Source organism: Oceanobacillus kimchii X50 (assembly GCF_000340475.1).
GTDB classification, from domain to species: domain Bacteria; phylum Bacillota; class Bacilli; order Bacillales; family Amphibacillaceae; genus Oceanobacillus; species Oceanobacillus kimchii.
Window position 1 is genome coordinate 56,665 of record NZ_CM001792.1, and the last position, 56,451, is coordinate 113,115.

Below are 56,451 nucleotides of genomic sequence, written 5' to 3' on the forward strand. Positions count from 1 at the left end.
GTTTTTCTTATTAATCAACCATTTATAGGAGGTCATTTAAGTGGAACTAAAGCAAGAACAAGAAACACTTAACGTTAAAGTATCTGATGCAGCTAAGGTTCTTGGGAAATCAGAGCAATTTGTAAGGGTTGGGTTACAAAGAAATATTTTACCTATTGGTACTGCTATTAAATTATCCAGTAGATGGACGTATCATATTTCACCAAAAAAATTAAGAGATTATGTAGGAGGATGACAAATGACAATAGCAGAGTTACTAAAACAATTAGAAGACGAAAAATACTGTTACAAGTATTGCAGGGAGCAAGAAGGAAAGGCATTAAAAGCAGGAGACCTACAAAGAGCAGTACTTTATTCAGAGAATGCAAATAGATCATTGAGAGAGATTAAGAGAATCGATTTTTCTATTAAATCTACGAAAGAAGCAGATAGTTTGTTAAGAGCAATATTTGCAGAAGAAAAACGCAGAGAAGAGATAGGAAAACGTTGGGTATGAGAAAGTGGATGATTAGTTTCTTCATAGGTGAACCGGATGAAACAACCGTACAGGATGAGAGAGCATTCTACGTCATTATGGCAATGCCACTTGTTATAGCAATAATCACAATCATTTTAATTTAGGAGGTATATCATGGATCATCCAATGATTGAGGAAATGGAACAAGCGGGTTATTTAAAGACGAGTCATCGCAGAGAAGAATATGGGGTGGATGGACTAGGAAATGAAGTTCTAACTGGTGAAGAGATTTTGATTTTTGCGGATGAGTTTTATTTAGTAGAGGTGTTAAGTGATGATGCAAAAGAAGTACTGGAACAACATGGAGCAGTATATAAAATTGCGCAATAAAAAAGCACCCATGGCAGTGGGTACTCTTTTAGGAACCATGAGCAAATTTCTAATTGGCTCCATTATAAAGGAATCGGGAGGTAGAAGCAATGGTTAAAAACACAATTGAAATGAGTAGGCAAGAATGGCTATTAGAACGTACCAAAGGAATAGGTGGGAGCGACGCTTCCATCATCCTTGGATTAAATAAATATAAAACGCCGTTTGAACTATGGATTGAAAAAACAGATGAATCACATTTAACGGATACTGCAGGTGAAGCTGCTTATTTTGGAGACCTTCTTGAAGACATGGTAGCGAAAGAATTTGAAATCCGTTCAGGAAAGAAAGTAAGAAGAAATAACTTCATGCTTCAGCATACAGATTATCCTTTCTTGATGGCTAATATTGATCGAAAAGTAGTTGGTGAAGATGCACTACTTGAATGTAAGACAGCAAGTACTTTTCTCACGAAAGAATGGGATAGCGAAGAAATACCGGAAGCTTATCTTGTACAAGTTCAGCATTATCTTGGTGTAACAGGTTATTCGAAAGCGTATATTGCTGTTCTTATAGGTGGGCAGAAATTTGTATGGAAAGAAATTGAACGTGATGAAGAACTAATTCAAATGATATTTGATGCAGAAATCCACTTCTGGAATTACCACGTTAAAGGAAATCGTCCTCCTGCTTTGGATGGTTCAAGTGCAGCTGAAAAATTTCTAAAAGAACGTTATGCAAACGTTGAACAAGGAAAATCTATCGACCTTGAGTCTAACTATAAAGAAAAAATTGATGATTTGCTTTCTATTAAAAATCAGATTAAAGAATTACAGAAAGTTGCTAAAGAAACGGAGAACAAAATTAAACATGAGTTGAAAGAAGCGGAAAGCGGATTTGTACAAAATTATCAAGTAGATTGGAAGCAATTTGAGCGTAAGAGTGTGGACTCCAAGCTTTTAAAGAGTAAATACCCTGACGTATATAATTCTGTACTAAAAACCTCTAATTATCGCAAATTTAATGTAAAGGAGCTTGGATAATATGGCAACGAATGACTCTCTTAAAAATCAACTCTCAAGTAAACAGGGTAATCAAAACACTCCATCAGGTTATACGATTAAACAATTGATGGGTGCAGATAGTGTAAAGAAGCGGTTTGAAGAAATGCTAGATTCAAAGGCATCACAGTTTATGGCAAGTGTCATTAATCTCGTAAATGGCGATACCAATTTACAAAAATGTGATCAAATGAGTGTTGTTTCAAGTGCAATGGTAGCTGCAACATTAGATTTACCAATTGATAGAAATTTAGGTTATGCATGGGTTATTCCTTATGGTAATCAAGCAACCTTTCAGCTTGGATATAAGGGTTATATACAGTTAGCGCTAAGAAGCGGACAATATCGAAATATTAATGTAATTGAGGTATATGAAGGGGAGCTCCAGTCTTTTAATCGATTAACGGAAGAGATTGAATTAGATTTTGAAAAAAGAACCTCGGATAAAGTGGTTGGTTATACTGGTTTTTTTGAATTAATTAATGGATTTCGAAAAACAGTCTACTGGAGTAAAGCAGAAATCGAAAGGCATAAAAATAAGTTTAGTAAATCTGATTTTGGTTGGAAAAATGATTGGGATGCAATGGCAAAGAAGACCGTTGTACGAAACATGTTAAACAAATGGGGCATCTTATCTATCGATATGCAAAAAGCATATGTAGAAGAAACAAAAGACCCTTCAGAGCCAAGTGGTGATGTTATTGATTTCAATTTGACCGAAGATGAATTAACTGCTGCTCAAGAACAATTTAGTGATGAGAAAGCTAATGAATAATCACACAAAAGTTTTGTTGCCTGCTTGGATATTCAAGCAGGCGCAAGATAAAAAAGACGCACAGAGGCTCATATTGGAATATATGAAACGATATCCAAATTACGTGGTGAAGAAGGTACAAGATAAAAAAGCTTACTGTGAAATACATCGATAAGGGGTGGTGGAAATGACAACTTGGTTTAAGGTTTATCGAGAAATCTTTGACTCTGATTTATGGCATGATGTAACGACGTTTCGTGTGTTCATTTATTTGATTGGTAAAGCCAGTTTTAAGGACGGATTTAAATATAAAGGAATTACGTTAGATAAAGGACAATACATTCGTTCTTATCGGAAACTAGCAGATGATCTTTCATATAAAGAAGGTCGTGGTTATAAAAAGTATTCACTTAATACCATTAAGCGTTGCGTCCAGAAGTTAGTTGACGCTGAAAGGCTAAACGTTAAAGAAACGGAATTAGGAACACTATTTACCATCCTTAACTATGCGAAATATCAAGACTTAGAGGATAGTAATGAATCTAAGGAGAACGCCGAAAGTGAAGAAGTAAGAACTAATAGTGAACGAAAGGAGAACGAAGATAGAACGAAGGGAGAACAATATCAAGAATTAAAGAACTTAAGAATTAAAGAATTATATACTACTACTCCTACTACAGATGCGATTCAATTTTATCAAAACAATTTTCCGGGAGAACCAAGTGCATTTGAAAGGGAATCTATGATGCAGTGGATAGAAGATTGTGGCGACGATCTAGTGATTGAAGCATTGAAGCGGTCGCTTGATAGAAATAAGCGAAATTGGGGTTATGCAAAAAGTATCTTGAATTCTTGGCACCATAAAAATATAAAAACAGTTGAACAAGCTAAAGCAGAAGAGGTTCAATTTCAAAATCAGAGGACCCATCAGCAAAGCAAGAAGCCATATCATCCGAGGCAACAATCTGCAGCAGTTGTTCCTGACTGGTTTAAGCAGAACAAGCATAAGCAAAAACAAGTAGGGCCAGAAGAAAAACAGGGAGAATCAGTGATAGATGTACAACAACGCTTGCAGGAATATTTGCAAGCTTCGGGAGGGAGTTCATGATCTTACTGCCACCAATTAAACGAATGAAGGTGAAAAAGCCGAAAGATGGACTTGTATATTGCCTAGAAGATATGAACCGAGTTTATTCAGAAAGCATCATCGAGGAAGTAACTCAACTTCATGACATGGGTTATTGCATCGAGGATATTGCAGGTCTATTTGATAGAGATGAGGATGAGATATTCATAGGATTATATGATCAAGCAAGAAAAGGTAATTTAAAGCGACCGATTTTTATACAGCCGAGGGAAAACATATGAAAAAAGAGGTCCTAAATGGTGCAATTTTAATCGTCGCTATGTTAATCACAACTTTAATGATTTTTGTATTAGCACCTAAAGAATCACCAGAAGAACCGGAGTTACGTGAATACGAATTAGATATGCCTACACAAAAGGAGATAGATCTCTATAAGAAGTTCTATAAAGATGCACCAAGTAAATTTAACGACTTATAGGAGGAATACAAGAGTATGATCTCACATGCAAATAGAGGAAAGTCTTTTGAACAAATCATCGAGTCATCAAATATGCAGTACCAGTTAAAGAAATGGGCAACAGTTCAAAAAGTACCTACACCTTGGAGGGTTATCCGTAGAGGAAAACAGATAGTAAGTGCACATCCGGAGAAAAAAAGCACAGTTGACTTTGTAGGGGTGGCAAACGGAAAGGCGATTGCGTTTGATGCTAAATCAACAAGAGAAACGACACGTTTTCCTCTTAGCAATATTGAAGAGCATCAAATGCGTTTTCTAAAGAACTATCAAAATCAAGGGGGTACATGCTTCGTATTAATCGAATTCGCAAAGTTAAACGAAACCTATTTTGTACCGTTTGATAGTGTATTAGATTACTGGAACAAAGCTATGACTGGCGGCCGCAAGAGTATTCCCTATAAAGATATGGGGGAGTTTCCGAGGGTCTTATCGGGTCGAGGAATTGCTTTAGATTATCTTGCAGCAGTCGGATTATAAGGGAGGGATAGTGTGAAAATGGTTGATGTACACGAGGATAGCATGAAAGCTTATGTGATAGGTCAGTTAAGACGATTTGGCTTCTTTGAAACAGAAGGAAAATCATTAAAAGAATTAAAAGTTAAATTAGCGATTTTAAGAGAAACCAGACTAGGAAATAAGGAGGAATAATGTGAGTGAATCAGAAAGTACGGTACTGCGTAAGAAAGAGCTAATTGAAAAACTAAAGAAGCTAGGAGTCCATTACACTAGTGATGGAAGAAAGCTAGAAGAAGTGTCACTATATACGCTAGAGTGGACGAATATACAAGCATTAAATCAAGCAGTAAAGTAACAAAAATCTATCAATGAGTAATTATCTTAGGAGGGCTAACATGAGATTAAAACAAATTCCATTTAAACAAGGGAAATTAAATGTCGATATAGAAAATAGGGATAAGCCATTTGTACTAGTTTATTCAAATGGTGAAGCGAAGTTATCCTATTTACCCGATCATGGAGAGACTAAGGTAATTACTCATCAAGGGAGGGTGAAAAGGATTAAATTTGATGAGGGGGAGGAGTTTTAAATTAGTATAGAAAGAATAATAGGTAAGGGGTATTTTCCAAAAGAAATCTCTCCAGAATTTACTAGTGAGTCTTTAAGTAGAAGTTTAGATGCTATAAACTATGGTGTTCTGACAAATGGTAAGAATGGTAATAAAAGGTGGACTAAAAGTGCAAATTTTTCAGTGCCTAAGATCACTCATTCTAGGAGGATTATGAATGTACCCACACCTTATCACCAAATTAAATTATCTGAGGCGATATTAGAACATCGAGATAAATTAGAAGAATTTTACAGTAATTCTATTATTAGTTTAACAAAGCCTATATTCAATGAAAACGCAGAGAGAGCAATCGAAAGAGAATTTCCTTTTAAAGAAAAAACCCTCAAAAGAATTGAAGGAATAGCGTGTAAAAAGTATATTCTTAAAACGGATATTTCTAGATATTATCCTACTATTTATACCCACAGTATACCTTGGGCTATGCACGGAAAAAGATTATCAAAAGATAGACAAACTGATTGCAGCTTATTGGGAAATAAACTAGATAAATTAATTAGAAATATGCAAGATGGTCAAACCTTGGGGATTCCAACAGGTCCTGATACTTCCTTAATCATTTCTGAAGTAATAGGCACTGCAATAGATAAAAGATTGCAGGAAATGGTTCCTAATATTAAAGGGTTTAGATATACAGACGATATTGAATTATATTTTGACACCCTCTCAGAAGCCGAAAATTGTCTTAACAAACTTCATAAGATAGTAAGGGAATTTGAATTAGAATTGAATCCTCATAAAACTGAGATAATTATGCTACCGGAAGCAATTGAACCAAGCTGGGTCCCTGAAATTAAACTTTATGACTTCAGAGATAGTGTAGAGGGTGAAAGAAATGATTTAATTAGTTTCTTCAGTAGAGCTTTTGAACTGGCAAAATTATATCCAAATGATGGAGTTTTGAAATATTCAGTACAAAGAATCCCCTCGTCTATAAAAGATGAAAATTGGTCGATTTTAGAATCATTATTACTCTCTTCGATAACAATTGATTCTACTACTCTTCCTATAGTAAGGTCAATATTATTTGAAAATGAACTTAGAGAATTACCATTAAACAAAGTTAGGATAGTAGATACTTTAGAAAAAATAATAAAGTTGAATATAGAATTAGGAAATGACTATGAGGTTTTATGGTCTTTATCTATTTGCAAACTATTAGATTTAAAAGTATCTGAAGGTATTTCTAAATTATTAAACGAATATGATAATCCTTTTATTTCTATTATGACTATGAACTTATATGAGAAAGGCTTTATTAACAATTTAGATTTATCTTTATATCAGTCACATCTAAATAAAAACAGTTTGTATGGCAGCAATTGGATTTTTTCGTATGAAGCTATAAGAAAAAATTGGTTTCATGTTAGTGAAAATTATGTTGAAGAGGATGAATTTTATTCGCAACTCTTAGAGGAAAACGTTACATTTTATGATGAACTTGAGTGGGGAAGTTTAGTCAATATTGATCCGTTTGATTATTGATAGTTTTACCAGCCAACTGGAGGACACTGATTGAAGTTAAATTGTCAGTTAGTGTCCTTTTCCAATAAATATGTTGAAATTATATATAAATCGCTAAAAAAATAGTTAATACATTAAAAAAGACTATTGATTGGGGTTTTTGGCTTACCTAGCGATTTTGATACGAAGGGCGGACTACGTGAACTTTTGAAGAGGAGGAGCAAGTTTGAAGTTATTGTTTGTTACTTTGTTTAATTTTTTTCTTTTAACTTTATCTACAGTTACTTTTCTAGAAAACACAGCGCCACTTAAAATTAAGATTACTAGTATTATAGTGGTAATAATATTAATAAATTTTCTATTGTTCATGGGGTATATCTTACTAAGCTATCTAGGAGATAAATTTATAAGGTTTGAAGAAAAGAGAAAATGGCGTAAATATACTTTATATAACTGGATGGGTGATGTTGGAAATGAAATTCATCTTTTTGATGATTTAAGTAAAATCAAGGATATAAATAATAAAACTATTCATGAGAATTTCTCTTTAATCAAAAAAAAGTTAAATGAGAAATATCCTGATAAAGAAAAATTAAATGAATTAAAAATATTATTAGAAGCAAGAAGTGAAAGTGATAAAATAAAAGTTATCAGAGGATTAGCCCAAACACTTGTTATTGCTGGATCAACACCTCTTATTGTAAATGTAATTACTGGTAATGTAACTGATACAGTAATTATGGTTCAGAACCTAATCTTCTTTATCCTATCTTGGTTTGGTATCTTATACCTTATAAAAGATTTAAATGGAGTTATTGATAGAAATAATTTACTTTTAAAAATTGTAAATAAGTTATTACTACAAGATGAAATACATCCTACTAGACAGCTAGAGGACACTGATTGACGTTAAATCGTCAGTTGGTGTCTTTTTTTATATTTTGAGAGGGGGCGGTAAATATGAATAGTCAAGCAATCGAAAATTGGGCAGATGAATTATTAGAGCAATACACTGAAGGGCGCAAGGATTTAGGTCGTATGAAAAAGGAATCTCCACAAGATGATGAACACAAGATCAACAGCATGATTGGTAGTATGACTTATTCTATGGACTGGATGGAGACAGGAAGGCAACCAGATTCATATAGGGGTGTAGATAAGCGTAATGCATACAGAATAAGCCAATATGAGGATATGGACATCATACCGGATATTAAAGAGGAATTAAGGAAAGAACGTGAACCATTGTATATGAGCCAAGAACAACGGACAACGCTATTAGAGTTATTTAGAAACTTTTCTGATAGAGAAAGACAATGTTATCTCATGTATCAAGCTGAAGGACTAAGTATGCAGAAAATAGCAGAAAGATTAGGGATAAGTAAGTGGACTGTTCGGACATACATTAATAGGGCTAAGGAAAAGGTGGAAGAAATTACAGCAGCGTGATATGTCGCACGTATGTCGCACAGAGTTTTTATAGATGAAAGGGTATAGAACACTAATCTAGTATAGAGCGTGTTCTTTGAAGACCTTACGGTCTTATAATATAAATATACTATATAAGGGAAAGTAACTCACACTTGAATCCCGGTTATAAAATAGTCTATAATTATCTAAAAATATCATTTGCGGTGGTTGAATGGACATATATACTTTAGTGGGGTTTTACGCGACAATAATTGGAACAGTAATAGGATTTTTTAGTTTAATTTATGCAATTTATATAAGTAAGACCGCGACAAAAATAAAAAATAATCTTATGTCGATGCATATACAAAATGAGTATAAAAAAAGTAAAAAATCTTTACTAACGTCGTTAAGTATAACTTATAAAATGGCTAAAGACGACAACATTATAGATCATTGGACAATTAACGAGGTTTTAATCGAGGTATACAATTATAGGAAAATCTTATCAAAAGATACTATTAAAACCATAAAAAAACTAGATAAAATAATAAATAATAACCTTTACAGTAAATTGTTTGAATTAAAAGGTGAGGGTCGTTATCAAAGACAAGTGGGAATATTGATTTATGAATTAATAAAGAAATTACAGACTGATTTTGATGAAAAAGAAAATTGGCTAGAGGTGATAACAAAGTGATGAATGAAATTGATGTGGAAAATTTTGTAAAAGAATTACAAGTGAAGACATCTAATAGTGAGATTCAATGGGAAGAAGCGTCTAATCATGAGAGGTATAAATATTTAGAGCGTACTCAAAACTTTAGTAAGATTAAAGAAATATATTTAAACAAGAATAAATCTAGGGATATCGTAGCAGTGGGTAAGTTTGAACGTCAAATTTATTACGAAGAAGAAAAATATTACTATGATGATATTTATTTCATATCTTTTACTAATGAAAAGATGGGGAGTCTAATTACATTTTCGGAGCAAAGTGATCTTGGAATGAGTTTTCAAGTGGAGCTGGGTAAATTGCATAGAATTGTCCAGATTCAAAGTAGCGGATTATCAAATAAATTAAAAAATTGGTTTGATGATTAAAATAATCTTAGCATCTCATATGAGGTGCTTTTTTCTATACCCAAAATCGGAGGTGGATGGTGAATGTAAATGAAATGGGATAATATTAAAAAAGAATGGGAAACCAGTAAGATTACTTTAAAAGATCTTGCTGCTAAATATGAGATAAAGCTAGGAACATTAAAGAGTAGAAAAAGTCGTGAAGGTTGGTCGAGGGAGGCAACTAAAAAGGATGCAACCAAAAGTAAAAAAGTTGCAACCAAAAAGAAGATCGGAGGACAACCGGGAAATAAAGGAAATCCTAATCCAACGCCTAAGTTTGCAAAACGCAACAGTTCAGCAGTCACGCATGGTCTATTTGCTAAATACCTACCTGATGAAACGATGGAAATAGTGAATGGAATGAACGATGTTTCTCCACTAGAAATATTATGGATGAACATACAAATGCAGTTTGCGTCGATTATGCGAGCTCAACAGATCATGTTTGTCCAAGATAAATATGAAATTACTAAAGAGGTAAAGAAAACCGAAACATCGGATGGAGAGAACTTCACAACTGAAAAGAATGAATGGGAGATACAATTCGCTTGGGATAAACAGGCGAATTTTTTAAATTCTCAAAGTCGAGCCATGGGTGAATTGAGAAGTATGCTTAAACAATTCTATGAGTTAGCTGAACATGACGATAAACGTCTGTTAGAAGTGGAACGCATGCAGACAGCTATTGATAAAACAAAGAAAGAGACGGAGTTTATCGAAGAACGTACGAAACTCCTCAAAGGACAGAAGAAAGATACTGGTTTGTTAGATGCATTAATTGAAGGGCGTAAGCGATATGAGCAAGCTAAAGATTGAGTTCTCGGATAAACAGCTAGAAACCATATATCGACCTTATGATTACACCATGGATGTGTTAGAAGGTACTCCAAGAAGCGGTAAAACGACTGCCGGTCATTTCCGTTATGCGGATTATCTAACAAATTCTAGAGATTCAAACCACTTAATTACTGCTTATAACCAAGAGCAGGCATTCCGTTTGTTTATTGATGGCGATGGAACTGGATTAATGCATATATTCGCTGATCTAGCAGAAATCAAACACGATGAACATGGGGATCATTTACAAGTTCATACTCCAAATGGAATTAAGCGTGTTTATTACAAAGGTGGAGCAAAGGCAAATAGCGTTGGTGCTATAACTGGTATGTCATTAGGTAGCGTTGTATTTTGTGAGATTAACCTACTTAATATGGGCATGATTCAAGAGTGTTTCAGACGTACTTTTGCAGCGCAGGACAGATATTTTTTAGCAGATTTAAACCCACCAGCGCCTAATCATCCTGTTATAAGTGAGGTATTCGATGTTCAAGACACTAGATTGACACACTGGACCATACAAGATAATCCGATAATTAGTGAAGAACGTAAACAAGAAATATTTGAAACACTAAGTAAGAACCCGTATTTACTTGATCGTGACTGGTATGGAAAAAGAGTGATGCCAGAAGGCGTTATTTACTCCATGTTTAACCCTGCCGAGCATGAAAAAGCTACATTACTTGGTAAACCCTATGAAATGTTTTTTGTTGCTGATGGTGGTCAATCGGATGCGACTTCCTACAGTTGTAATATAGTTACACTTTATGATGGGAAATTTCGCTTAAATAGGGTCGCAAATTACTATCATTCTGGTGCAGAGACGGGACAAGTTAAATCAATGAGCAAATATGCGAAAGAAATAAAGAAATTCGTCCAATGGTGTACCAATAAATATGAGATGCGCTTTTCTGACATGTTCGTTGACCCTGCTTGTAAATCGTTGCGAGAGGAACTACATGATATCCATATTGATACATCTAGGGCAGATAACAACGCATCGGACGCTAAGAAACAAGGAGGGGGAATTGAGGTAGGTATAGAGCGACTTCAAAACTCCATGACCAATGATCAATTTTTCTTGGTTGAAAATGACAAATATGATCATTACAACTTTATTAAAGAAATTGGAATGTACGTCCGAGACGACAATGGAAAGCCAATTGATGATTACAACCATGCTATGGACGAAGCACGATATGCGAACAATCACTTTTATCACAACTATGTATTGTAGGTGGTGAATTAATGTTAAAACGAATTATAGATGCAGTGAAAGGAGGCTTGTATCGAATGGGGTTAATTAAAGGCATAGATAAGATACAAAACCACAAACACATCAATATCAACCAGAATATGTATAACAAAATGTCGATATGGCAATCGTTGTACAAGGGATATTACCCAGATTGGCATGATATTTACGAGCATACGATATCTGGAAAAAAGCATCGTAAGAAAGACACGTTGATGATGGCAAAAACTGCTGCTGCAGAAATGGCTAGTCTTGTATTTAATGAAAAATGCAGTATTAGTATTGGAGATGGGGAGAACCGCACCTCAAAATTTGTGGAAGAAGTGTTCAAGCAAAATAAATTTAATAAAAAATTTCAAGATCACTTAGAGTATAACTTTGCCTTAGGCGGTATGGTCATTAAGCCATTCGTGAAAGAAGGTAAGATTATGCTCTCTTTTGTTACTGCAGATAGTTTTATCCCGATTGCTTGGCATAATGACACGATTACAGAAGGTGTTTTCATTGGAGAGTACCATAAGGGCGATAAGAAATACACGCACTTAGAATGGCATACATGGGATAAGAAGGCTAATCAATACGTTGTTGATCATGAATTATATGAATCAAACGGTACGGAGTTAGGTGTACGTGTTTCATTAGAGATCATCTTCCCAGATATGAAAGAGCAATATCGCTTTAACAACTTGAAAAAGCCTTTATTCACTTATTTCAAGCCGAATACTGCTAATAATATTGATTTACAGTCACCGATGGGAATCTCCATATTTGCGAATGCTTTAGATACATTAAAAGCGATCGATACTGCTTTTGATAGTTTTCATAGGGAGTTCAGGCTAGGGAAAAAACGGATTATTGTTCCTGCTCACATGGTTAAAACTGTTGTAGATCCGAAAACACAAGAGATCCATCGTTATTTTGATGATACAGACGAGACCTACGAAGCAATGAAGTTCAAAGATGATGAAGAAGGGATAAAAGATATTAATGTGACTCTTCGAGTTGATGAACATATCGCAGGTATTAATGCTTTATTAAATCTCTATGCTACTCAGACAGGTTTTTCTTTGGGCACTTTTTCCTTTGATGGTCAGAGTGTAAAGACCGCAACCGAGGTAATGAGCGAAAACAGTAAAACATTTAAATCCAAGAAATCACATGAAACCATTATTGAAGGTGGTTTACAGGATGTAATTGAATCTATTATTGCGATTGCCAAGGTCTATAACATCTTTAATGGTGAACGTGATATAGATATCACCATTACTTTTGATGATTCTGTCATCGAGGATAACGCTGCAGAACTAGCTCGAACAATTCAAGAGGTATCTAATAAGCTATTGCCTCGAAAACGAGCAATCATGCGTATATATGGTCTAAATGAAGAGGAAGCACAGGCATGGATGGAGGAAATCAATGAAGAAAATCAAAGCACAAATGCTAGTGATGTTGATTTCTTCGGTACAGGTTCGGATGATGACTAATGGATAAATGGGTATCGCAAAGCCTTACCAAGCCTGTAACCGATGTTTATTTGTCTATTGAAGATCAGATATTAAAGAATATTGCCAAGAAGATTGCGAGAGATAATAGCATTCTTATTGATATAGAAAAGAATAGAAATACGCAATTAGTAGAATCGTGGCAACTAAGTAGATTAAGTGAACTAGATGCTATCAACAAAGAGCATATAGAAATTATTTCTTCCCGTTCTGGTAAAATCATGCAAGAGGTAGAAAAGATGTTATCCAATGCAGGATATAGCGCAGTAGATGATATAGAGGGTGACATGCTCGAAGGTGCAAAAGATAGTGAATCCTTAAAAAATGTGTTGGTTGGATATCAGAGGCAAGCAAAAAACACGCTTAATCTTACGAATACAACCATATTAAACCTCTCAAGGCAAAAGTACCTCGATGTCATCAATGATACTACTGGGAAGGTGCTCGCAGGTGTTTCTACTCCGCAACAAGCATTAAGAGAATCTATTAAGGGGCTAGCAGATAAAGGTGTCCCTGCACTAGTAGATAAAAGTGGTAGGGAATGGTCTACGGCAGCATATGTAAGTATGGTAATGCGTTCAACAAGTAATAATGTTGCCAATGATATGCAAGATACTCGAATGGATGAGTACGATGTGGATCTTGTTGAAGTCAGTTCTCATGATGGTGCCAGACCTTTATGTGCTCCATATCAAGGACGAATATTTTCTCGTTCCGGAAATCATCCAAAATATCCGGCGTTAGGTGATACCAGTATGGGACATCCTGCTGGCTTATTTGGCGTGCATTGCGGTCATATGAAGTATCCATACTTTGAAGGTACAAAGAAAACATACAATCCTGTAAGTAGCGAGAAGAATGATCGTATGTATGAAGAAAGTCAGAAGCAACGTTATCTGGAAAGGGAAATCAGAAAAGCAAAGCGGGAAATGGCTATGATGATTGAACTTGATGATGATATAGGAATTGTTGAAGCTGACGACAGAATAAAGGAGCGCCAAGCGAACTTAAGAAGCTTTATTAAGAGCACTGGACGTACTCGAAATAACGAAAGGGAACAAATACGTTAAGGGGGTGAGGGCTTGCCAGTAAGTAAAAAAGAGCATGAGAAATTAAAGGAACAAGTGGATGGATTGGAAAAAGCATTCTTTCAATTGACGGAAGTTGTGAAGGATTTGAAGGAAAAAGAAAAGGGTCCAACTTATTTTAGTTAGTGCACTCAGCAGGCGAGCGCTGGGTGCTTTTATTATGCAATAACTCGTAGCTATGCGATAAATAGCAACCTTTACGTGGACTCGACCATGTTAAAAAATGTAAAAGGAGAATGGATATGGACAGAGATTTTTTAAAGAACCTAGGTTTAGAAAGTGAAAGTATCGATAAGATTATGGTTGAACATGGAAAATCAGTAAATGACTTGAAGGAAAAAGCAGAAAAGGCAGATACGCTTGAAAGCCAAGTCAACGATTATAAGCAACAGATTGCTGATCGTGACACACAACTGAAAGACCTCGGGGAAAAGGCGAAGGGTAATGAAGATTTAACTGCTGAAATCGATCGTTTGAAGGAAGAGAATGAAACAACTAAGTCAGAGCTGGAACAGAAATTGGAGCAACAAGCATTTGATCACAAGTTAGAAAACACATTGAAAGATGCCAATGTAAAGAATCCAACTGCAGTTAAAGCCTTACTTAATCTAGATGAAGTTAAATTAGACGGTGACAAGTTGCGTGGATTAGATACGCAACTGGAAGGATTAAAAGAATCTGATGATTACCTGTTTCAGTCCGAGCAAAACAATAATGACCCTAGCTTGGAATATACTCCGGGAAGTCATCAACAAGGCGGAGGCGGAGATGATGCCTTCGCACAAACATTATTAGGAAAATAGGAGATGATTAAACATGCCAAATGCAATTAACTATGCACAAAGATATCAGACTCAATTAGACCAAGTAATCAAACAAACGACACTTACAAATGACCTTGAAACACAAGGAGTAAACTGGATGGGGGCAAAAACGTTCCATGTACCTCATTTATCTGTTTCTGGTTATAAGCAACATACTCGAAACGGTGGCTATAATCGAGGCACAGTAGACGTTACACATGAGCCATATACACTTAGCTTTGATCGTGACGTTGAGTTCTTCGTTGATCAAATGGATGTAGATGAATCAAATCAAGCTGCAAGTGCTGCAAATGTAACTCGGATATTCTTGACGGAAAATGCGGGTCCAGAAATTGATGCATATCGTTTCTCTAAACTAGCGCAAAAAGCGCAAGAATTGGAACAAGCGAAAGATGAGAACGTAACGGATGGTACTCCGAAAGACGTATTTGACCGATTGAAATCCGACATTCGAAAAGTACGTAAGTTTGGTACTGCAAATCTAAAAGCCTATGTATCTACCGATGTGATGGATGCCATTGAGAAGTACAAGGAAGGCAAAGGGACTTTTTCTTTACAGAATCAGGATACGACAATTGAAACTCGGGTTACAACTATTGATGGGGTAATACTTATTGAAGTATTCGATGTTGACCGTTTCCATACTGCATATGATTTTACAGATGGTTATATACCGGCTAACGATGCACAAGAATTAAACTGGATTATTGTTTATAAAGGTGCGATTGTTGCAAAGGCGAAACTGAACTCAGTGTATTTGTTCCAACCAGGTCAACATACCGAGGGTGACGGATACCTGTATCAAAATCGTATGTACCATGACTTGTTTGTGCTTAAACACCAAGCAAAAGGTTTAGTTGTATCGAATAAAGCACCGTCATCTGGTGGCGGTGGAGAAGAACAATAAGGGAGGATGAACAAATATGCCATACTTTCGTAAAGACAATGTTGTATTAAAAGAAAACAATGAAGGGCGTATAAAAGAATTACTTGCAATGGGTTATCAGAAGGCAGATGAAAAAGGAAAGGTGCTCGGTAAGAAGAAAGAGGAAACCGTACCTAAATCAACCCATGAAAAAGTTGTAAAAGAAAATAAGGAACTCAAAGAAAGAGTAAAACAACTTGAGAAAGAGCAACAAGAAGAAAATCAAAAGGCATCCTCTAAATAGGGGGTGTCTTTTTGTATATTGATGCAGGTTACTATTTAGATGAATATGAAGGTACTCCTATGGAAGATGAAAAAGAACTTAATCGTTGTATTAAGCGTGCTTCAGATGTAATTGATGGAGAAACTAACTTTTCTATTGATGAGGATAAGCTAGTAGATGTACAAAAGAATCTATTAAAAAAAGCAACAGCCATCATGACAGAGCATTTTGTGATGAATGGGGGCTATATAGCTACTAAACAACAAGAAACGATGCAAAGTGTGAATGTTGGCTCATTTAGTTACTCCATGAATGCGGAAGCTTCTACTCAAATTCCTAATGGGGTTATGCAGAATCTAGCATATGCAGGCTTATTGTACAGGGGAATAGGTGCTTATCATGGTCATTAGTCCAATTCCAAAACATTTACTCCCTCACACAATCCAATATAAAGCATATGAGGGATCTAGTGGATGGGATGGTACTCACGCCCCTCCTCTTAAAATAGAACACGTGAGAGTTACACCTGTAAGCAAATTAAAGCGTACTTCCAATAGTGAAGGTGAAGAGGTCAATCATGTTGTTTTAGTAGATCGAGTCAATTCGTCAGCATTTCCCAATTTTAAAATAAGATCCGAAATTGAGTTTAATGGTGTTAATCGTGAAGTGGTTGATGTTAAACCTCATTATGCGTTTGGTAGTGAACCACACCATTACGAACTGGAACTAAGGTGATAGTGTGATTGATGTAAAAGTTGATTTCGATAAGAATAAAGTAAATAAAAAATTAGATAATGCATTAGGTTTTGGTCAATTTGTTTTGGATAATCAGGTTTTAAAAGATAGTAACTACTATATCCCCATGCGTTCTAAGAATACTAGAGTTAGTGGGATTACACATTCAAAAATTGGGAATGGAGAGATACGTTGGGTAACTCCATACGTAAGAGAAATATATTTTAATTCGAACTATAATTTCTCTAAAGACATAAATCCGAATGCTAGAGGGCTTTGGTTTGAAGCTGCCAAAGCAGAAAAACTTAAACAATGGTTAGATGAGGCACAAAAAGCAGCGAGATCAAAATATTAGGAGGTATGATATGGATTTCTTAGAACGATTAAAAGACTATACGGAAAACTTATCTTTTACACCCTCTATTATTGAAATAGGGACGTATCAAGAAAATGATAACAGTATAGCTATTAGACCTTCGCCTGCTAATATTAATGATCGCTATATGGAGAAAAGCAAGATATATCCGTTTCAATTTCAGCTTTTAGTCCACCACAAAAGTAATTTAGAAGCATATCGAATGATTCATCAATTAGAAAGTCAATATGAAAATTTACCAAGCAGAGCTATCACCTCGAGTGATGGCTCTTTTAAATTGGTTTCGTTTCAATGCATTACGACACCATCTTACGTGCAGAAAACAAGCTACGGTACGTTATGGACAGCATTGTTTCAAGCGGAACTATACACATAAAGGAGGATGAATATGCCAGAAGGATTTTTATTAAATTCACAGTACAGGATGGAAATTAATGTAACACCTAACGGAGAAACGGAAACATGGGAAAGATTAGGTAAAGGTATCAATAGTATGGAGCCAGATCCAAACGAAGAGACTGCCCAAGATAAATACTTTGATGGTGATGGATATGGGGAAACAGATGTAATCGGTGCGCAACTGATTGCTTCCTTTTCAGGACATCGATACTACGGAGATGAGGCACAGGATTTTATTTACTCGAAAGTGCTTGAGTTAGGACCGTCAAGACGGACTGATTTTCGTTTAACATTGCCAGACGGATCATCTTTTGAAGGTCCTTGTACAATTGCTGCAATTACAGGACCGGGTGGAGATGCAGGAGGAAAAGGTGATATATCCTTTGAAATACATTTTGCTGGTAAACCAAAATATACAAAGCCTACTCCCTAAGGCTCCCACTAGCCTTGTCGCTTCAAATGAGACGGAAACAAGCGTTGATCTTGATTGGAATGTGACTGAGGATGCTAGTGGGTACAACGTATATCAAGATGGTGAAAAAGTTGATACTGTAACTACGAATACGTATTCGGTATCAGGATTAATAACATCATCAACCTATGAATTTTACGTAACAGCAATAAACGATAAATACGGTACGGAGTCTGACCCGGCAGACGTTGTGAATGTAACTACATTATAAGAGTAGCCAAATGGCTGCTCTTTTTCTTTAGGAGGAATTTAAATGAAGGAAATTGGTATTCAAAGAGCGATAGAAGAAGTATCGATTGATGGAACAACGTACGAAATTGATTTATCAGATAAGAAAAAGAATCGGTATGCAGAGATAGCAATAGATTTACAAAGAGCATCTAAAGAATCTGAAAAAGTTAGAGATATTAACGATGTTGAGGTACTAGAAAAAGAGATGAATAGATTAAAAGAGAAAACAAGTCGTGCTACTGATGAGATATTGGGAGATGGCGCATTTGACACAATTTATAAAAAAACAAATGAGTCGTTAGAGTTGGTCTTAGATGTTCTCTTTGATGTGATTGATTATATTAATACAACATATAAAAAGAAATTTGAAGAAAAGAAAGCAAAATATCTGAAAAAGAAGAAATAGCCTATGTTTCTTACAGAATCATTAAAGGATACATGCATTTACAAAGGAATAGTACTTCAATTAAATGTAACCTTCGATAACATAATCCTATTTATTGAAATGACTAAAGATGAGGGTTTAGAGGATTATGAAAAGGTATTAATTGGTCTAGAAATGCTTATCACCAATTATGAAGAATTAGAGTATCTGCCATCGGATGAAAAATATCAAATTTTCATGATGATTTTAAAAGAGGAACTTTCTTTCAAAAGAGATAATGAATTCCAGACAGAACAAGCAACGGAAGAAAACCTAGAAAATGAGCCACCTTCTAAAAAAGAAGAATATGACTTTGATGTTGATGGGGAGCGTATATACGCTTCTTTTTTAATGGATTACGGTATTGATTTACTCGAACAACAGGGCAAAATGCATTGGAAAAAATTCATATCTTTGTTTAGTGGATTAAGTGAAAAAACACCATTCATGCAGGTAGTTCAAATACGAGCAATGGAAGTTCCTGCCCCTACTAAGAATAACCAGAAAGAGCGCAATAAAATCTTACGTCTTAAACGAAAATATGCTCTTGAAAACAGTGAGAAAACAGCAGATGAAGCATTTGAAGATATGATTACAGCCTTCGGTGGAAAGGCAGGTGATAAATAAATGGCAGACGGTTCAATTACGATAGATACGAAAATAGACCAAAAAGGCGCAGAAAAGGGAGTAAAAAACCTACAAACGAAGCTTAAAAATGTTGGAAGTAGTATGAAGAATGTTGGAAGTTCCATGACTAAATGGGTTACTGGTCCGATAGCTGGTGTGGGTGTGGCGTTAGGCGGTGCAATGGTTAAGTTTGGTAATTTCGCTGATGAATTATTAGATTTATCATCCATAACTGGAATGTCTACTGATGAATTGCAACGTTGGCGCCAGATTGCTACAGATGCAGGTGTCGATACGGATGCAGTTGCTAATTCATTGCAAACACTGAATAAGCAAATTGAGCGAGGTAATGAGATTTCTCCAAGACTAGCAAAAGGCTTTGAAGCTATGGGAGTCAGTGCTGAAGAATTTAAAAATATGGGTGCTGATCAGCAAATGCGTAACATTGTTGAAACGATGCTAGAGCTAGAAGGTGCTGACAGAAGAGCTTTTGCTAACCAAATGAACATGCCAGAGTTACTTCCAATAGTGAGCGAGTTAGAAAGTCGTGGGAAAGACTTAGACGAAATTATGAACGAAATAGATGTACCATTCAGTCAAGAAGAGTTGGATGAAATGAACGAATTTCGTAAGGAATGGGACAATCTGAAATATACTCTCTTCATGGTAATGGGCGAAGCACTCAAGCCTTTATTCAAGATGTTTAATGAGAATAAAGATGCAATAAAAGAAAAGATGATTCCTGCAATACAAGGCTTGGTCGAGGGTGCAATTAAATTAATTAAGTGGTTTGGTGACCTATCTCCCACCATGCAAAAAGTAGTCATGGTTGTTGGAGCAGTTGCAGCAGCTATCGGTCCAGTATTGGTGGTCATGGGTTCTCTTATCAGTGCAATTACTCCAGTTATAGGAATTATAACCAAATTAGGTGGGGTAATGGGGCTCATACTAAATCCAGTTACTATGATTATAGCAGGCGTTGGTGCACTAGCAACTATTATTGTTTACCACTGGGATGAAATTAAAGAAGTGACCATAACCGTTTGGGAAGCTATTAAAGATTTCTTTATAACTTGGTGGGAAGCAGTAAAAGAAGAATTTAATAAAATGATTGAGTTTTTCACCGTAACCATCCCCGAAACTTGGCAAGCAATTAAAGAAAAAACAGTAGAGATATGGCAAGCAATATCTGACTTTTTCGTTGAACTATGGGAAGACATTAAACAGTTTTTCACAGATATTGTTACTGCAATTGTGGACTTCTTTGTTGAACAATGGGAGGAGCAACGTAGACAAACAGAAGAAAACTTCCAAAAAATATCTGATTTCCTTAATAAAATATGGACAGGTATTAAAAATATGTTCGATAAGACAATCACAGCGATTTCTAATTTCATAAAGAAAACATGGGATGGGATACAAAAAGTTACATCAACAGTGTTTAACGCTATTAAAGATTTTATATCTAAGGTTGTTAATGGTTGGAAAAATATCATTACCAACGTTTTGGATGCAATAAAAAATACTGTCTCTAAAATATGGAATGGCGTTAAAGATGTTACTTCTAAAGTATTTAATGCTACCAAGGATGTTATATCGAACATCTGGAATAGTGTAAGAAATACAATATCGAACATCTGGAATGGTATACGTGACACCATATCAAATGTTGTAAATACAATACGTGACCGGATATCCTCAGCTTTTAACTCGATTTCTAACACAATATCAAGTGTATGGGACGGTGTATCTCGTACTACTAGTCGAATATGGGATGGGATAGTAAGAGCGATCAAAGGTGCTATTAACGGTGTCATAGGTGCAATAAACGGAATGATTAACGGGTTAAATCGGATAAAGATTAAACTTCCTAAAGTCCCAAATTGGGTTCCTGGTATGGGAGGACGGGGTGGAAATACATTAGGTTTTAGCATCCCCAATATCCCTAAGTTAAACATTGGTACTGATTTAGTTACACAAGATGGACTTGCAATGCTACACGCAGGAGAAGCAGTTGTACCTGCAGAACACAATGGGGCGTATACAGGCGAAGGTAACGGAGGAAGTAAGCAACCTGCACAAATTAATCTGGTAATTGGCGGAAAAACGTACTCTGCATTTGTAGAGGATATCTCGGATGAACAAGATCGCCAGAATTACAGACTGAAAAAGAAATAAAGGATGATAGTTTATGATATTCAACGGTGCTGATCTCTCACCATATTTTAAAATTAAATCTATTACAGGTAGAGGATTTACAAATAATCAACTACTCATAACTGAGATTACAAGCGCAGATGGAGCTTATGTACATGGCTCAAAACGACCGCCAAGAATTCTTGGTATAAATGGGAACATCATTGCACATGATAGAGAATCTTTAAGACTTACTGTTGATTATCTAAACGGAGTCCTTAATGTTGCAAAAGATGTCCCTATTATTTTTCCTGATGAGCCAGATATTACGTATTATGGTAGACCGTCAGAATCGGAAGAAGGTGACGAGTATTTCTTCAAAAAAGATGGTACATTGACTATCTTTTGTGCTGATCCTAATAAATATGGAAAAACTGATCAATTAGATTTTGATACTGGAGAAATAGAAGTAAAGTATATGGGTACTGAACAAGCACCTCCTGAAATGGAAATAGTACTAACAGAAGAAACAGATACATTATTTTTATTCAACGGAGAGAAAGAATTACGGATAATTTATGATTTATCCATTGGAGATAAAGTCGATGTTGATTTTAAAAAACGTAAAGTTTTTATAAATGATAAGTTACAAATGAATGCTATTAGTATGCTAGCTCCAAAGTTTTGGAAATTAAATCTGGGTATTAATAATATTCGAATTGAACCTACTGCGGTTGATGCAGTTTTGAAGTATAGGGAGGTATATAGATAATGGAAAGAGCAAATGTCTATATATTTGACGATGAAGATAAGTTATTACATGTATCTGATGAATACGTAGATGATGAATCGATATTAGAAGAGGATATCGACAACGACAGTAATAATCTTACTGTCGTATTTCCTTATACTGCAGATGCATGTGATTATATTGAAGGAGAAAACCAAATTGTAGTTAAAGATCTTCGAGGCGTATATCGTCTTTGGACTATAAAAGAGGTCGAGGATGTTAATGGTGATGAAGGAAAGCTGAAAATGGCAATATGTATGCCTTCTTATGTTGAGCTTAATGATGCTTGGGTTTATGAGAGACGACCACAGGATATGCCAATTAATGACGTGTTAGATGTTGTACTAGATGGGACTCGATTCGAAAGAGGGCGTACAGGAGATTATGGTACACGCTCAACTAGTTTATACTATCAAAGTGTTACGGAATCATTAAAACATATTCGATCCGTATGGGGAGGGGAATATATAGATCGAGTAGAATTTGACGACCATGGAATCACTGGTCGTTTTATTGATTGGGAAAGAAGAGGCTTAAACAATGGTAAACGCTTTGAAATAGATAAAGATATACAATCGATAAGACGTACTGTGCTACATTATCCTAAAACAGCACTTATCGGTCGTGGTGGTAGTGTTGAGGTAGGCGAAGGAAATAGTAGAAAGATAACTTTTGAAGATTTGGAATGGAATGTACTAAATGGAGATCCAGTAGATAAACCGAAAGGTCAAAAATATGTCGGGGATCCGGAAGCGCTTGAAAGTTATGGTATTAAAACAAAAGAAGGAAAGATACACCGCATTGGTATCTATGACAATGACGAGATCACAAACCCAGAAGAATTACTGCAGGTTACTTGGGAAAATGTTCAAAATAATAGTAAGCCACAGGTGAAATATGAGATGTCTGTCCGTACGTTCTATGGTATTGCAGATTATGAACATGAGCAAGTCTATCTAGGTGATACAGGATACATTATTGATGAAGAGATGCGCCCAGCTTTAACTGTTCAATCGAGAATTATAAAAGTTTCATATAGTATTGGAAATCCATCGGTTGGTGATATAACGGTAGGTAACTTTCTAAGAATAAAAGATGACGAGAGTAAGTTAGACTGGGTTATTAGTAAAGTAACCGAGAATAGCGGTTCATGGGATAGTGGGGGAATAATTGACGACGATAGTTTTCCAAATGTAAAGCCACCTGCACCAGATAATTTGCAGGCAACTGGGTTATTTTCTTCCATTATGTTGAAATGGGACTATGACCCTTCTGTATATATAGCGGAATATCGTGTATACGGTAGTACGAATGCAAACTTTGTACCATCCGATAGTGATAATTTTCTCTATGCTACTAAGTCCGGAGGATATGCACATGATGCAGAAGTAAACGAACAATGGTATTTCGTCGTATGTGCGGTCAATACCCATGGGAAGCGCTCTGATTTTTCGCAAATGGTAATGGCTCAAACCAAGCAAATTGATGGCAATACGGAAATATCAGAACAAACCATTACGAAAGAATTACTTGCACAGCAAGCTATGATTGATGAAGTACATCTAAATAACGCTATTATTACAGATGCCCACATTAATGGTAGATTAACAGCTAATGTATTGATGATTGGTGATGGAGCTTTATATGACGATGGATATGATCCATCTGAGAAGGCGGATATTACTTATGTTAATGACGCTATAGGGAGCATAAATATAGATGGTGCAGATAACTTATTGGATGACACCAAATTTGAGAATTTCGCAATTAATGGAAATGAGGATCAATGGAGATTCGCCTTATTTGGTACACCAGTAGACGTACAAGGATATCAACAGAGAGATGGAGCAATAGGAATTTATGTTGATATAGATGGGTCTGTGAGATTATACTCCCCTCCGTTTACACAGGAATTGGATCTTAATAAAGATATAGTAATATCTTATGAAGTATGGATAAAAGAAGATACAATCAGACCGTATGTAATGGGTGCATTGACAGATGATTTGAGTCCTGCCCAATATAGCTTGACTAATTTTCTTACCGATGAGTTGCCGATAGATGACGAATGGACTAGATATATCTACAAAATTCCTGCAGGCACTCTGCAAGGGTCTAGTGGTCATGGATACTTAGGGTTTTTCACTAGTTGGGAAACAGAGGGTCGAAGAGATATATGGATCAAAAAACCAATGGTGATACAATCTAGTAATGCACAAGGGTATAGACCTTCCCCAGAGGATCAAATAGAGGAATATACACAAAAGAAGTATAATTTATTGCAAAATGGTAGTTTCAATATTGGCAAACAAGGGTGGGATTTCAGCAATCAATATGCTAATGCAAGAACTACTATATTAGAACCGGAAACAGACAAACCAAATAGCCATATAATCCATATCAATCAACAAATCTATAATGGGTTATATTCTGTTCAAAACAATAGGTATGTTCTGTCGCAAGGTGGCAATTTCTTCACGTTGACCCTTGATGTTAAATTTGACGAAATAGTTGATCCTGCAACACAAGATTTTAGGATCGTGCGGATATTAACATCACCAAACACCGATGATAATCTAATGAAAGCCGATGGCATACGCTTTTCCAATCCCGCCCCTGGAACTTGGTCGAATGTGGTAATGTTTAGTGATGTGATGGATCAACATCCCAATCTGCAAGCAGGAGAATGGGCTACACTAGATTTCGAAATATTAATAACCCAAACCAATATAGAGGATTGGTGGGGAGTGCAGTTTTTAACAACTGGTTGGATAGATGACGATCAAACCATACGATCTACAGACTACTATATTCGTGAGGTAATGCTTGTAAATGGTGGTATACCAAAACAATTTGCTGAAGATCCCACGAGTTTGTGGGCTTATCGCAATTCGATTTATATGGATGGTGGTTCTCTTTATGCTAATTCAGTAACTGCGAATGAAATAGCAGCAGGAACAATAACTGCAAATAGTGGAATAATAGCAAATGCAGCCATTACCAATGCTATGATTCAAGAAGTCAGCGCAGATAAACTAATGGCAGGTACTGTTATTGCAGAAGATGTCACCATCAAAGGAAAACTGGAAGGTGTATCTGGTACATTTAGCGGGGCATTAAACTCGTATAGTAGAAGTTGGGACTCTAGTACTGGAGTATATTCTGTTGCGAAGGGTTCTAATTTCACTAGTGAGAGTATTGCTTCTGCCAATTTCTTGTCGCCTTATGAAATGGGGAGAGTCGAAGACCCAGATGACAATTTTGCTGTGATAATGGATGGGTACTCACTTACACCAGAAGCTCTAACACTGTTATCATATACTGCCGAGGATATGTATGATTACAATGATTATACTGATAATATAGAATATGCTATTGATCGTATGATTGTCAATAATAAATTTAGATCTAGTGTTGAATTGAATGGCGATGGACTAACATTTACACGTGGTGGATCTCATACATCTGGTGATGGTCGGAAAAGGGAAGCCTTCTCCATACTTCATACATTATATAGAGAATTACCTACTATAGAAATGAGATTCCAAGATGATCCTAATATTTTTATTAAAGTTGATAGCAATAGAGACATGGATATAGGAGCAAGGGAATTAACTTTCTGGACTGATGGTGGATCGATGATCATGAACACTGATAAAGTTCGGTCTACTGCACGTAATTATGAATTTGGTAGATTTGATATTGTGGAACAACTCAAAAGGGATGTTGAGCATCCTTGGTCATATGACTTAATGGGTATTGCTAATACTGCTACTGTGAATGAAGTAGGGAATAATAATGGTAGTATCTGGTTTGGAGGATACGACACACATGTTGCCTCTATGTGGGGAAGATCAGAATCAGCATTAATTGCAGGATATTCAGCAGATGAATATGGACTACTTAGAATATCAAAAGATGAGACGGTATGGCAATTAAATAGCTATAGAAAAATTGGAGTAGTTATGTACGATTTGGGTTATTTGACGATGGGTCTCGATGTTGATACGTATGATAGCACGTCGAATAATCATCTGAGATTCAATTTCATTGGTGATCATAACGACCATATATCAATATCCAGTAATACACCAGTCACGTTTACCCAACCATTGCTAAGCGGTACACAACTCGAAGCGCCTGTTGTATATGGTGAAGAGGGCTATTTCATAAATCTCGAAGTACCACAAATATTTAGGGCGACTAGGTGGGGCAATACGACAACTATAGAAGGGGACACCATAGATACTGATACTATAAATGCTACTAGTGAAGTAGATACCCACACTGTCCATTCCGGCAACATAGTACAAAACGCAGGAAATTATATTTATCTTGGTTCAAATAATGGAACGAGAGTAACAGATGCAGTGACTTATACAGCAGGTTCTATTGGATATAAACCTATTAGAGCATCATCTTTCCCTACTGGATCGTCTATATTATATAAACAAAATATTGAAGAATTACAAGATGATACAGCTTATATGGTATTAGACAGCATAAATCCTGTAACATACAACATAAATAGCGATGTAGAAATTGGCACATATAATAAAAAGAAAATAGGGGCTATTATGGAGATGTCTCCAGAAATAGTCAGAGATGAAGATGGATTGGATTACAATAGCATTAATATGTCTATGGTGAAGGTTATAAAATCTGAAAGAAATGCGAGAATTAAATTGGAAAAGGAAATTGAGAATTTATATATGATCATTGAACAAATGTTATAAAGTTAAAAACAATAAGGGAGAGGTTTAAATGGAAGGATTCCAACAAAAAATGCAAAATATGTCGAAAGAGGAGCTACAACAACAATTATTAAGATCCTTTGGAGTCATTGATAAGCTAAAAAAGCAATTAGGGCAGAAATCGGAGCATATCGCATTATTAGAGGTAGATGTAGAGAGTTTATCTTCACAGCTAAAAAAGTTACATGAAAATAACAATGATAATAAGACAAACGAGGAAAACGCTGAATAAGCGTTATTTTTATGCTCAATTTTAGGTAGTTAGGGGGTCGAGCATGCCAGAAACCAAGGAGATGGAAGAAATGAAGGAGTTTATGAACGTCCTTACAGATGTAAAAGTTTCCATGGCTGAGTTAAACGGAAAAATAGATCAATTAACAGATATGAAGGAAACCGTAGAAAAAACAAAAAAGACTGCTTCAGATGCAGATTACCGTTCGAAAAAGAATGAAAAAGATGTAGAAACCATTCAAAACAATAATAGAAGATTAATGATTGCCCTAATCACGATGATTGGGGCTTTTGTATTTCAAATTTTATATTTCTTATTAACATTTGGTATTGGAGCCTAATTGAAAGGGGGTGAAAAGCATGGATAAATCTACAATTATTCGTACTATTGCGCTTGCTATTGCATGGATCAATATGTTGCTTTCTAACTATGGGTTACAACCAATTCCAGTTGTGAGTGAAGAGATTATTGCTGAGATACTGGCAGGGGTAGCAACTGTATGGGCATGGTTCAAAAACAACTATATTACAGCACGAGGTAAAAGCCAAAAAGAAGTATTAAAACGTAATAGCTTGATCAAGTAAACACCGTTTAGGGTGTTTTTATTTTTCTTAAAATTAAAGGAGGAATTTTATAATGCCAAAGATAGCAATTGGAGCAGGACATGGATATAACACACCAGGTAAACGTACACCAGATGGTGAAAGAGAATGGTCTTTCAATGATAAAGTTGTAACTGCAGCTATTGATGAATTGAAAAATTATGAGAATGCGGAAGTATTACGTTTAGATGACCGAACAGGAAAAACGGATGTATCATTATCCACTAGAACAACTGGGGCTAATAACTTTGGTGCAGATATTTTAATTTCTTATCATCATAATGCGAATACAGGTAAGTGGGGTAGTTGGGGCGGTACCGAAACCTATTGTTACCATGGTAGTTCTGGAGGTTCTGCTTTAGCAAGGAAAATCCATCCTGTAATCGTAGATGCAATGCAATTACGTGACAGAGGAATCAAGACAGCAAATTTCCATATGTTAAGAGAATCTCGTATGCCAGCAATTTTAGTAGAAGGTGGCTTTATGGATTCCACAACAGATATTAAACGTATGCGTAGCAATAGTGTTCTTAAACAAACAGGAAAAGACTTAGCGAAGGCTATTGCCAATTATTTTAATCTTAAAAGAAAGTCCAACAGTGGAGGAAGTAATGAATATGTTGAAATCATTACTCATTCGCTATGGACTTATAACAGCGCAGATTGGGATGATAAAGCTGTTATTGTAAATAAGGGAGAAGTATTTACCGTTATTCGTGACAAGTTCAAGGTTGGCGGTGGTCATATGTACCAAATTAAGAGTGGTCTATATATTACTGCTAATTCGAAGTATGTAAGATTCTATAAAGGATAAATGAAAGGGGCCATATATATTTCATTGGCCCCTTTTATCTGTTTATTCATTTATGTTACCTACTTCGATAATAATTTCTTTATCACTTTCATTTAGTGATATTTCTTTTTCAAGTAAATGTTTATCTAAATAGTTCATTAATTGATCACCGTATTTATTATCAGTTTTTAAATATTGTGTTGTGCTATAAATTACAATACTATAGTTTATATTTTCTTCTAATTTTAGGTTTAAGGGTTTGTCTTCATATAGGAAAAATTCAGAACCAGAAGTAAAGTCCATATGCTTGGGCTTATCTAATGTAGAAATCTCCAATATATAATTTTCTTCTTCTCCATCAATTTCTATAAGCACATTCACTAAAAAGTCATCTTCAGAAGTATTACAGGAAAATAAAAGTACACTTAATAATACTATAATAATTACAACCATTCTCATTTTATCAATCCTCTCAATACTAAAAAGTGTAAAATTTGACAAAAAATTATGAATAAATTATATTATTAATAATTCTATTATACTATTAAAATATGAAAGGGGATATAATAGTATGAAACTCTATCAGAAAATATTTATCGCAATACTATTTTTATTAGCACTCCCATCAATTGTAAATGCTGAATCAGTGAATGATAATCGAATAGGTGAGTTGCCTATCGAAGATTCTTTTACTGAAAAAGAGATAGAACAATTAAAGAAGGAATTCAAAAAAAATAATGTGGAAAAGTTTTCACAAGCTAATTTATCTGAATTTTCAGATGAAGAAAATCCGACTTCTATAAGCATTAAAGGAGAAAGTGTACCTATTGAAGATAATCTTGAAATGGAATCGGCAATTAATAATGTATTATTAGAATTTGATGTGCTTTCTAAAGAACGCGTCAGAGTTACTAATACAACAGGAGCTACCCCGTACAATGCAACCACTAGAATTGCAATTTTAAGACACGATGACAAAGTTAGCTCTTGCTCTGGCTCCTATATTACTCCTACACATATATTAACAGCAGCTCATTGTGTCTATGATAAACACGCAGACTCTTTCCATAAATCCTTTGTATCTATTCCAAGTGAAAATGGATATGAAACTCCTTATGGAATGAGTAGTGCAACAAATGTTTGGATAGTAAATTCATATGTAAATGCTCCTACTCCTCCTACTCCTGGGAATATATACTATAGTGCAGTAGCATATGATTTCGCCGTTATAAAAGTAAATGGAAGTCATGGAAATCAGTTAACAACTAGTACGTGGAATACGGTTGGGACAGGGATGAATGCTATAGGGTATCCTGGGGATGAAACAGAAGTTGGCCAAAATAATAGAAGGTTATGGTATATGTATAGATCACCTGGAAACATACAGACTCTAGATAATGATTCGGGTGTTTTAGTACACGACGCTGATATTAGTGGAGGTCAAAGTGGTGGACCGATTAGAGTGGGGAGTAATACTATATCAGTTGTATCTACAACTTATTGGGGACCTTATTTTTCTAATTGGCATTTAAATATAATTGAAAGTTGGAAAGCTACTTAACAATTATTTTCATTAGTATAATAGAATTAAAAGCCCTCCTAGTGGGGGCTTTACATATTATCAGAATAGTAGTAAAATATACCTATGGTGTTATTTCTAAAAATTCTTTTTTCAGCCCACTATTTTTAGTGGGCCTTTTTTATGTCCATTTATCTGAAAAACCATATATTAAAGTGTGGTCATATTTTTCTACAATAATGCTTTTCGTGGCACATGGCTAAAGTAATTATAGAATATAAACAATATAAAATAAACAAAAAAATACAAAAAAATACAAAATTGGGTTGATTTACCAAAAAAAATTTAGTACTATATGCATGAGCCTTAATTACCAAGGAGGGGATTACATATGATAAAAGCTATTTCTTTTATCGCGGGATTTTGGTCTAGGTTTGGCTCTTAAGTAAGACATGAATTTAGAAAGGAGGAATAAGAATGTGGAGAGCTATTAAATCAGTAGCATGGTGGATTTTACCTTTGAAGAATGATTAATATTTAAATTTTGATAATTTTTATTATTAGAATCTTGGATTTATATTATTAATATGTTTTTTGGTGATAAACTATCAACAATACAGGAAAAAAGTCTAGTTTAACTTCTAGACTTTTTTCCTGTATAATGGTGGAGTAGTAAACCTAACCAACATAGGAGGAAGAGAATGAGTGACACAAAAGATTATAAGATATTTAAACTTGTCTTTCATATTATTATCTTAATTGTAGCAGTAGGGGTAATTACTGCTTATGCAATAGACGGGCAGTTGGGGTATATAATATTTGGTATATTAATAGCTGTTGGAAGTGCATTTTCTATTTTTAAAGAACTTAGAAAAAATTGACTAGTTAGCTTATTATTGATAAAGCAATAATTATTTTGTTGTATCCTTTTTTAGTCGATACTTTATACTTAGATGGCAATGTATTCTTCAATACAATTTTATATACTTGGGTGTTATAAGTCTTAGTTGCCTAAGACTTATTTAAACAACTTCCCCTATTCCTTTACCTGCTATACGTCCAGTAATTCGTCTTCCAATTCGCTTACCTATTTTCCCCTTACTTACAGCATCAACATCGTTTCAAATCCTCAACATTTTATATATCTTCGACTTTAAACTCATTTAATAACCTCCCTCTAAGTTTATTTACAAATATATCTATATAAAGAGAAGAAACCACCTATATATGAATTATTTGAACTCATTAGTTTTAAGAATTCAGAATAAAGGTAATCCTTTAAAAAATTAGTTCAGTATGTTAAGGTGAAGTCGTAAAAAAATTAGGAGGGTTTAATATCTGAGCTATATCTTCCAGAATTCTGATCAGTTTCGTCTCTCCAAGCTCATCTTTCATTAGATATTGCAAAGTTTAATATACAAAATTGGTATCTAAGATCTCAGATAGTAGGCTATCCAGACGGTTCTTACGACTATACGGATTATAATTAATATAACAAATAAACAGCATTGGAGTTGACTTTTGATGTTATGGTTAATCTTATTGTCTATATTCGTATTAGGGTGCTTTCTTATATTTAGAAGTAAAACACGTGGATACAAAATTCTCGGGTATGTTATAGTTGGATGCTCTTTAGCTTTCTCAATAGTCGTTGTATCTAGTATGGGTGTTAAAACTGATAATATAATAGAGGATGAACCTACAATTATTACTGATTAAAATAAACAAAGATTGTACAACTAATTGTACAATCTTTTCATTAATATAAAGTATTATTCAAATTATGATTACCACAATATAAAAGGTTACGTGGATAAGATAAATTATCAAGATAAGTATGTTTCTGTAGTCAAAAAAGTAAGCTCAATGACTATACAAGAATAAATTTTAATGTGATTTTAGAAGTTACTATACTATAGAAGGAAAATCTCTGTTTTTATAGAATTTAGGTATACATAACTATAATGAGGGGGATTTTATGGCGACTTTATTGGGTTCATATTGGTGTGGATGTTGTAAAAAAGAATTGAAATCAAAAGATGGTGTCATTGTTGGAAATTTAAGGACAATGGTACATATTAAATGTTTATCCAATGCAGAGGATGAAATAGACAGAGGATATGTGGAAGACATGATACTTAAATATATTTTGGCGAGCCACTCGAATAAGAGTGGCTTATTTATATACTTATTACATAGAGATATTTAACTATTTCAAAAGGCATTTAATTTGTATTATTCCGATATGTTACACTATTACATAAGCTAATATTGGAGGGTGCTTTATGAAAAAATTAATACTATTTCTAGTACTATCTAGTGTCATATTTGCTGGTTGTAATAATGGTGAAGACATAACCGGTGAAGAAAAAAAAGTTATAAAAACAGGAGATAGTGAGAATTGGCATGTAGATCTAATCGAAAAGAAAGGTGAAATAGGTGGAGAAATTGTTGTAACTCCAGCTAATAATTTAAATCAGATTGAAGATTTCTCTGTAAATATAGATCTTGGCGATTCTAGATTAGAATATTCGAAAAGTGAACTTGAAAAAGATTCTAAAATAAATATTTCAATCTCAGAAAACGAACTCCCATTATATAAAGATAATTCGTTTCAATTAGATATATTCTGGAACGATAATGAAAAGGAAGAATTAATTTTGGAATAATTTGACATAATTTAAATTTTATGACAATATGGTGACAAATATTACAAAAAGGAGGAATTTTTTTCAAAAAAGTAAGCACTTTGTTACTAAGTTTTGTCGTAATGTTAGTTTGGGTTTCCGGAGTAAGTGCCAACGAAAATCCTCAAGAAGTTAAATTAAGTGAAAAAGATGTTTTTGGTAAAGATGTTGAAGAAGTGATTAAGGAAGTAAAGGAAGGAAATTCGGATTTATCAACCTTTGATCGACAGTTAGAAGAAGAAGCAGAGCTGAAAGTTGAAGGTGAAAATGGTGAACTTGAAATTCCTGTTCAAGCAAACACTAAGGAACTAAATACTATACAAAAGAACAGTGGAACTAAATCCTATGAAACTACTATAGTTGGTGAGGTTTCAGAAGCTGAATTGGCAGTTACTGGGAGTCAAGAAAAGGAAGATAGTGGTCAAGGAGCTAGTGTAGTAAGTAGAGTTAATTGGACTGAATCTAATATTGGTGGTATAACACATTATTCACTTGATTCGGCTTCAGCTGAATATACGGTAAGCAGTGGATATTCCATTTCTGGGGAACAAATGACATATGGACAATCTGGACCTACAAGAGCTTCCGGATATGATTGTTCCGCATATTGTACACAACAGAATACTATATATTATAATGAAGCAATTTGGTATAATATAGATGTTCATCATGATTGGGCGCCAGTCACTGATACTTTCCAAGCGGTTACCGGAGTTACAGTAAATGCAACAATTAGCGATGGTTCTGATAGCTGGAATTTATCTTTATTTAACCATGTATTTTTAAATTGGGGTTAATAATAATATCCCATAAAAACCTGTGGATAACTAAACATAATACACACACAATACACAAAACAAAGCTAAAGCCTATGTTTCATCATAATCAACAGTTCTCAAAACGTTAATAAACCAACGTTCAAAGGCTCTTTTCACTTATGTGGAAAGGGTCTTTTTTTGGTGTAATTAAGTTTTGTAGAATTGATGTGAAAGGCTTATTTGTTTTACTATACTTACTATAAATGTAATAGGGCTTTCATGGTTGGTGGTTCGCCCCTTTTTGAGAAGGGGTGATACTAATCGCTATTAATTTTCTTTCCTTTTTTCCGCAAGGGTTTTCCTTTTTTATGTAAAAATGTCTTATAGTCCTTTAGCAGATTATCTTTTGGTACATCCATAAAAGAAGAAATATGAGAATACTTATTTTCAATGAAGGTAACGAGATGTTTTATAATACTTCCTCGACACAAATACATGATAAAACCCTTAGGAATGAGTGGGAAAGGACCAGACAAGCTGGTGCGATCAGGCTTGATCTTCAAGGTGAGGTGATTACGGCTGATTTGAAACAGCAAGCTGAAGAAAATGGATTAGAACTCGAATGGATACGACATAACATGGATTCTATACGGTTAGATCATGGATTTTGTGTGAAAAGCCCAAAAGTGAGTTGCGAATTTTTAAACCAAACAATTGAGCCACCTTGTATCAAAAATAATTGTCGTAGCTTCCATGTGGACCAAACATTCTTATCCTATTATGAAGAGCAGATTGCCAAGATTGTATCAGATATAAAGATTTATAAGAAAACTGGAAGAACACGCTCGATTGAAATTATTGAACCTAAGCTAAAAAGATATCAAGATATAGTTGACGGGCTAAAAAAAGGTGAAAATATATATGGCTTAGATAAAAGGAGACGTGAATACGTCGAAGAGGAACGTGAGGAGATAAATTCTAATGGCTAATAAAGCTCCAAACACAGAAGGTATTTTAAAACACTGGAAAGGGAAGACAGAATATTCCATACAAAAGGTAGATGAAGCATTAAAATATATGATTAAAAATCAGTTAAATATTAATTTTAATTCGGTTGCTGAACAGGCAAAAGTATCTAAAGGATTTTTATATAAGAATTAAAGGTTACGTTCAAGAATAGAAACATTACGCAAACAACAAGAAGGATTATCATCTGGTAAACAGGTGAAGCGAAACATAAGTGACGCATCAAAGGATGTTATTATTGCTTCCCTACGGGAACGCTTAAAGGGGTTAGAACAAGAAAATAAAGAGCTTAAAGAGAAAGTAAAGATTCAATTTGGGAAAATATATGATAAAATCTAGATTAACGTTTTTTTCGTTGGAGAATGCCAGAAAAAGGCTTATATACAACGAAAGGTGTTCAACAATCGGGCCATTTAATGGCATAAATAATCAATGGTTATATTAAATAAAACCAGGTTTGTATTTTGTTGGATGGAATGAAGGTTGAATTGAAAATCACAACTCAATAATATATTATGTTATACTCATACTGATTAAGAAAGGAAGGAGCATTATACATGTGTTGCTCTTGTTGTTCAGTAGTTGATAAATCCCTTATCTGAAAAGGAAATTATTAGATTTAGATAAGGAGATTGAGATATGTTAATTCAAAATATAATTATTCAAACTGTTAGAGAGAAATGTATTGAAGATGAATTGGTTTCAGCGTGTATGATGTATGGATCTTTCACAAAAGGTGAAGGAGATCAGTATTCTGATGTTGAGTTTTATATATTCATTGAAGATGATGAGATAGAGAATTTTAGCTCAAGACATTGGGTCTCTGAAGTTTATCCAGTTGACTTGATCTTTTACAATGAGTATGGAACAGAGGTAGTGATTTTTTCAAATATGATTCGTGGAGAGTTCCATTTTCTTCCTGTATCAAAAATAGAAGTCATAAAAAGTTTTAAACCTACTGGAGTGTTTCCAGATACTGAGTCTATGTATATTTACGATTCTACAGAGCAATTAAAGCCTTTACTTGATGATTTAGGTGGAGCTGGGCCAGATCGAATGACTGATGAGAATGTTAACTTCGCTTTTAATAACTTCGTGAATGCTTGGATGATGGGTGTAAACGTGATGAAAAGAGGAGAGTTAGCACGTTCTCTGGAGGCTTTAACCCATGTGCAAAAGTTTATATTACAATTGATAAGGGTAAAGGAAAATACGGTTGAACGATGGTTAAACAGTACAAAAAATTTGGAAGAAGATATAAGTACAGAGTCGTATAAAGACTATGTATCAGTAACCTCAAAATTAAAAGAAAATGAGATGAAAACTGCTTATAAGAATGCGTTGAATATAGTTGAAGTACTCAATGAAATGCTGAGTTCTCTTTATATGGTTGATGTAGACAAAGATTTAATTAGTAAGCTTTACAGCTACCTCAATGAATAAAACAAGTATCAAAAGTTCATTGTTTATAAACAGTGAACTTTTCAATTAACGGGCGCTTTTCTGGAATAAAGATCAGAGCCCATTGTACATCAGAGCGAGTTTCTGGAATATACCTATAATGCAATTAGGTGGTAGACAAATATGCAAATTATTATAAAGGAATACGATAAGACAGACGCAGTACAATTAAAAAATCTGTTAGATTTATCCTTTGAAGATGAAGGTTTACTCAGTATAGTAAAGAATTCTAAATTCAAATTTGCATACTCCGCATTTATTAATGATAAATTAGTAGGAGTAATTTTTGGATGGGAAAGTAGTTTTCATCCATATTGTATTTACTTTCGAATTTTAAGCAACTTATTTTATAAGATGGATGATGTAGAAGAAAAATTACTATCCAAGGTTGAAAGCTCGGTAACAATCGAATCTCCAATGCAAACATCCATTTGGGAAACTTCAATTAACGTAAAAAATATTTATGAGAGAAATGGATTTAAGGAAATTAGAAGAACGTTTATGCCGGTGCTACAGGTATCTGACTTTAAAGAGGAAGTTTTACCATTTAATGATAAAAATAATTATATGATCAAAACATTATCGGAGATCTCACCAAACAATGAATTGATGGAGAAATTATCACTTGTTGTTAGAAGAAACTATGAGGAAACACATAAAGAGAATCCGGTAGTAGATATGGAACCTGATGGATGGAAAAAGTTAATTTTAGCAGATGACACAGTCTTTGATGGCAGTTATCTTTTTTTAGACACAAGTGGAAAAAAGATATTAGCATATTCTTTTCTACACGAATCAGACGTTGAAAATTTGTATGAACTAGGCTGGTGTGGTTGCTCGAATAAGCAATTCAAAAGATTAATTCCACAACTCATACTCCAACAAATAAAATATTCTATTAATCAAAACGTAAGGTCTATTGTAGGTGAATTTGATACAACCGATAGTTACGCGATGGAAGTATTAAAGACATTTCCTTTTGCCCCTTGTCCTGCTTGGATTACTTATCAAAAGAAGTAGGTTGAACAAAAAGTACTATTCCATTAACGGGCGCGATTGTGGCATAACGAAAACACAATAGCCATTAAAAAAAAGGGGATAACGGGGGATAAATTTATTCTTTGAATACATAGATCCAATGATATAACATCTTTTAATTCACACTTTTTATAAAAAAGGTATTGATAAAATGGTGATGATCGGAACCTTAATAATAGCCATACTGTCGTAACAAAAAAGGAAAGAGGTTATATTTAGGGAGAAATAACTCCCTTTTTTCTTCAAGATATAATTGTTTTTGCCGTTTAATAAATGTAGATTTCGGTAGTATTATTAGGGTAAATGTATGGGGTATTGCATATTGAGGTATTTTTATTCAATAAATTCCTTTAAGCTTCAACGGGTAGGTGTCAATGAAGGATTATTTGTTCTTTGTAGCGAATATAAGGAGTATAAACTCAAATAAGGTCGGAGAAAAATGGAGTAGGTTCATATCATTGGTACCCATTTATGCGAGTATGCAATTCAATTCTTTAAAACAATAATGATAAAGAATACAATCTTCGTGTGCCATTAAAATATTTTTCAATGAAAGTATGGGGTATTAATGGATATAAAAACATTATGGTGTTTAAGGGTTCAGGAATTTTATAGAAAGATGTTTAGGTACTATTCAATAATTGGCCAAAGTGCTATTATTTTAATTTATTTCTTCAGTGGATACCTCCTCAAATATCTGTTGAAGTAATCTTATCATTATTTATAACCTTTATTTTAATACAGCCAAAAGTTCGTACATTTATCAAAAGGGCAGATATAATCTTTTTGTTGCTATTAGAAATGAAATTGAAGCCGTATTTTATTAAATCAGTTGTATATAGTATTGTTATTGATGTAATTAAATCGCTTAGTTTAATTATCATTTTACTATCCCTATTTTTATACACAACGAATATAAGTCTTCCAATCTTCTTTGTTATAATGGGGATTGTTTCTTATAACATTTTAATGAAGTGGATTGAACAATGGTTAGAGAATCGTGTACAACTTGTGTTACATAGGTTGAATAAGTTTTTTTCAATATACTTAATGTGTTATTTTTTGTTTAAAAATGATTGGATTTTTGAACTTACTTTAATGAGTATAAATTTCGTCTATTTAATTTACTTTATAGGAAAAAAAGAAATTTGAATTGGCAGTGGCTAATAGATGAAGAAGAAAGTGCCTTATTAGGAAATTTTAAATTTATTAATTTTTTCATGGATTTCCCTGGTCTTAAACGTTCTTTTCGGAGTAGACGTTGGCTCACTATTATTCTGAAAAGGTGTATCCCATATAGTCAGAGTAGTACATTCATATATTTATACTCACACTTGTTTGTAAGATACAATGATTACTTTTACCTTTATTTAAGACTGACTGTAATTGGCATATTTGTTAATTATGCAATGTCAACAAGTGGGTGGGTTTTTAATCTTCTAATTCTATTTATGACAGGATTTCAAGTAATTCCTTTGCAACATGAGATGAAACAAACTGTTTTACTTTATCCTGTTCCTAAATCCCAGAGAAAGGATTCTTTCTTAAAGTTTGTCTCGGTTATATTATATATACAATTTTTTATTCTATATTTCGCAATGTTCATCCATACTTCTACTTCTAAAATATACTCTCTTGTAATTGGAACTTTATTTGTTTATGTATTTGTAAACTTCTTTATATCAAAGAGGGTCAATGTCTCAGGTAGTGCATTTAACGAATAGCTCGGTATTCAACTAGCATTTATCGTTTTGGTTTAAATTGGTTCACGTAATGTCAATTTCAATCCTTTTTCATACATTTTCATCCATATAATAATTGCCAAAACGTTGATATAAATGGATTACGATGGAATCAATATACTTAAAATTTATCTGTATATTTCCCAAAACGTTAAGTTTTTGGAATATCAGAAAACCCTCAACTCTTATAGTGGGGGATTTTTACTTTGTATAATAACTTTTCCATATTAATAAAAGTTTATGTCATAATACGTTTCTTCATAAGAATATATTTCAAGGTTATGGAAAAAATACTCCTGAATATTACTGAAGGAGGGATAGTATGACTCATCCGAAACCAGATGATAGATCTGATAACGTTGAAAAGATTCAGAATACCATCGACCACACTTTAGAAAATCTTAATGAATCAAAAGATTACATTAATGCTCACTCAGAGGAACTAAGCAGTAAAGAAAAAGAAGAATTATTGAGTAAAAATGAAAGAAGAAAAGAAAGTGTAGATGGATTACGTTCAGAAATAAAAGATGAAGCTGATTCACAATAAAGTGAAACTTCTTTCAGTAGAGGCATTATTGTCTGTTACATGAGGGATAAAACAGTGTCTTAAGACAGTAAATTGGAAACCAAACTATAGCCTCGATAAATTATATCTTGGATTGTAGTTTGGTTTCTTAATAATTGTGTTCCGCGAACATAAAAAGAGTCGTTACATATTCTCTTCATCAGCTTGGTTTTTATAATATCGTTGTTCTATTTTATTGTCTCGGAACGTTTTCTGTCCAGGGTGATGAGCTTCTGCGAAACTTCCGCCAGTAACGTCTTTTACTGTGTGCACTACGGTAAATGCCGTCTCATCAATACTTTGAACGAGCTTCTTTAAGTAAAATAGACGTTGTTTGGGGATAGCTACATAAATTAAATTTTCTTCGATACCATCATCATTCTTTTTGGCCGTTAATACAGTTGTATGGGCACCAAGGTTAGTTTGAATGGCTTTTTCGACTTCTTCAGTTTTTTGAGAGAAAATATGAACTACTTTCTTTGATTCAAAACCTTCTAATACATAGTCTGTTACTCTTTTTCCTATGAATAATGCAAGTATTGTATACATCGTATATAAAGGTCCAATTACAAAAACACCAGAAATAACTATAGCTGCATCGAGTACAAAGTTCGTACCGGTTAATTCCCAGCCAAACTTGTAATTTAACATTCGCGCAATGGTCGATGTTCCTCCAGTGGTACTTCCTGACCGGAAAATTAATCCAAAACCAATCCCGGTAAACACCCCAGTAAATAACGCTGCCAATAGTGGATCTGGTATTCCTGAAACGGAGTCTTCTAAAATGTATATAAAAATAGAAAAGAGTGGGATGGTTACGATTGATTTCACAATCATATCTTTAGGTAAGTAACGATACCCTATAAGAAGTGTTGCTGCATTTATAATGAAGGTAGTAAGAGCGGGAGATATTCCTATTCCATGATACATAAGCAATGCAAGACCTGGAACACCACCTTCAGCAAGGGAATTTGGCATTGCAAAAATTGCTACGGAAACCGCAAAGAAAAATGTACCTATAATCAAAAACAAATAATTCTTCATATAAGAGTGTCCACCTTTTACCTAAGTTCAATAGGATGCAATTCATTGTACCATACTAGTACCAGCGATACGAGATATCATTTATAAGTCATTTTGTACACTGGAAAGAATTTAAAAGAAAAGCGCATAGAGTAGTTAATGGACCATTACTATAGTTAGTTAAAAATGTTTATTTTACTATGAACCTTGTTTAATCGATTCAGTTCTTTTAATCATAATATGTATTATGATAGGAGGGCATAGAATGTGTTGTAACAAGAAGGAACACTATACTTGTCTACAAAAAAGAGAATCAGTATAGTTTTATAACTGAGAGGTACATAATTATAAATAGAGTTAGCTAGCGATCCTTAAGTTGATTATAGAATTGTTGCAAGTTAGTCAATGTTTAGTATTAATTTAAATAACAATTTAATTTTCATAATGTTAAACTATATTTAGCAAGATACTATATTTGGCTTTTATCAGCTAAATCAAATACTTTGATAAGAAAGATATAATTTTAATACTGTTCTAATATCTAAATTAGTTCGGTTAGTTTAATATATCTCCTAATTGCAATATAGATTAATCAATGTTTTAAAAAAGTATATTCTTGAAAGGGGAAATAAATTTGACTAATAGTAAGACATTATCGCCAGAACAACAAGTAGAATTAATAGAAACGTTAAAAGTACGGTTTGAAAAGAATCCGAATCGACATAAAAATATAGAATGGGAAAATGTACAAGCAAGGCTAGAAGCGAATAGTGATAAGCTTTGGTCTCTCTATGAAATGGAAAGAACAGAAGGCGAGCCGGATGTAATTGAATATGACCAAGAAAGTGATGAATATATTTTTTATGATTGTTCTAAAGAGAGTCCCAAGGGGCGTAGAAGTATTTGCTATGATCGTGAAGCGTTAGAATCAAGAAAAAAGCATCAACCAGATAATAGTGCGATTGACGTTGCTACTGAGATGGGTATTGAGCTATTAAATGAACAACAATATCGCTTATTACAAGAGCTTGGTAACTTTGATATGAAAACATCAAGTTGGATAAAAACTCCTTCTGATATTCGTGAAGCCGGAGGCGCTATATTTTGTGATTATCGTTATGGACATGTGTTTGTCTATCATAATGGAGCTTCCTCTTATTATGGTTCAAGAGGTTTTCGTGGTTTAGTACGGGTGTAATTGTAGTGATTAATTTCTTCTAGTCTTCTAAAAGATAGTTAATTCTGACCTTTGTTCCTATTTTTTATATAAAGTATTATATTATCAATCAGTATGAAGATAATTAAGCTAATATTTAATTTTAACTATGTATATCTTTTATCCTGCATGTAGAGAAAAGTAAACTCCGAATTCAAGACTATGAGGCTTAAGTGAAAGAGATAAATGGAGGGAAGACCGAAACTCTCATTAAATGAAGTTTTACTTAATTTGGTTAATGTATAATTAATTATCCAGAATACTCATTTATACAATAGAATTTGAGGAGATAGTAATGAAGAAGCGAATTATTTCCATTACGGTAGTAACTATAATTTTTAGTGCATTGATTGTATATTCAAGGTTGTTTGTTTATGGGAATTCCAGTTCAAACCATGACTTTCCTATACCAAAAGCTGCTGACTTAATAAATACGAATCAACATAGCGAAATTGATAATTGGATTAAAGCATCCGAAGAAAATGGGGTTCCATCAAGTTACATGGACTTTATCGAACAAGCAGGATGGGAAGAAGGAGCTCGGGAAGGTGCGGCTGTTTACTATACAAAAGGGGATCACACAGTCGAGGTAATCTCTACTACAAACCAACTGACTATAATTTATTAATGCGGATATTGGTTTCCTACTACTAAATTCGCTATAATAGGGAATGATTCATTTCAAAATAATTATAGAGAGGAAATGATGAGTTGATGAAACAACAAATCGGAGTTATCGGCTTAGCCGTTATGGGAAAAAATATCGCACTTAACATGGAAAGCAAAGGTTTTTCCGTAGCAGTTTTTAATCGCTCTTACGAGAAGACAGAAAACTTCTTAGCAAATGAAGCAAGCGGAAAAAACTTTGTTGGTGCAAAAACAATCGAAGAATTTGTAGATTCTTTAGAAAAACCACGTAAAATCATGTTGATGGTAAAAGCTGGTCCAGCAACGGATGCTACCATTGAATCATTGAAGCCACATCTTGATAAAGGAGACATTCTTATCGATGGTGGAAATACATTATATGAAGATACAATTCGTCGTAATAAAGAATTAGATGAATCAGGTATTCATTTCATTGGTACAGGAGTATCTGGTGGAGAAGAGGGAGCGTTAAATGGTCCGTCGATTATGCCGGGTGGACAAGCAGAAGCATATAAATTAGTTGCTCCTATTTTTGAAGCTATTTCCGCAAAAGTTGATCATGATCCATGTGTAACATATATTGGACCAAATGGCGCGGGACACTTTGTGAAAATGGTTCATAATGGAATTGAATATGGAGATATGCAACTAATCGCAGAAGCATATGATTTAATGAAAAATGTTCTAGGACTAGATGCGACTGAGCTTCATAACGTATTCAAGGATTGGAATGATGGAGAATTAGACAGTTATCTGATTGAAATTACTGCAGATATCTTCACTAAAGTGGACGAAGAGACCGGGAAGCCACTGGTGGAAGTAATTCTAGATAAAGCAGGTCAAAAAGGGACTGGAAAATGGACAAGTAAGAATGCACTTGATTTAGGAGTGCCACTTCCGTTAATTACTGAGTCCGTGTTTGCACGTTTTATTTCTTCCTTAAAAGATGAACGTGTTCGTGCAAGCAAAGAATTAAATGGACCGACGAATGTATTATTAGATGAAAGTAAAGAGGAGCTTATTGAAGCAATCCGTCAAGCACTTTACATGAGTAAAATCGTATCTTATGCGCAAGGATTTGCTCAAATGCGAGCAGCTTCCGATGAGTATGATTGGAACTTGAGCTATGGTGATATCGCGATGATTTGGCGCGGAGGGTGTATTATTCGTGCGAAGTTCTTACAAAAGATCAAAGATGCCTATGACAGAGATGCTCAATTACCGAACTTAATGCTCGACTCTTATTTCAAGGAAATTGTAGAAGGTTACCAGTCTTCATTACGAAAAGTTGTATCCCTAGCGGTTGCGCATGGTATTGCGGTTCCAACGTTATCAAGTGCAATTGCGTACTATGATAGTTATCGCTCAGAAGATTTACCAGCAAATCTTATTCAAGCACAGCGTGACTACTTTGGTGCACATACGTATGAGCGAAAAGATAAAGAAGGTGTGTTCCACTCTCAGTGGTTTTAATCGTTAAAACAAAAAGGATCTGATTAACATTATGTTAAACCAGGTTCTTTTTTCTGTCTTTTGCATAGATAAGAATGATGCATCAAAGAAATTATACACGTGTAAGGCTGTCCGAAGAGTTTCTACTTGTATAAGGTGTAAAATTTTTTTATTCTAAAAGATTGAAAACGATTCTCATTATCATTATAATGACAATTAAGAGGTTTTATCATTATAGTTTAACTAAAATTTAGTTCTTCATATCTTTTAGGGGGTTGAATAGCAAATGGAAGTCTTTGACGTTACGATTGTTGGTGGTGGTCCAGCTGGTTTATATTCTGCTTTTTATAGTGGTTTAAGAGAAATGAAAACAAAAATCATTGATTATCAGGCAGAATTAGGTGGAAAGGTGCATATTTATCCTGAGAAAGTCATTTGGGATATTGGTGGATTAACTCCAATGTCAGGTGAAAACGTGATAAAGCAAATGGTAGAACAAGCAATGACGTTTGATCCAACTGTTGTGTTAAATGAAAAAGTCGAATCCATTGATAAAAATGAGATGGGATTATTTCAATTACATACCGCATCTGGAGAGATTCATTATTCAAAGACAATCATTGTAGCAGTTGGTGGCGGCATTCTACACCCTAAAAGATTAAATATAGAAGGTGCAGAAAAATATGAAGTGACGAATCTAAACTATAAAATAACATCTTTACAACGTTACAAAGATAAACGAGTAATTATCTCTGGTGGCGGAAATTCTGCCGTTGACTGGGCAAACGAGCTAGTTGATATTGCGAAAAGTGTTTATCTGACATATCGTAAGGATGTTTTGTCCGGACATGAAGCACAAGTGACAAAACTAATGCAAAGTTCAGCGGAATGTTACTTTAATTGTTCAATCACAAAACTTATCTCTGAAAATAATCAGTCTATCGAACACGTGGAGTTAACTAATCATGAATCTGGAGATATCTTAGCCCTTCCAATTGATGAGGTCATCATAAATCATGGATATGACAGAGATATTGATTTGCTAGACAATAGTCCCTCCCTAGGAATAGAGATAAAAGATGGTTACTTTGTGGCGGGTTCGCCAAATAGCGAATCCTCCGTCCCTGGAATATATGCAGCTGGAGATATACTTCATCATGAAGGGAAGCTTCATTTAATTGCAGGTGCTTTTCAAGATGCTGCAAATGCAGTAAACCAAGCGAAAAAGTATATTGACCCAATGGCAAATAACTTTGCGATGGTATCTTCCCACAATGAAATGTTCAAAGAACGTAATGAAAAGATTAAAGCATCAGCTGCAACTGTATAAAGGGAAACTGTACGCTGTAGCTCTCACGAGTGACTGATGAGTCTCTAAGTATTCTATTCTCAACTAGGATACAAGAGTAATTTAATATCTTCCCAACACAAATTTTCATGTAGTATTTTTAGAGACATGCAGAGTTTTTCTGCATGTCTTTTAATTTAACTTAAATAATTTCACTTTTTATTGTAGTATGAAAAAGTAATCGAATTTTTCAAAAAAGGGGGATTCTCCATTGTTAAAAAAGCTATCTTCACAAAATGATGAAATCTATCAATTATCGGCATTTGCATTTCAGTATGAATTAACACCGGAAAGATTAGAAGAAAGAAAAAAGGAAAAACGAAAGGAAGCAGTATGGGGTTGGATGGAAGATGATCGTTTGGCAGCAAAGCTTCATATCGTTCCTTTAGAAGTCTCTGTACATGGTAAGCCAATTAAAATGGGAGGTATATCTTCAGTTGCTACGTGGCCAGAATTTCGTCGAAAAGGCATTGTGCGAAAATTACTTCAACATGCTTTGCAGGAAATGAAGAAGGAAGGACAAGTACTATCCTACTTACATCCATTCTCTATACCATTTTATCGTCGGTTTGGTTGGGAGATTACCTTTGATGAGAAGGAATACATTATTCCAATGCATCATTTTAAAAGAGATTGGCAGCTAGATAGTGGTATGATACGACGAATGCAGAATAATGATGTTACATCGATAGTAGAAACAATTTATGAAAAATATACAAAACAATTTAACGGAATGCTTCTGAGAGATCTCCACTGGTGGGAGCATAAAATTTTATCTAAAGAGAAGTTAATTGCCGTTAGCTATGATCCACAAGGCGAACCAGATGGATATATTCTGTATGAAGTTAAGAAAAATATACTAGAAGTAGAGGAACTCATACACCTTACGCTAGCGAGTAGACAACGTTTACTCCACTTTATTTCGAATCATGACTCTATGGCAAAAGAAGTAAAAATGGTTGCTGCTGGTCACGATGCACTGCCATTATTATTGGATGATCCACGTTTTGAACAAAAAGTCAGCCCGTATTTTATGGCAAGAATTGTCGATGTCTCTAAATTTCTACAGCAATATCCATTTTTAGCACCTATGGGAGATTTAACAATTAATTTGGAGATTATAGATGATTTTGTAGAATCAAATTCTGGCACGTATCGACTAGAAAGTAATAATAAACAGATCTATGTAGAAAAGAAGTCTAAAGAAGCAACTTTATCGGTTTCCATCACGATACAACAGTTAGCATCGATTTTATTAGGGTACAAACGTCCGATAGAGTTAATGGAGATAGGTCTAATCCAAGGAGAGCAACAACAAATTGAAACACTTGACCGCATAATTCCACAAACCAAACCATATTTTGCTGACTTTTTCTAATAGGTCTTCACGACTATTGTTGTCAAATTAATGAAAATTTCATAGTATTTCATCAGTTATTAAGGTAAAATGACAACTAGAAGAAAAGAATGGATAATGCAAAAGGAATGTGACGAAATGACTTATTATGCGCGTTTGTTTCGAATGATTTCTCAGACAAAAGATGAAAGTTTTCGACTAAATAAAGCAGAGGAAGTACGAGGGTTATGGAAGATAACAGTCACCTTATCACTTGTATCAATGATTATCTACGGAATAATGGCTTTTTTAGGTGTTGGTTCCGAGGAAATATCTAAAAACGGAATATGGTTAAGTTCTTTTGATTTTGAAGCTAGTAAACTTTGGTTTGTGTTAGGCAGAATGGTCTATGGGCTTCTGTTTGCGGCGATCGTTATTTTTTTACCATCTCTATTATTCTATTTACTGACAGGAATTTCTTATAAAAAGCTAATTATTATTCAACATACTGCGTTAATAGTTTTTTTAATAGAGCGATTATTATGGATTCCTTTGGCTTTACTTGCTGGGTTAAGTTGGTATGTATCTCCGCTCTCATTTGGAATAATTGCTTCTTACATAACTAATATTTCCTGGATTGTTTACTTTTTTGGAGCGATATCATTATTTCAATTATGGATTATATACTTTCAAGCAAATTTTTTGGCGAAGTATTCCGATGTGAGAAACCGTTTTGTTTGGTTAAATGTTATTTTAATTCACTTCTTAGGATGGGTTGTTGCAAGTGTTTTAGCAAATGTTGATTCATACATCATAAGTGGGTGGTTTGGATGAGGAAATATAAGAAGCATATATTGTGGTTTTCGATTACTGTGTTTGTTGTAGTGAATTTTGTTCTCGTTTTATTTGATAAAGAAGAAAAAATAGATCGTGTATCATTTGTACATAGCTGGACAAATAGCCATGAGGCAGATCTTGTAGAAATGTTATATAAGCCTGGTGTGATTGACGTGGCCGGTGAAGAGCACATCTATTTTGATACAACCAGTGGTGTATTTCAAGAGTTTATGGTGCAGGAAGGGGATATGGTGACGAGTGGTGAGCCATTATTCTCCTATGAAGTCCAAAGTTATTATGAAACGGAAGTAAATTTGAATCAACAGGTGTCTCAAGTAGAAGGGGAACTTGCAGCTATACAGTCTGCTATCACACAAATGGAAATGTTTCAAATTCCTGAAGGTGCTACTGGTACACCAAGTGATGTGACACTAAATGAAGAAGAGCTTGAAATTAAATTCCCACAGAACACCGTAGAGGCAGAATTGTTACGGCAACAATACCTGATTGAAAAAGAAAACGAACTCTCTCAGAAAACAGCGGAATTACAGAGTCTAGAAGCACAGTTAATGGAATTACAATCATCTGGGAATGTAATCACTGTAAATAGTCCTTTTGATGGTCGAATAAGTGAGATAAAAGACAGTTTAGAAGATCCTGTAATTACCATACAAGATACAACACTTCAAGTTGATGGAGAATTTACGGAAGAAGAACGAACAAAGGTGGAGGCAGGACTTGCCACACAAATGGAAATAAATGAACTACCAATAGCGCTAGAGGGTACAATAAATGAAGTAAGTGATCACCCAAAAGAAGTAGGTTTAGAATCAGCAAGCGTGTACCCATTTTCCGTATCGATAGCGGAAGAGGATCCAGAAGTTTTAGAGGCACTGCTTCCGGGTTACCATGCTGAAATAGGAATTATCATGGAAGAAGCATTAAGTGCCACTACCTTATTTGAAGATTCGATTTTTACGAATCATGTATGGAAGTTGCATACGAATGGACAACTTATGAAGAGCCCAATTGAGACTGGGTTACATGTTGATGAACAAGTAGAAGTTGTACAGGGGGTAGAAGTTGGTGATGTTGTTGCGAATCAACCTTCTTCTCAATTCCGACATGAAGCTACATTCATTACTCCTATCCAAGTAAAAGAATTGTCGAAGTCATCTTTTACTTGGAATCAATGGGCAAGAAGCTTTGTTACAGGTATATTATCAAGATAATAAAAATCCAAACTGGCATCGATAGTCGGTTTGGACTTTTTTTGGAATGTAGCCTTTTATGGGCGGAAACTTGGTGGATAAAGATTACTACAGACTTGGCAGTAGGAACTGTTAGCGAAAGGCAAGGCATCCGTTCATTGGCCCAAAATTTTGTTTTGTTCCAGCCTCCCACCGTGGGCGCTTACCACGTTTTTAGCTTGCACTCATGAATTTATATATCCGCTGCATGAGAATACGCAGGATCTTCTGCTGTTTTTTTCTGATGATACATTACATTAATAATACCGCCAATAAGAAGGATTATCCCCGTCAAGAAGAACCAAATCATTAAAATGATGACACCGCCTAGACTTCCATACATATTTGAATAATTTCCAAAGTTTGATACATAAATAGAGAATCCGAATGAAATGATAAGCCAGAGGATACTAGCTGTTAAGGTTCCAGGAATAATATGTTTCACTGGAAGTGTTGCATTTGGTGCAAAACGATATAGCGTTAGCAATAATAGTGTAATTATTGCAATACTAATTGCAAAACGTGAAATTTGTAGAATCCATTCAAACGATGCATTAATCCCAGCAGTAGACATAATCATTGTTAGAATGACATCCCCAAAAACTGGTAGTATAATAGCTGTAATAACTGCAAAAATCATTGCAATAGTAAGTCCAAAGGCAATTGCTCTTGTCTTTATAAATGAGCGAGTTTCTTCTACTTCGTAGGATTCATTCGATACTTTAATGAATGCATTAATTCCGTTGGAAGCAGACCATAAAGTTCCCAAGATACCAACTGTTAATAAGCCACCACGAGGTGTCTCTACAAGGCTCACGATATTATCTTGGAACGTGTTCGCTAGCTCTTCAGGTAGTATAGAAGAAATAAATTGTATTGCATCCTGTGGACTTATATTAAAATAAGGAATAATAGCAAAAGCTACTACCAGTAATGGAAAAACAGATAATAAAAAGTAATAAGCTAATGAAGCTGCAAGTAATGGTACATCATCATCTTTAAATTTAGTCATAAACGTTTGCACATTGGATTTTATCTTCATTGGGTCAACCTCCATATTTGGTACTATATGGAACCTATACCCATTCCGTAATAAGATTAATCTTACTTAGAGATAGGAAACGTTTTATTTCTGTAGACAGGTGGTATAATATTGTCTAAGAGGAGGGAATTTTACATATGGCTGTCATTTATGTTGGAATTTTGTTCATCGCTATCGCATTTGCAATTGTGGCCTGTTATGCGGCATTCGCATTAAGTCGTTTTTCAGATACAATGCGATCGCTAGGCAGATCGATGACGGAATTAGAAAAAGAAATGCATTATATTACACCTCAATTGACGGAATCACTGCAGGAAGCAGATAAATTGGTCGATGATATTAGTGAAAAAGTGAAAGCGACAGATAGTGTGTTTGATCACGTAGAAGATGTGGGTACTTCGGTACAAACGATGAACCAGTTATATCTACAACAAAAGGAAACACTGTCTGAAGCGGAATTAGAAAAGAAATTACAACCATTTATAACAGGAATCACGTGGAGCGAAGCGTTTATGCAAGTATTTAAAACGTATCGAACAGGAAAAGGATCGTCTATGAACGATTCTTCTACTGTAAATACAGGAAGAGAGGGATAAGTAAATGACGTTAATCGGCATAGGTGTCATTATTATTGGAGTAGCGGCTATTATTTTGGCTATTTTTATCGGACATACGTTAAATAACTTGGCTAGTGTATTAAGTGGAGTAGATAAAACGGTTCAAAAATTGCCGGAACAATTGGACGGGATTTTTAAAGAAACAGGAGATATGATTCATGAAAGTAATCAAACATTGGCAGATGTTAATGATAAATTACAGCAATTGAGTCCCCTTTTCTATATGGTTGGAGATGTAGGAAATGCAACAAGAAAATTCTCCTCTTCTTTAGTAGATGTAACCGATTCTGTAAAAGCTCGTACAGAAGCAGGGAGAGATATTGCTGATAAGAATAATCTTGGTGGTTTGTATGGTAGCTTTGCATTAGGTTACTATTGGTTGAAAAAACGCAGAGAAATGAAGCGTGAGGAAAGAGATTACACCAATGAGTAAGCGTGGGAAGAAAGCTGCTATCGCTACAAGCGCAGCACTGGGGGCTTCATTAGGATGGGTGGTCAGTTCATACATTTCCAACAAACGTTCTTTATCGGAGAATCGACCATTATTAGAACGATTGAAAGACTTTGAACAGCAACTCTATACAGATGGATTTGAAAAGGCGAATGACCTACAAGGTATTCGCCAAGAAGTGGAAAATCGTATCTAAGAAAATATGTTAAAAAAAGCTAAACGATTGCCGGGTTATCGGCTACAATCGTTTAGCTTTTTTAAATAAATATGTTCTAACCTTATCTTAATATGTTTTATTATTTATTTCGTGTCGCTAGGAAATAACCAATGGTTGCTAGGCCATAAATGCCTTGTAAGTTTTTACTCCCAATCATTGCGTTCGCTTCTTCTGTTTTTTCTTGAAGTCCATCGGCGGTTTTTAATACAGAAGAAGTTAATCGATTGGTCGCACGACCAGCATCTCCTATTAAATGAAAGATGGGTGATAGTTCTTTAATTTGTTGATTTACTTGCTGTAATGTGTCGATTCCGGTTCCAAGAACGTCTGTAGCTTGAGACGTAATAGTCTCTACTGTTTCCGGTAATTGGTCTGTCGTTTTTTGGACGCTTTGGAATAAATCAGCTAGTTTCATTAATGGCTTAAATAGTGCTCCAGCAATTCCTAAAAATGCTATACCAATAATTATAAGGCCAATTCCTATCCATATCATGAGTGTTTCCCTCCGTTTAAGTAATTCTTTGATTAATCGATACCACTGTGTTTGTAGAAGTAAACCTACCTCGTAAATAGCATACCACAAATGTTAAGTCATAAACTGCAATCTTGTCCCATAAATTTAGTAAAAGAGAAGTCAAAGGAAGGGGCACAAAATATATGGGAAGAAAAAAGAAAATTGCTTTTTGGCTATTAGGTGTATTTTTACTTGCGTACTTATTACAATACCCAATAAATGAGACAAATATGACAGCAAATCAAGGGTGGACGTTACCCCTTACCGGAAAAACAATTGTGATCGACCCTGGGCATGGTGGGCCTGACGGAGGAGCGGTTGGGTCCGATGATACAGAAGAGAAAGACATCGCTCTAGAAGTATCGAAACTTATTCAGTCTTATTTGCAACAACAAGGAGCAGTTGTTTATTTAACCCGGGAACAAGATAAAGATTTAGCTGCAGAAGACACAAGTGGACTAGCTCGAAGAAAATCCGAAGATATTCGAAATCGTTTGAAGTTTATTCACGACAAAGAGCCAGACTTTTTTTTATCCCTACATTTAAATGCATTACCCTCGACAAAATGGCGAGGTGCACAAACGTTTTATTATCCAACAAATGGTGAGAATAAGCATTTAGCCACGATGATTCAACAAGAAATCATACGAAATTTAGAAAACACAAATCGATCACCTTTAGCGTTAAATAGCATGTATTTACTAAAACATGCCGAAGTTCCGGGAGCTTTGGTGGAAATAGGGTTCTTATCTAATGTGGAGGAAAGAGAATTGTTAAAAGACCAAGATTATCAACGAAAAATGGCGGCAAGTATTTATGAGGGAATTTTACGATATGCGACAGAGGAGCCTGAAAGAGAAGAGGAAACAAACTGAAACCGTCACCATATTGCATATTACTTAGATTTTCTGTGTTTTGTGTTATACTAGCAGGTGGATACAAACACAAGGGATGGTGATGTTCAATGCTAACAAAAGAGAGGGTTGTAGAGCTATTAAGCTCTGTTAAAGATCCTTTTTTACATATAACATTGGAAGAAACTGGGGGAATTAAGTCAGTTACGGTTAAGGAAGACAAGAAACATATCAGCGTGAAGATTGGTATTTCCAAGACTAATACAGCAGAACAAATGGAATTACAACAAGAAATCGTTGGTATCTTGAAGCGTGATGGGGCAAATACAGTAGGGCTTCGATTTGAAGCACTTCCAGATGAAGTTATTCAAAAATATCAACCTGCAGCAGAGAAAGCGAAAGAAGCTACTCTCATGGGTGGTAATTCAAATACAAAATTTATCGCAGTAGCGAGTGGTAAAGGTGGCGTAGGTAAGTCTACGGTAACCGTAAACTTAGCAGTATCTTTAATGCGATTAGGTAAAAAAGTTGGAATTATTGATGCCGATATCTATGGGTTTAGTGTTCCTGATATGATGGGTGTGGAGAAAAGACCTGTTGTACGAGGGGAAAAAATTATTCCCGTAGAACGTTTTGGAGTAAAAGTAATTTCCATGGGCTTCTTTGTAGAAGATAACTCACCGATTATTTGGCGAGGCCCAATGCTTGGTAAAATGATTAATAGTTTCTTCTCTGAGGTAGAATGGGGAGAATTAGATTATCTGCTATTAGACTTACCTCCAGGTACAGGTGATATCGCAATGGATGTACATGAGTTATTACCTACGTGTAAAGAAGTAATTGTAACTACACCACATCCAACAGCTGCTTTTGTAGCAGCACGTGCTGGCCAAATGGCACTAAAAACAGACCATGAAATTCTTGGTGTGGTTGAGAATATGGCTTACTTTGAAAGTAAAACAACCGGAGAGAAAGAATATGTATTCGGTAAAGGTGGAGGCAAAAAACTTGCTGACGTATTAAAAACAAAAGTATTAGGACAACTACCTCTACAACAACCTTATGAAGAAGAGGATGTTTTTGCACCTTCTGTGTATCAAGAAGATCATCCAATTGGAAAAGAATATCATAAGATAGCAGCTAAAGTAATTGCCAAGATGGAAGAATAAAGTGAAACTTCATTTAGTGAGGGGTTACAACCCGTTACATGCGGGATAAAGAATTAGGGTGTCCTGATTGATGGCGGGCACCCTATTCTCATATCCAATTGGTATTAACCGCCGCCCCCGCCGCCGGAACCACTATTGGAACCAGACTGAGACTCTCCAGATCCGCCTTGTTGACCGGATTCATTTGAAGAACCACTTGATTTACTTTGCTCTTCCGCAGCCTTGAGTAGAATTTCTTCAATTTTAGCTTGGAAAATAGGTGATTGTAAGGTCTCTTGAATCGTTTCTTCTAAATGAGCACGGAATTGTTGGCTTTTTACAACAGATAGCATTTGCTCCGTTACTTCCGGATTATTTAACAGTTCAATCATTTGTTTTTGAAATTGACTGTCGTTCATGAGATCCTTCATTAAATTCTTTTGTTCATCAGATATTGTTTGCGCATAGTTCTTAACGAACTCTGGATCTTCGAACATTTTTTCCCAAGATTTTTTGCTTTCTTCTGAAGTAAGAGCTTCATTAACAGCATTTTTCACGCTGTCTGATTCCATTACCAATAAGTTTTTAAGCTCTTCATCATGCATAATCTCGCGGAGCGCTTTCTTACCGTCTTCGGTTTGAAGTATATCAACAACCATTTTTTTGGTTGTATCATATTCACCTTCGTTTTGACTATTACCACCACCGCCACCACAAGCGGTTAACAATATAAAGAAGGATAAGCTAAGGAGTACAATACATAGATGTCGTCGTACCATTTATAGTCCTCCTTTCTATATGTTTAATATGTATAATCAATAATTAAAATATGCACATACATAAGAGAAATAAATGCCGTATCATGGTAAAATATTGTGGAAATGAAAGTATGTGCAATAGGAGTGAAAAAGTTTGAATACACGAATCCTTGTAGGTTTTTTATGGAAAACATTTTGGCTAGGTGGACTGGCTGGATTAATTGCAAGTTTCTTTGTTAAACCAGAGCAATATTTAAACTATATGCAACCGTTTGATGGTATGGAAATTCTAGGACTTATCGTATTCTTTTTAGGTTTAGGGTTAACGTTTGCAACCATTAGTTTAACTGGTTTTTTCGCGTATTTATTTGTTCATCGAATGGGACAGAGTTTATTCAAAGGGTATTGGTCAACGGTACAAGTAGGTCTAATTATATTTATTCTTTTTGATATTATTTATTTTCCATATCGATCAGCGGATAATGTTGAGCTGTATTGGTTTATCCTATTAGCAGCGGCATTATTACTAATCGGTTGGATAGTTGCTAAGATTAAAGCCAAAGAAACAAATAAAAAAGCATTTATTCCAACGCTATTCTTTATGGTCGTATTTACGACAGTAGAATGGGTGCCAGGATTAATGGTAGATGGAACAGATTATGCATGGCTTATGGTGGTTCCATTACTCGTATCGAATACATACCAAATTTTGAATTTACATCGATTAAATTTTCAAGAGAAGAAGCCTCAAGTTCAAGGAAGTAATGGACAGGATAAAAAAAGTCACAATAAAAAAAAGAAAAAGTAATGCGAAAGATCTCTCTCCAAAATTGGAAAGAGATCTTTTTTAATCAACAATTTCTGTGTTTGCTTTTGCTTGATTAATGATTTCTGAAATGGTTACCGGTTCATAGCCCTTGTTTTTAAGTCCTGGGAGAATGGTTTCTAGTGCACCGGCAGTTTGTTTTGCACTGTCGGATGCATGTAGGAGAACGATATCGCCATTATCAGTTTCTTTCATGATGTAGTCAACGATTACTTCTGTACCTGGATTTTCCCAGTCGTTAGGATTTACATTCCAATGAACAACATGGAAACCGAGACTTTCAGCGAGTTCAATAATTTCTTCGTTAAAATGGCCATGTGGTGTGCGCAATAAATTAACGTTTTCATAACCTAATTTTTCAAAGACTTCCTGTGCATACAATAGGTCTTTTCTAACTTGATCAATCTCTTGGTCTAAATAGCTTTTGTATCGATAACCAAGCATTCCAATCTCATGTTCACCTTCTGAAATAGCTTCTAGAAGGTCTGGATGCCTTTCTGCCCACTCTCCACTAATGAAGAACGTAGCTTGTACATCTTCATTTTCTAATTGCTTTAATATTTCTTTTACTCTTTCTTCACCCCAACTAATATTAAATGTAATAGCAATGTTTGGTTCATCGGCATTACCTTTTGATAAAGCAACAGGCTCTTCGCCATTAAATACGGAAAAGACTGCATCTTTTTGTATCCATGCTATAAAAGCAATGATAAATGCTAAACCGATAATCCATGCAGTTCTTTTCCCTCTTAGACGAAAGGAATAAAAATGATCCATTTGTTTTCCTCCTCTACTTATACCTATAATCATATCTATGCACTAGACTTGCTAATTATGTACAAGCTCGCTTTGTCGAAAACTGTTTAAGAAAATGATGGATGAAATTTAGTGGTTTTGGGGAATAGTAGTGGATAGATGCTAAAAACTCCGACCGACAAAATTCATTTGTTTTTGCGAATACTTGTAATACTTAAGTCGTTAGTCTTTGGAACCGAAAATGACTTATTGAAATATATTAATAGTAATATATGAATTTGTTTAACGGATTTATACGGTGATATATGAGGTGATTGCATGATTGGATTATTAGTAAATGAAATGGAACAGAAGGAAATGGAGTATTTAATAAAGCGAGAGCTTGAAGAAATCTTATTAGATTTAGACGATAGTCGAATTGATCAAATGGTAAAAAGCGCAATGCGAGAAAGGTATAGATTATTATTTCAATTACTTCGTAGAGTGGCGAGTGAACAAGAGTGTATGAAGTATATCCCTAAAAGGAAAGGGAATATTTAATTTAGGATACCTTTTGTAGTGATTCGTAATGTTACTGCAAAAGGTTTTTTATCGAATTTTAATTTTTTGTTTAAAAACTATTGCTCAATAAAAAGGAATATGGTATATTAATTTTTGTTGTCGCTTGATGAAACATTTTGCAACTTACATTGAATAAAGATTTTCAAAAAAAGATTTAAAAAAATGTTGACATCAAACGGATAACATGATAAATTATATCTTGTCGCAAAAAACGACAAACACAGAAATTGCTCTTTGAAAACTGAAC

At 34.7% G+C, this 56,451-nt stretch carries 70 protein-coding genes and 1 pseudogene; 65 read left to right on the top strand and 6 right to left on the bottom strand.

Features of this window, described 5'->3' with window-relative positions; translation table 11 throughout:
• Positions 1 to 40 precede the first annotated feature (40 nt).
• From C794_RS00360 to C794_RS00565, 40 genes are all read left to right on the top strand, one after another.
• Positions 41 to 235 (top strand): hypothetical protein, encoded by a 195-nt coding sequence (locus C794_RS00360; protein ID WP_017795155.1) that lies wholly within the window; start codon positions 41 to 43, stop codon positions 233 to 235.
• Between the two features lie 3 nt (positions 236 to 238).
• On the top strand, positions 239 to 496 hold the full coding sequence (locus tag C794_RS00365) for a hypothetical protein (protein WP_017795156.1): 258 nt from the start codon (positions 239 to 241) through the stop codon (positions 494 to 496).
• Complete coding sequence (locus C794_RS21120; RefSeq protein ID WP_017795157.1) at positions 493 to 621, top strand: hypothetical protein; 129 nt, start codon at positions 493 to 495, stop codon at positions 619 to 621. Before C794_RS00365 ends, C794_RS21120 begins: the two co-directional genes overlap by 4 nt.
• 10 nt (positions 622 to 631) lie before the next feature.
• Positions 632 to 847 carry a hypothetical protein gene (locus C794_RS00375; RefSeq protein WP_017795158.1) on the top strand — a complete coding sequence of 72 codons (216 nt, stop codon included), beginning with the start codon at positions 632 to 634 and terminating at the stop codon, positions 845 to 847.
• An 89-nt stretch (positions 848 to 936) separates the two neighbouring features.
• Entirely contained in the window at positions 937 to 1,869 is a 933-nt protein-coding gene (locus tag C794_RS00380) for a YqaJ viral recombinase family nuclease (RefSeq protein WP_017795159.1), read from the top strand.
• Position 1,870: 1 nt separating this feature from the next.
• Entirely contained in the window at positions 1,871 to 2,662 is a 792-nt protein-coding gene (locus C794_RS00385; protein WP_017795160.1) for a recombinase RecT, read from the top strand.
• Positions 2,663 to 2,828: 166 nt separating this feature from the next.
• Complete coding sequence (locus tag C794_RS20075; RefSeq protein WP_017795162.1) at positions 2,829 to 3,749, top strand: DnaD domain-containing protein; 921 nt, start codon at positions 2,829 to 2,831, stop codon at positions 3,747 to 3,749.
• Positions 3,746 to 4,009 carry a hypothetical protein gene (locus C794_RS00400; RefSeq protein WP_017795163.1) on the top strand — a complete coding sequence of 88 codons (264 nt, stop codon included), beginning with the start codon at positions 3,746 to 3,748 and terminating at the stop codon, positions 4,007 to 4,009. Before C794_RS20075 ends, C794_RS00400 begins: the two co-directional genes overlap by 4 nt.
• Entirely contained in the window at positions 4,006 to 4,206 is a 201-nt protein-coding gene (locus C794_RS00405) for a hypothetical protein (RefSeq protein WP_017795164.1), read from the top strand. The genes C794_RS00400 and C794_RS00405 overlap by 4 nt, the downstream gene beginning before the upstream one ends.
• Positions 4,207 to 4,221: 15 nt before the next feature.
• On the top strand, positions 4,222 to 4,722 hold the full coding sequence (locus C794_RS00410; protein WP_017795165.1) for a Holliday junction resolvase RecU: 501 nt from the start codon (positions 4,222 to 4,224) through the stop codon (positions 4,720 to 4,722).
• A gap of 12 nt (positions 4,723 to 4,734) precedes the next feature.
• Positions 4,735 to 4,893 (top strand): hypothetical protein, encoded by a 159-nt coding sequence (locus C794_RS20580; RefSeq protein ID WP_017795166.1) that lies wholly within the window; start codon positions 4,735 to 4,737, stop codon positions 4,891 to 4,893.
• Between the two features lies 1 nt (position 4,894).
• A complete protein-coding gene (locus tag C794_RS20585; protein ID WP_017795167.1) occupies positions 4,895 to 5,056 on the top strand; it encodes a hypothetical protein in 162 nt (53 codons plus the stop codon).
• 40 nt (positions 5,057 to 5,096) lie between these two features.
• Positions 5,097 to 5,291, top strand: a complete 195-nt coding sequence (locus tag C794_RS00425) for an XtrA/YqaO family protein (protein WP_017795168.1) — start codon at positions 5,097 to 5,099, stop codon at positions 5,289 to 5,291.
• Between the two features lie 192 nt (positions 5,292 to 5,483).
• Complete coding sequence (locus C794_RS00430; protein ID WP_017795169.1) at positions 5,484 to 6,815, top strand: RNA-directed DNA polymerase; 1,332 nt, start codon at positions 5,484 to 5,486, stop codon at positions 6,813 to 6,815.
• A 205-nt stretch (positions 6,816 to 7,020) separates the two neighbouring features.
• A complete protein-coding gene (locus tag C794_RS00435) occupies positions 7,021 to 7,701 on the top strand; it encodes a hypothetical protein (RefSeq protein WP_017795170.1) in 681 nt (226 codons plus the stop codon).
• Between the two features lie 53 nt (positions 7,702 to 7,754).
• On the top strand, positions 7,755 to 8,243 hold the full coding sequence (locus C794_RS00440) for a sigma-70 family RNA polymerase sigma factor (protein ID WP_017795171.1): 489 nt from the start codon (positions 7,755 to 7,757) through the stop codon (positions 8,241 to 8,243).
• A gap of 660 nt (positions 8,244 to 8,903) precedes the next feature.
• Positions 8,904 to 9,308 (top strand): hypothetical protein, encoded by a 405-nt coding sequence (locus C794_RS00450; protein ID WP_017795173.1) that lies wholly within the window; start codon positions 8,904 to 8,906, stop codon positions 9,306 to 9,308.
• A 69-nt stretch (positions 9,309 to 9,377) separates the two neighbouring features.
• Positions 9,378 to 10,145 (top strand): phage terminase small subunit, encoded by a 768-nt coding sequence (terS, locus tag C794_RS00455; protein WP_017795174.1) that lies wholly within the window; start codon positions 9,378 to 9,380, stop codon positions 10,143 to 10,145.
• Positions 10,126 to 11,403, top strand: a complete 1,278-nt coding sequence (locus C794_RS00460; protein ID WP_017795175.1) for a PBSX family phage terminase large subunit — start codon at positions 10,126 to 10,128, stop codon at positions 11,401 to 11,403. The genes terS and C794_RS00460 overlap by 20 nt, the downstream gene beginning before the upstream one ends.
• 11 nt (positions 11,404 to 11,414) lie before the next feature.
• On the top strand, positions 11,415 to 12,905 hold the full coding sequence (locus tag C794_RS00465) for a phage portal protein (RefSeq protein WP_017795176.1): 1,491 nt from the start codon (positions 11,415 to 11,417) through the stop codon (positions 12,903 to 12,905).
• Positions 12,905 to 13,993, top strand: coding sequence for a phage minor capsid protein (locus C794_RS00470; RefSeq protein ID WP_017795177.1), 1,089 nt, complete (start codon positions 12,905 to 12,907; stop codon positions 13,991 to 13,993). The genes C794_RS00465 and C794_RS00470 overlap by 1 nt, the downstream gene beginning before the upstream one ends.
• A gap of 12 nt (positions 13,994 to 14,005) precedes the next feature.
• On the top strand, positions 14,006 to 14,137 hold the full coding sequence (locus C794_RS21125; protein WP_017795178.1) for a hypothetical protein: 132 nt from the start codon (positions 14,006 to 14,008) through the stop codon (positions 14,135 to 14,137).
• A gap of 116 nt (positions 14,138 to 14,253) precedes the next feature.
• Positions 14,254 to 14,814 (top strand): phage scaffolding protein, encoded by a 561-nt coding sequence (locus C794_RS19475; RefSeq protein ID WP_017795179.1) that lies wholly within the window; start codon positions 14,254 to 14,256, stop codon positions 14,812 to 14,814.
• A 13-nt stretch (positions 14,815 to 14,827) separates the two neighbouring features.
• Positions 14,828 to 15,742: a hypothetical protein gene (locus C794_RS00485; RefSeq protein WP_017795180.1), complete on the top strand. Its 915-nt coding sequence runs from the start codon at positions 14,828 to 14,830 to the stop codon at positions 15,740 to 15,742.
• A gap of 16 nt (positions 15,743 to 15,758) precedes the next feature.
• A complete protein-coding gene (locus C794_RS00490; protein ID WP_017795181.1) occupies positions 15,759 to 16,004 on the top strand; it encodes a hypothetical protein in 246 nt (81 codons plus the stop codon).
• Positions 16,005 to 16,015: 11 nt separating this feature from the next.
• A complete protein-coding gene (locus C794_RS19480; RefSeq protein WP_017795182.1) occupies positions 16,016 to 16,393 on the top strand; it encodes a head-tail connector protein in 378 nt (125 codons plus the stop codon).
• Positions 16,383 to 16,718, top strand: a complete 336-nt coding sequence (locus C794_RS00500; protein ID WP_017795183.1) for a putative minor capsid protein — start codon at positions 16,383 to 16,385, stop codon at positions 16,716 to 16,718. The genes C794_RS19480 and C794_RS00500 overlap by 11 nt, the downstream gene beginning before the upstream one ends.
• 4 nt (positions 16,719 to 16,722) lie before the next feature.
• A complete protein-coding gene (locus C794_RS00505) occupies positions 16,723 to 17,073 on the top strand; it encodes a minor capsid protein (RefSeq protein ID WP_017795184.1) in 351 nt (116 codons plus the stop codon).
• A gap of 10 nt (positions 17,074 to 17,083) precedes the next feature.
• Complete coding sequence (locus C794_RS00510) at positions 17,084 to 17,470, top strand: phage tail terminator protein (RefSeq protein WP_017795185.1); 387 nt, start codon at positions 17,084 to 17,086, stop codon at positions 17,468 to 17,470.
• Between the two features lie 12 nt (positions 17,471 to 17,482).
• Positions 17,483 to 17,926 (top strand): phage tail tube protein, encoded by a 444-nt coding sequence (locus C794_RS00515; RefSeq protein WP_017795186.1) that lies wholly within the window; start codon positions 17,483 to 17,485, stop codon positions 17,924 to 17,926.
• Entirely contained in the window at positions 17,877 to 18,176 is a 300-nt protein-coding gene (locus C794_RS00520; protein WP_195891530.1) for a fibronectin type III domain-containing protein, read from the top strand. Before C794_RS00515 ends, C794_RS00520 begins: the two co-directional genes overlap by 50 nt.
• Before the next feature lie 42 nt (positions 18,177 to 18,218).
• On the top strand, positions 18,219 to 18,602 hold the full coding sequence (locus tag C794_RS00525) for a hypothetical protein (RefSeq protein ID WP_017795188.1): 384 nt from the start codon (positions 18,219 to 18,221) through the stop codon (positions 18,600 to 18,602).
• A gap of 3 nt (positions 18,603 to 18,605) precedes the next feature.
• A complete protein-coding gene (locus C794_RS19485; protein WP_017795189.1) occupies positions 18,606 to 19,247 on the top strand; it encodes a Gp15 family bacteriophage protein in 642 nt (213 codons plus the stop codon).
• Positions 19,248 to 21,425, top strand: a complete 2,178-nt coding sequence (locus C794_RS00535; protein WP_017795190.1) for a hypothetical protein — start codon at positions 19,248 to 19,250, stop codon at positions 21,423 to 21,425.
• A gap of 13 nt (positions 21,426 to 21,438) precedes the next feature.
• Positions 21,439 to 22,155: a distal tail protein Dit gene (locus C794_RS00540; protein ID WP_017795191.1), complete on the top strand. Its 717-nt coding sequence runs from the start codon at positions 21,439 to 21,441 to the stop codon at positions 22,153 to 22,155.
• Positions 22,155 to 26,909 carry a phage tail protein gene (locus C794_RS20080; RefSeq protein ID WP_017795192.1) on the top strand — a complete coding sequence of 1,585 codons (4,755 nt, stop codon included), beginning with the start codon at positions 22,155 to 22,157 and terminating at the stop codon, positions 26,907 to 26,909. The genes C794_RS00540 and C794_RS20080 overlap by 1 nt, the downstream gene beginning before the upstream one ends.
• Before the next feature lie 28 nt (positions 26,910 to 26,937).
• Positions 26,938 to 27,159 (top strand): hypothetical protein, encoded by a 222-nt coding sequence (locus C794_RS00550; protein ID WP_017795193.1) that lies wholly within the window; start codon positions 26,938 to 26,940, stop codon positions 27,157 to 27,159.
• 43 nt (positions 27,160 to 27,202) lie between these two features.
• On the top strand, positions 27,203 to 27,499 hold the full coding sequence (locus tag C794_RS00555) for a hypothetical protein (protein WP_017795194.1): 297 nt from the start codon (positions 27,203 to 27,205) through the stop codon (positions 27,497 to 27,499).
• 19 nt (positions 27,500 to 27,518) lie between these two features.
• Complete coding sequence (locus C794_RS00560; protein WP_017795195.1) at positions 27,519 to 27,743, top strand: phage holin; 225 nt, start codon at positions 27,519 to 27,521, stop codon at positions 27,741 to 27,743.
• A 52-nt stretch (positions 27,744 to 27,795) separates the two neighbouring features.
• Positions 27,796 to 28,575 (top strand): N-acetylmuramoyl-L-alanine amidase, encoded by a 780-nt coding sequence (locus tag C794_RS00565; RefSeq protein WP_017795196.1) that lies wholly within the window; start codon positions 27,796 to 27,798, stop codon positions 28,573 to 28,575.
• A 42-nt stretch (positions 28,576 to 28,617) separates the two neighbouring features.
• Here C794_RS00565 and C794_RS00570 read toward each other — a convergent pair whose 3' ends face one another.
• Entirely contained in the window at positions 28,618 to 29,013 is a 396-nt protein-coding gene (locus C794_RS00570) for a hypothetical protein (RefSeq protein WP_017795197.1), read from the bottom strand.
• A 112-nt stretch (positions 29,014 to 29,125) separates the two neighbouring features.
• Here C794_RS00570 and C794_RS00575 point away from each other — a divergent pair, with 112 nt between their 5' ends.
• From C794_RS00575 to tlp, 11 genes and pseudogenes are all read left to right on the top strand, one after another.
• Entirely contained in the window at positions 29,126 to 30,115 is a 990-nt protein-coding gene (locus C794_RS00575; RefSeq protein ID WP_017795198.1) for a trypsin-like serine peptidase, read from the top strand.
• A gap of 659 nt (positions 30,116 to 30,774) precedes the next feature.
• Positions 30,775 to 30,954, top strand: a complete 180-nt coding sequence (locus C794_RS00580; RefSeq protein WP_017795199.1) for a hypothetical protein — start codon at positions 30,775 to 30,777, stop codon at positions 30,952 to 30,954.
• Between the two features lie 1,097 nt (positions 30,955 to 32,051).
• Positions 32,052 to 32,282 carry a hypothetical protein gene (locus C794_RS00590; protein WP_017795201.1) on the top strand — a complete coding sequence of 77 codons (231 nt, stop codon included), beginning with the start codon at positions 32,052 to 32,054 and terminating at the stop codon, positions 32,280 to 32,282.
• Between the two features lie 76 nt (positions 32,283 to 32,358).
• On the top strand, positions 32,359 to 32,742 hold the full coding sequence (locus tag C794_RS00595) for a hypothetical protein (RefSeq protein WP_017795202.1): 384 nt from the start codon (positions 32,359 to 32,361) through the stop codon (positions 32,740 to 32,742).
• Positions 32,743 to 32,843: 101 nt separating this feature from the next.
• Positions 32,844 to 33,557, top strand: coding sequence for a hypothetical protein (locus tag C794_RS00600; RefSeq protein WP_195891531.1), 714 nt, complete (start codon positions 32,844 to 32,846; stop codon positions 33,555 to 33,557).
• 425 nt (positions 33,558 to 33,982) lie between these two features.
• Positions 33,983 to 34,507: a hypothetical protein gene (locus tag C794_RS00605; protein WP_017795204.1), complete on the top strand. Its 525-nt coding sequence runs from the start codon at positions 33,983 to 33,985 to the stop codon at positions 34,505 to 34,507.
• Complete coding sequence (locus tag C794_RS21265; protein ID WP_017795205.1) at positions 34,500 to 34,679, top strand: DUF6262 family protein; 180 nt, start codon at positions 34,500 to 34,502, stop codon at positions 34,677 to 34,679. Before C794_RS00605 ends, C794_RS21265 begins: the two co-directional genes overlap by 8 nt.
• Before the next feature lie 504 nt (positions 34,680 to 35,183).
• Positions 35,184 to 35,987 (top strand): hypothetical protein, encoded by an 804-nt coding sequence (locus C794_RS00615; protein ID WP_017795207.1) that lies wholly within the window; start codon positions 35,184 to 35,186, stop codon positions 35,985 to 35,987.
• A 141-nt stretch (positions 35,988 to 36,128) separates the two neighbouring features.
• Positions 36,129 to 37,025 (top strand): hypothetical protein, encoded by an 897-nt coding sequence (locus C794_RS00620; protein WP_017795208.1) that lies wholly within the window; start codon positions 36,129 to 36,131, stop codon positions 37,023 to 37,025.
• A gap of 684 nt (positions 37,026 to 37,709) precedes the next feature.
• Positions 37,710 to 38,767: pseudogene (locus C794_RS21315) on the top strand (ABC transporter permease); the annotation flags it as partial.
• 340 nt (positions 38,768 to 39,107) lie between these two features.
• On the top strand, positions 39,108 to 39,332 hold the full coding sequence (tlp, locus tag C794_RS00635) for a small acid-soluble spore protein Tlp (RefSeq protein WP_017795211.1): 225 nt from the start codon (positions 39,108 to 39,110) through the stop codon (positions 39,330 to 39,332).
• A 162-nt stretch (positions 39,333 to 39,494) separates the two neighbouring features.
• Here tlp and C794_RS00640 read toward each other — a convergent pair whose 3' ends face one another.
• The gene (locus C794_RS00640) at positions 39,495 to 40,394 is read right to left on the bottom strand and encodes a YitT family protein (RefSeq protein WP_017795212.1); all 900 of its coding nucleotides are present in this window, start codon (positions 40,392 to 40,394) and stop codon (positions 39,495 to 39,497) included.
• Positions 40,395 to 41,007: 613 nt separating this feature from the next.
• On the opposite strand from C794_RS00640, the gene C794_RS00645 reads away from it, so the two are divergent.
• The 7 genes from C794_RS00645 to C794_RS00675 all read left to right on the top strand — a co-directional run bounded on the left by C794_RS00645 (position 41,008) and on the right by C794_RS00675 (position 48,442).
• Positions 41,008 to 41,571 carry a DUF4256 domain-containing protein gene (locus tag C794_RS00645; protein ID WP_017795213.1) on the top strand — a complete coding sequence of 188 codons (564 nt, stop codon included), beginning with the start codon at positions 41,008 to 41,010 and terminating at the stop codon, positions 41,569 to 41,571.
• 313 nt (positions 41,572 to 41,884) lie between these two features.
• Entirely contained in the window at positions 41,885 to 42,217 is a 333-nt protein-coding gene (locus tag C794_RS00650) for a hypothetical protein (protein WP_017795214.1), read from the top strand.
• Between the two features lie 86 nt (positions 42,218 to 42,303).
• Positions 42,304 to 43,710, top strand: a complete 1,407-nt coding sequence (gene gndA, locus C794_RS00655) for an NADP-dependent phosphogluconate dehydrogenase (RefSeq protein WP_017795215.1) — start codon at positions 42,304 to 42,306, stop codon at positions 43,708 to 43,710.
• A 265-nt stretch (positions 43,711 to 43,975) separates the two neighbouring features.
• Positions 43,976 to 45,019 carry an NAD(P)/FAD-dependent oxidoreductase gene (locus tag C794_RS00660; protein WP_017795216.1) on the top strand — a complete coding sequence of 348 codons (1,044 nt, stop codon included), beginning with the start codon at positions 43,976 to 43,978 and terminating at the stop codon, positions 45,017 to 45,019.
• 229 nt (positions 45,020 to 45,248) lie between these two features.
• Positions 45,249 to 46,415 (top strand): GNAT family N-acetyltransferase, encoded by a 1,167-nt coding sequence (locus C794_RS00665; protein ID WP_017795217.1) that lies wholly within the window; start codon positions 45,249 to 45,251, stop codon positions 46,413 to 46,415.
• A 117-nt stretch (positions 46,416 to 46,532) separates the two neighbouring features.
• Positions 46,533 to 47,207: a hypothetical protein gene (locus tag C794_RS00670; RefSeq protein WP_017795218.1), complete on the top strand. Its 675-nt coding sequence runs from the start codon at positions 46,533 to 46,535 to the stop codon at positions 47,205 to 47,207.
• Positions 47,204 to 48,442: an efflux RND transporter periplasmic adaptor subunit gene (locus tag C794_RS00675; protein ID WP_017795219.1), complete on the top strand. Its 1,239-nt coding sequence runs from the start codon at positions 47,204 to 47,206 to the stop codon at positions 48,440 to 48,442. Before C794_RS00670 ends, C794_RS00675 begins: the two co-directional genes overlap by 4 nt.
• 211 nt (positions 48,443 to 48,653) lie before the next feature.
• On the opposite strand, the gene C794_RS00680 is transcribed toward C794_RS00675, so the two are convergent.
• Positions 48,654 to 49,502, bottom strand: a complete 849-nt coding sequence (locus tag C794_RS00680) for a YihY/virulence factor BrkB family protein (RefSeq protein ID WP_017795220.1) — start codon at positions 49,500 to 49,502, stop codon at positions 48,654 to 48,656.
• Positions 49,503 to 49,639: 137 nt separating this feature from the next.
• Here C794_RS00680 and C794_RS00685 point away from each other — a divergent pair, with 137 nt between their 5' ends.
• Genes C794_RS00685 through C794_RS00695 form a run of 3 tightly spaced genes read left to right on the top strand, consistent with a single transcriptional unit; the run spans position 49,640 to position 50,766 of the window.
• Positions 49,640 to 50,098 carry a DUF948 domain-containing protein gene (locus C794_RS00685; RefSeq protein ID WP_017795221.1) on the top strand — a complete coding sequence of 153 codons (459 nt, stop codon included), beginning with the start codon at positions 49,640 to 49,642 and terminating at the stop codon, positions 50,096 to 50,098.
• A gap of 4 nt (positions 50,099 to 50,102) precedes the next feature.
• Positions 50,103 to 50,552 (top strand): DUF948 domain-containing protein, encoded by a 450-nt coding sequence (locus C794_RS00690; protein WP_017795222.1) that lies wholly within the window; start codon positions 50,103 to 50,105, stop codon positions 50,550 to 50,552.
• The gene (locus tag C794_RS00695) at positions 50,545 to 50,766 is read left to right on the top strand and encodes a hypothetical protein (RefSeq protein WP_017795223.1); all 222 of its coding nucleotides are present in this window, start codon (positions 50,545 to 50,547) and stop codon (positions 50,764 to 50,766) included. The genes C794_RS00690 and C794_RS00695 overlap by 8 nt, the downstream gene beginning before the upstream one ends.
• 100 nt (positions 50,767 to 50,866) lie before the next feature.
• On the opposite strand, the gene C794_RS00700 is transcribed toward C794_RS00695, so the two are convergent.
• On the bottom strand, positions 50,867 to 51,280 hold the full coding sequence (locus C794_RS00700) for a DUF948 domain-containing protein (protein WP_017795224.1): 414 nt from the start codon (positions 51,278 to 51,280) through the stop codon (positions 50,867 to 50,869).
• A 164-nt stretch (positions 51,281 to 51,444) separates the two neighbouring features.
• Between C794_RS00700 and cwlD the strand changes: the two genes are divergently transcribed.
• Positions 51,445 to 52,176, top strand: a complete 732-nt coding sequence (cwlD, locus tag C794_RS00705) for an N-acetylmuramoyl-L-alanine amidase CwlD (RefSeq protein ID WP_017795225.1) — start codon at positions 51,445 to 51,447, stop codon at positions 52,174 to 52,176.
• A gap of 89 nt (positions 52,177 to 52,265) precedes the next feature.
• Positions 52,266 to 53,324 carry an Mrp/NBP35 family ATP-binding protein gene (locus C794_RS00710; protein WP_017795226.1) on the top strand — a complete coding sequence of 353 codons (1,059 nt, stop codon included), beginning with the start codon at positions 52,266 to 52,268 and terminating at the stop codon, positions 53,322 to 53,324.
• Between the two features lie 104 nt (positions 53,325 to 53,428).
• On the opposite strand, the gene gerD is transcribed toward C794_RS00710, so the two are convergent.
• Positions 53,429 to 54,082 carry a spore germination lipoprotein GerD gene (gene gerD / locus C794_RS00715; protein ID WP_017795227.1) on the bottom strand — a complete coding sequence of 218 codons (654 nt, stop codon included), beginning with the start codon at positions 54,080 to 54,082 and terminating at the stop codon, positions 53,429 to 53,431.
• 133 nt (positions 54,083 to 54,215) lie between these two features.
• Between gerD and C794_RS00720 the strand changes: the two genes are divergently transcribed.
• The gene (locus tag C794_RS00720) at positions 54,216 to 54,869 is read left to right on the top strand and encodes a KinB-signaling pathway activation protein (protein ID WP_017795228.1); all 654 of its coding nucleotides are present in this window, start codon (positions 54,216 to 54,218) and stop codon (positions 54,867 to 54,869) included.
• 39 nt (positions 54,870 to 54,908) lie between these two features.
• Here the strand turns inward: C794_RS00720 and pdaB are convergent, their stop codons facing one another.
• Positions 54,909 to 55,664, bottom strand: a complete 756-nt coding sequence (pdaB, locus tag C794_RS00725) for a polysaccharide deacetylase family sporulation protein PdaB (RefSeq protein WP_017795229.1) — start codon at positions 55,662 to 55,664, stop codon at positions 54,909 to 54,911.
• Between the two features lie 297 nt (positions 55,665 to 55,961).
• Between pdaB and C794_RS00730 the strand changes: the two genes are divergently transcribed.
• Entirely contained in the window at positions 55,962 to 56,183 is a 222-nt protein-coding gene (locus tag C794_RS00730) for a hypothetical protein (protein ID WP_017795230.1), read from the top strand.
• The last annotated feature ends 268 nt before the right edge of the window (positions 56,184 to 56,451 follow it).

Excerpts from the sequence above, each read along its gene's own strand:
- C794_RS00470 (WP_017795177.1), top strand. The coding sequence starts at position 12,905 with ATGGATAAATGGGTATCGCAAAGCCTTACCAAGCCTGTAACCGATGTT.
- C794_RS00490 (WP_017795181.1), top strand. The coding sequence starts at position 15,759 with ATGCCATACTTTCGTAAAGACAATGTTGTATTAAAAGAAAACAATGAA.
- C794_RS21120 (WP_017795157.1), top strand. The coding sequence starts at position 493 with ATGAGAAAGTGGATGATTAGTTTCTTCATAGGTGAACCGGATGAAACA.
- C794_RS00640 (WP_017795212.1), bottom strand. The coding sequence starts at position 40,394 with ATGAAGAATTATTTGTTTTTGATTATAGGTACATTTTTCTTTGCGGTT.
- C794_RS00710 (WP_017795226.1), top strand. The coding sequence starts at position 52,266 with ATGCTAACAAAAGAGAGGGTTGTAGAGCTATTAAGCTCTGTTAAAGAT.
- terS (WP_017795174.1), top strand. The coding sequence starts at position 9,378 with ATGAAATGGGATAATATTAAAAAAGAATGGGAAACCAGTAAGATTACT.
- C794_RS00425 (WP_017795168.1), top strand. The coding sequence starts at position 5,097 with ATGAGATTAAAACAAATTCCATTTAAACAAGGGAAATTAAATGTCGAT.
- C794_RS00450 (WP_017795173.1), top strand. The coding sequence starts at position 8,904 with ATGAATGAAATTGATGTGGAAAATTTTGTAAAAGAATTACAAGTGAAG.
- C794_RS00615 (WP_017795207.1), top strand. The coding sequence starts at position 35,184 with ATGTTAATTCAAAATATAATTATTCAAACTGTTAGAGAGAAATGTATT.
- C794_RS00560 (WP_017795195.1), top strand. The coding sequence starts at position 27,519 with ATGGATAAATCTACAATTATTCGTACTATTGCGCTTGCTATTGCATGG.
- C794_RS00650 (WP_017795214.1), top strand. The coding sequence starts at position 41,885 with ATGAAGAAGCGAATTATTTCCATTACGGTAGTAACTATAATTTTTAGT.
- C794_RS00660 (WP_017795216.1), top strand. The coding sequence starts at position 43,976 with ATGGAAGTCTTTGACGTTACGATTGTTGGTGGTGGTCCAGCTGGTTTA.
- C794_RS00375 (WP_017795158.1), top strand. The coding sequence starts at position 632 with ATGGATCATCCAATGATTGAGGAAATGGAACAAGCGGGTTATTTAAAG.
- C794_RS00570 (WP_017795197.1), bottom strand. The coding sequence starts at position 29,013 with ATGAGAATGGTTGTAATTATTATAGTATTATTAAGTGTACTTTTATTT.
- C794_RS00695 (WP_017795223.1), top strand. The coding sequence starts at position 50,545 with ATGAGTAAGCGTGGGAAGAAAGCTGCTATCGCTACAAGCGCAGCACTG.
- C794_RS00485 (WP_017795180.1), top strand. The coding sequence starts at position 14,828 with ATGCCAAATGCAATTAACTATGCACAAAGATATCAGACTCAATTAGAC.
- C794_RS00605 (WP_017795204.1), top strand. The coding sequence starts at position 33,983 with ATGTTTTATAATACTTCCTCGACACAAATACATGATAAAACCCTTAGG.
- C794_RS20080 (WP_017795192.1), top strand. The coding sequence starts at position 22,155 with ATGGAAAGAGCAAATGTCTATATATTTGACGATGAAGATAAGTTATTA.
- C794_RS00535 (WP_017795190.1), top strand. The coding sequence starts at position 19,248 with ATGGCAGACGGTTCAATTACGATAGATACGAAAATAGACCAAAAAGGC.
- C794_RS00700 (WP_017795224.1), bottom strand. The coding sequence starts at position 51,280 with ATGATATGGATAGGAATTGGCCTTATAATTATTGGTATAGCATTTTTA.
- C794_RS00500 (WP_017795183.1), top strand. The coding sequence starts at position 16,383 with ATGGTCATTAGTCCAATTCCAAAACATTTACTCCCTCACACAATCCAA.
- C794_RS00550 (WP_017795193.1), top strand. The coding sequence starts at position 26,938 with ATGGAAGGATTCCAACAAAAAATGCAAAATATGTCGAAAGAGGAGCTA.
- C794_RS00620 (WP_017795208.1), top strand. The coding sequence starts at position 36,129 with ATGCAAATTATTATAAAGGAATACGATAAGACAGACGCAGTACAATTA.
- C794_RS00555 (WP_017795194.1), top strand. The coding sequence starts at position 27,203 with ATGCCAGAAACCAAGGAGATGGAAGAAATGAAGGAGTTTATGAACGTC.
- C794_RS19485 (WP_017795189.1), top strand. The coding sequence starts at position 18,606 with ATGTTTCTTACAGAATCATTAAAGGATACATGCATTTACAAAGGAATA.
- C794_RS21265 (WP_017795205.1), top strand. The coding sequence starts at position 34,500 with ATGGCTAATAAAGCTCCAAACACAGAAGGTATTTTAAAACACTGGAAA.
- C794_RS00400 (WP_017795163.1), top strand. The coding sequence starts at position 3,746 with ATGATCTTACTGCCACCAATTAAACGAATGAAGGTGAAAAAGCCGAAA.
- C794_RS00670 (WP_017795218.1), top strand. The coding sequence starts at position 46,533 with ATGACTTATTATGCGCGTTTGTTTCGAATGATTTCTCAGACAAAAGAT.
- gndA (WP_017795215.1), top strand. The coding sequence starts at position 42,304 with ATGAAACAACAAATCGGAGTTATCGGCTTAGCCGTTATGGGAAAAAAT.
- C794_RS00385 (WP_017795160.1), top strand. The coding sequence starts at position 1,871 with ATGGCAACGAATGACTCTCTTAAAAATCAACTCTCAAGTAAACAGGGT.
- C794_RS00680 (WP_017795220.1), bottom strand. The coding sequence starts at position 49,502 with ATGAAGATAAAATCCAATGTGCAAACGTTTATGACTAAATTTAAAGAT.
- C794_RS00580 (WP_017795199.1), top strand. The coding sequence starts at position 30,775 with ATGAGTGACACAAAAGATTATAAGATATTTAAACTTGTCTTTCATATT.
- C794_RS00430 (WP_017795169.1), top strand. The coding sequence starts at position 5,484 with ATGAATGTACCCACACCTTATCACCAAATTAAATTATCTGAGGCGATA.
- gerD (WP_017795227.1), bottom strand. The coding sequence starts at position 54,082 with ATGGTACGACGACATCTATGTATTGTACTCCTTAGCTTATCCTTCTTT.
- C794_RS00525 (WP_017795188.1), top strand. The coding sequence starts at position 18,219 with ATGAAGGAAATTGGTATTCAAAGAGCGATAGAAGAAGTATCGATTGAT.
- C794_RS00540 (WP_017795191.1), top strand. The coding sequence starts at position 21,439 with ATGATATTCAACGGTGCTGATCTCTCACCATATTTTAAAATTAAATCT.
- C794_RS00380 (WP_017795159.1), top strand. The coding sequence starts at position 937 with ATGGTTAAAAACACAATTGAAATGAGTAGGCAAGAATGGCTATTAGAA.
- C794_RS19475 (WP_017795179.1), top strand. The coding sequence starts at position 14,254 with ATGGACAGAGATTTTTTAAAGAACCTAGGTTTAGAAAGTGAAAGTATC.
- C794_RS00465 (WP_017795176.1), top strand. The coding sequence starts at position 11,415 with ATGTTAAAACGAATTATAGATGCAGTGAAAGGAGGCTTGTATCGAATG.
- C794_RS20075 (WP_017795162.1), top strand. The coding sequence starts at position 2,829 with ATGACAACTTGGTTTAAGGTTTATCGAGAAATCTTTGACTCTGATTTA.
- C794_RS00730 (WP_017795230.1), top strand. The coding sequence starts at position 55,962 with ATGATTGGATTATTAGTAAATGAAATGGAACAGAAGGAAATGGAGTAT.
- C794_RS00690 (WP_017795222.1), top strand. The coding sequence starts at position 50,103 with ATGACGTTAATCGGCATAGGTGTCATTATTATTGGAGTAGCGGCTATT.
- C794_RS00595 (WP_017795202.1), top strand. The coding sequence starts at position 32,359 with ATGAAAAAATTAATACTATTTCTAGTACTATCTAGTGTCATATTTGCT.
- C794_RS00460 (WP_017795175.1), top strand. The coding sequence starts at position 10,126 with ATGAGCAAGCTAAAGATTGAGTTCTCGGATAAACAGCTAGAAACCATA.
- C794_RS00365 (WP_017795156.1), top strand. The coding sequence starts at position 239 with ATGACAATAGCAGAGTTACTAAAACAATTAGAAGACGAAAAATACTGT.
- C794_RS00440 (WP_017795171.1), top strand. The coding sequence starts at position 7,755 with ATGAATAGTCAAGCAATCGAAAATTGGGCAGATGAATTATTAGAGCAA.
- C794_RS00590 (WP_017795201.1), top strand. The coding sequence starts at position 32,052 with ATGGCGACTTTATTGGGTTCATATTGGTGTGGATGTTGTAAAAAAGAA.
- C794_RS00600 (WP_195891531.1), top strand. The coding sequence starts at position 32,844 with ATGTTAGTTTGGGTTTCCGGAGTAAGTGCCAACGAAAATCCTCAAGAA.
- tlp (WP_017795211.1), top strand. The coding sequence starts at position 39,108 with ATGACTCATCCGAAACCAGATGATAGATCTGATAACGTTGAAAAGATT.
- C794_RS00575 (WP_017795198.1), top strand. The coding sequence starts at position 29,126 with ATGAAACTCTATCAGAAAATATTTATCGCAATACTATTTTTATTAGCA.
- C794_RS00565 (WP_017795196.1), top strand. The coding sequence starts at position 27,796 with ATGCCAAAGATAGCAATTGGAGCAGGACATGGATATAACACACCAGGT.
- C794_RS00405 (WP_017795164.1), top strand. The coding sequence starts at position 4,006 with ATGAAAAAAGAGGTCCTAAATGGTGCAATTTTAATCGTCGCTATGTTA.
- pdaB (WP_017795229.1), bottom strand. The coding sequence starts at position 55,664 with ATGGATCATTTTTATTCCTTTCGTCTAAGAGGGAAAAGAACTGCATGG.
- cwlD (WP_017795225.1), top strand. The coding sequence starts at position 51,445 with ATGGGAAGAAAAAAGAAAATTGCTTTTTGGCTATTAGGTGTATTTTTA.
- C794_RS00410 (WP_017795165.1), top strand. The coding sequence starts at position 4,222 with ATGATCTCACATGCAAATAGAGGAAAGTCTTTTGAACAAATCATCGAG.
- C794_RS00685 (WP_017795221.1), top strand. The coding sequence starts at position 49,640 with ATGGCTGTCATTTATGTTGGAATTTTGTTCATCGCTATCGCATTTGCA.
- C794_RS00510 (WP_017795185.1), top strand. The coding sequence starts at position 17,084 with ATGGATTTCTTAGAACGATTAAAAGACTATACGGAAAACTTATCTTTT.
- C794_RS00515 (WP_017795186.1), top strand. The coding sequence starts at position 17,483 with ATGCCAGAAGGATTTTTATTAAATTCACAGTACAGGATGGAAATTAAT.
- C794_RS00675 (WP_017795219.1), top strand. The coding sequence starts at position 47,204 with ATGAGGAAATATAAGAAGCATATATTGTGGTTTTCGATTACTGTGTTT.